This window comes from Methylobacterium sp. HMF5984, assembly GCF_045033435.1.
Taxonomy (GTDB): Bacteria; Pseudomonadota; Alphaproteobacteria; order Rhizobiales; family Beijerinckiaceae; genus Methylobacterium.
Window position 1 is genome coordinate 862489 of sequence record NZ_JBJFLN010000001.1, and the last position, 57437, is coordinate 919925.

At 68.4% G+C, this 57437-nt stretch carries 47 protein-coding genes and 3 pseudogenes (2 of these 50 only partly in view); 26 read left to right on the plus strand and 24 right to left on the minus strand.

From position 1 onward, the window contains the following. Both ACFZ8E_RS04140 and ACFZ8E_RS04145 read right to left on the minus strand, forming a co-directional pair. Positions 1-911, minus strand: partial view of a DHH family phosphoesterase gene (locus ACFZ8E_RS04140; RefSeq protein ID WP_405042080.1) — the 5' portion only. The gene continues 106 nt to the left of window position 1, outside the view; the window shows 911 of its 1017 coding nt (coding positions 1-911); the start codon lies at positions 909-911; its stop codon lies off the left edge, out of view. Positions 912-1561: 650 nt separating this feature from the next. Next, positions 1562-2470, minus strand: a complete 909-nt coding sequence (locus tag ACFZ8E_RS04145; protein WP_405042081.1) for a Ku protein — start codon at positions 2468-2470, stop codon at positions 1562-1564. Positions 2471-2675: 205 nt separating this feature from the next. Here ACFZ8E_RS04145 and ligD point away from each other — a divergent pair, with 205 nt between their 5' ends. The 3 genes from ligD to ACFZ8E_RS04160 all read left to right on the plus strand — a co-directional run bounded on the left by ligD (position 2676) and on the right by ACFZ8E_RS04160 (position 8638). Continuing rightward, positions 2676-5183 (plus strand): DNA ligase D, encoded by a 2508-nt coding sequence (gene ligD, locus ACFZ8E_RS04150; protein ID WP_405044322.1) that lies wholly within the window; start codon positions 2676-2678, stop codon positions 5181-5183. Positions 5184-5363: 180 nt separating this feature from the next. Continuing rightward, positions 5364-5624, plus strand: a complete 261-nt coding sequence (locus ACFZ8E_RS04155; protein WP_405042082.1) for a hypothetical protein — start codon at positions 5364-5366, stop codon at positions 5622-5624. Positions 5625-5986: 362 nt separating this feature from the next. Then, the gene (locus ACFZ8E_RS04160; protein WP_405042083.1) at positions 5987-8638 is read left to right on the plus strand and encodes an EAL domain-containing protein; all 2652 of its coding nucleotides are present in this window, start codon (positions 5987-5989) and stop codon (positions 8636-8638) included. A gap of 460 nt (positions 8639-9098) precedes the next feature. On the opposite strand, the pseudogene ACFZ8E_RS04165 reads toward ACFZ8E_RS04160, so the two are convergent. The 8 genes and pseudogenes from ACFZ8E_RS04165 to ACFZ8E_RS04200 form a co-directional block, all read right to left on the minus strand. Continuing rightward, positions 9099-9251, minus strand: a pseudogene (locus ACFZ8E_RS04165) (IS3 family transposase); the annotation flags it as partial. A gap of 53 nt (positions 9252-9304) precedes the next feature. Beyond that, positions 9305-10327 carry a zinc-binding alcohol dehydrogenase family protein gene (locus ACFZ8E_RS04170; RefSeq protein WP_405042084.1) on the minus strand — a complete coding sequence of 341 codons (1023 nt, stop codon included), beginning with the start codon at positions 10325-10327 and terminating at the stop codon, positions 9305-9307. 417 nt (positions 10328-10744) lie between these two features. After that, positions 10745-11056 carry a Rieske (2Fe-2S) protein gene (locus tag ACFZ8E_RS04175; protein WP_405042085.1) on the minus strand — a complete coding sequence of 104 codons (312 nt, stop codon included), beginning with the start codon at positions 11054-11056 and terminating at the stop codon, positions 10745-10747. Between the two features lie 13 nt (positions 11057-11069). Next, a pseudogene (locus ACFZ8E_RS04180) lies at positions 11070-11483 on the minus strand (ABC transporter ATP-binding protein); the annotation flags it as partial. A gap of 40 nt (positions 11484-11523) precedes the next feature. Continuing rightward, positions 11524-12285 (minus strand): annotated as a pseudogene (locus ACFZ8E_RS04185) (M20/M25/M40 family metallo-hydrolase); the annotation flags it as partial. Positions 12286-12332: 47 nt separating this feature from the next. After that, positions 12333-12485: a hypothetical protein gene (locus ACFZ8E_RS04190; RefSeq protein WP_405042086.1), complete on the minus strand. Its 153-nt coding sequence runs from the start codon at positions 12483-12485 to the stop codon at positions 12333-12335. Positions 12486-12617: 132 nt separating this feature from the next. Beyond that, positions 12618-12920, minus strand: coding sequence for a class II aldolase/adducin family protein (locus ACFZ8E_RS04195; RefSeq protein WP_405044323.1), 303 nt, complete (start codon positions 12918-12920; stop codon positions 12618-12620). A gap of 105 nt (positions 12921-13025) precedes the next feature. Further along, positions 13026-14006, minus strand: coding sequence for a LysR family transcriptional regulator (locus ACFZ8E_RS04200; RefSeq protein WP_405044324.1), 981 nt, complete (start codon positions 14004-14006; stop codon positions 13026-13028). 100 nt (positions 14007-14106) lie between these two features. Here ACFZ8E_RS04200 and ACFZ8E_RS04205 point away from each other — a divergent pair, with 100 nt between their 5' ends. Then, positions 14107-14850 (plus strand): SDR family oxidoreductase, encoded by a 744-nt coding sequence (locus tag ACFZ8E_RS04205; RefSeq protein WP_405042087.1) that lies wholly within the window; start codon positions 14107-14109, stop codon positions 14848-14850. A 454-nt stretch (positions 14851-15304) separates the two neighbouring features. Here the strand turns inward: ACFZ8E_RS04205 and ACFZ8E_RS04210 are convergent, their stop codons facing one another. After that, entirely contained in the window at positions 15305-17056 is a 1752-nt protein-coding gene (locus ACFZ8E_RS04210; RefSeq protein WP_405042088.1) for an FAD-dependent oxidoreductase, read from the minus strand. Between the two features lie 533 nt (positions 17057-17589). Here ACFZ8E_RS04210 and ACFZ8E_RS04215 point away from each other — a divergent pair. From ACFZ8E_RS04215 to ACFZ8E_RS04225, 3 genes are all read left to right on the plus strand, one after another. Further along, positions 17590-18714, plus strand: coding sequence for an alkene reductase (locus ACFZ8E_RS04215; RefSeq protein WP_405042089.1), 1125 nt, complete (start codon positions 17590-17592; stop codon positions 18712-18714). A gap of 45 nt (positions 18715-18759) precedes the next feature. Continuing rightward, entirely contained in the window at positions 18760-19683 is a 924-nt protein-coding gene (locus ACFZ8E_RS04220) for a hypothetical protein (protein ID WP_405042090.1), read from the plus strand. A gap of 82 nt (positions 19684-19765) precedes the next feature. After that, the gene (locus ACFZ8E_RS04225; RefSeq protein WP_405042091.1) at positions 19766-20674 is read left to right on the plus strand and encodes a LysR family transcriptional regulator; all 909 of its coding nucleotides are present in this window, start codon (positions 19766-19768) and stop codon (positions 20672-20674) included. A gap of 330 nt (positions 20675-21004) precedes the next feature. On the opposite strand, the gene ACFZ8E_RS04230 is transcribed toward ACFZ8E_RS04225, so the two are convergent. The 5 genes from ACFZ8E_RS04230 to ACFZ8E_RS04250 all read right to left on the minus strand — a co-directional run bounded on the left by ACFZ8E_RS04230 (position 21005) and on the right by ACFZ8E_RS04250 (position 24414). Further along, positions 21005-21772, minus strand: a complete 768-nt coding sequence (locus tag ACFZ8E_RS04230; RefSeq protein ID WP_279595936.1) for an amino acid ABC transporter ATP-binding protein — start codon at positions 21770-21772, stop codon at positions 21005-21007. Further along, complete coding sequence (locus tag ACFZ8E_RS04235) at positions 21765-22421, minus strand: amino acid ABC transporter permease (RefSeq protein ID WP_405042092.1); 657 nt, start codon at positions 22419-22421, stop codon at positions 21765-21767. The genes ACFZ8E_RS04230 and ACFZ8E_RS04235 overlap by 8 nt, the downstream gene beginning before the upstream one ends. Beyond that, a complete protein-coding gene (locus ACFZ8E_RS04240; RefSeq protein ID WP_405042093.1) occupies positions 22421-23071 on the minus strand; it encodes an amino acid ABC transporter permease in 651 nt (216 codons plus the stop codon). Before ACFZ8E_RS04240 ends, ACFZ8E_RS04235 begins: the two co-directional genes overlap by 1 nt. A gap of 45 nt (positions 23072-23116) precedes the next feature. Next, the gene (locus ACFZ8E_RS04245) at positions 23117-23941 is read right to left on the minus strand and encodes a transporter substrate-binding domain-containing protein (protein ID WP_243946056.1); all 825 of its coding nucleotides are present in this window, start codon (positions 23939-23941) and stop codon (positions 23117-23119) included. A gap of 80 nt (positions 23942-24021) precedes the next feature. Beyond that, on the minus strand, positions 24022-24414 hold the full coding sequence (locus ACFZ8E_RS04250; protein ID WP_243932971.1) for a RidA family protein: 393 nt from the start codon (positions 24412-24414) through the stop codon (positions 24022-24024). Positions 24415-24638: 224 nt separating this feature from the next. On the opposite strand from ACFZ8E_RS04250, the gene ACFZ8E_RS04255 reads away from it, so the two are divergent. From ACFZ8E_RS04255 to ACFZ8E_RS04270, 4 genes are all read left to right on the plus strand, one after another. Then, positions 24639-26045: a PLP-dependent aminotransferase family protein gene (locus ACFZ8E_RS04255; protein WP_405042094.1), complete on the plus strand. Its 1407-nt coding sequence runs from the start codon at positions 24639-24641 to the stop codon at positions 26043-26045. Positions 26046-26600: 555 nt separating this feature from the next. Continuing rightward, positions 26601-26957, plus strand: a complete 357-nt coding sequence (locus tag ACFZ8E_RS04260; protein WP_405042095.1) for a DUF6538 domain-containing protein — start codon at positions 26601-26603, stop codon at positions 26955-26957. A 1266-nt stretch (positions 26958-28223) separates the two neighbouring features. Then, on the plus strand, positions 28224-31421 hold the full coding sequence (locus tag ACFZ8E_RS04265) for an efflux RND transporter permease subunit (RefSeq protein WP_405042096.1): 3198 nt from the start codon (positions 28224-28226) through the stop codon (positions 31419-31421). Between the two features lie 13 nt (positions 31422-31434). Then, entirely contained in the window at positions 31435-32706 is a 1272-nt protein-coding gene (locus ACFZ8E_RS04270; protein WP_243946048.1) for an efflux RND transporter periplasmic adaptor subunit, read from the plus strand. A gap of 194 nt (positions 32707-32900) precedes the next feature. Here the strand turns inward: ACFZ8E_RS04270 and ACFZ8E_RS04275 are convergent, their stop codons facing one another. Continuing rightward, positions 32901-33470: a thermonuclease family protein gene (locus ACFZ8E_RS04275; protein WP_243936727.1), complete on the minus strand. Its 570-nt coding sequence runs from the start codon at positions 33468-33470 to the stop codon at positions 32901-32903. A gap of 118 nt (positions 33471-33588) precedes the next feature. Here ACFZ8E_RS04275 and ACFZ8E_RS04280 point away from each other — a divergent pair, with 118 nt between their 5' ends. The 5 genes from ACFZ8E_RS04280 (at position 33589) to ACFZ8E_RS04300 (ending at position 39288) form a co-directional block, all read left to right on the plus strand. Next, positions 33589-33897, plus strand: a complete 309-nt coding sequence (locus ACFZ8E_RS04280) for a PepSY domain-containing protein (RefSeq protein ID WP_187274690.1) — start codon at positions 33589-33591, stop codon at positions 33895-33897. Positions 33898-33918: 21 nt separating this feature from the next. After that, positions 33919-34599 (plus strand): response regulator transcription factor, encoded by a 681-nt coding sequence (locus ACFZ8E_RS04285; protein ID WP_147843851.1) that lies wholly within the window; start codon positions 33919-33921, stop codon positions 34597-34599. Beyond that, the gene (locus tag ACFZ8E_RS04290) at positions 34596-35945 is read left to right on the plus strand and encodes a sensor histidine kinase (RefSeq protein WP_405042097.1); all 1350 of its coding nucleotides are present in this window, start codon (positions 34596-34598) and stop codon (positions 35943-35945) included. The genes ACFZ8E_RS04285 and ACFZ8E_RS04290 overlap by 4 nt, the downstream gene beginning before the upstream one ends. Positions 35946-36601: 656 nt before the next feature. Further along, positions 36602-38326, plus strand: coding sequence for a putative bifunctional diguanylate cyclase/phosphodiesterase (locus tag ACFZ8E_RS04295; protein WP_405042098.1), 1725 nt, complete (start codon positions 36602-36604; stop codon positions 38324-38326). A 26-nt stretch (positions 38327-38352) separates the two neighbouring features. Next, entirely contained in the window at positions 38353-39288 is a 936-nt protein-coding gene (locus ACFZ8E_RS04300; RefSeq protein ID WP_405042099.1) for a BLUF domain-containing protein, read from the plus strand. Between the two features lie 89 nt (positions 39289-39377). Here ACFZ8E_RS04300 and ACFZ8E_RS04305 read toward each other — a convergent pair whose 3' ends face one another. After that, positions 39378-40604 carry a lytic murein transglycosylase gene (locus tag ACFZ8E_RS04305; protein WP_405042100.1) on the minus strand — a complete coding sequence of 409 codons (1227 nt, stop codon included), beginning with the start codon at positions 40602-40604 and terminating at the stop codon, positions 39378-39380. Between the two features lie 163 nt (positions 40605-40767). Between ACFZ8E_RS04305 and ACFZ8E_RS04310 the strand changes: the two genes are divergently transcribed. The 8 genes from ACFZ8E_RS04310 to ACFZ8E_RS04345 all read left to right on the plus strand — a co-directional run bounded on the left by ACFZ8E_RS04310 (position 40768) and on the right by ACFZ8E_RS04345 (position 49545). Beyond that, positions 40768-42204, plus strand: coding sequence for a carotenoid oxygenase family protein (locus tag ACFZ8E_RS04310; RefSeq protein WP_405042101.1), 1437 nt, complete (start codon positions 40768-40770; stop codon positions 42202-42204). Positions 42205-42568: 364 nt separating this feature from the next. Continuing rightward, positions 42569-43477 (plus strand): extracellular solute-binding protein, encoded by a 909-nt coding sequence (locus tag ACFZ8E_RS04315; RefSeq protein ID WP_405042102.1) that lies wholly within the window; start codon positions 42569-42571, stop codon positions 43475-43477. A gap of 47 nt (positions 43478-43524) precedes the next feature. Next, positions 43525-43911: a hypothetical protein gene (locus ACFZ8E_RS04320; protein WP_405042103.1), complete on the plus strand. Its 387-nt coding sequence runs from the start codon at positions 43525-43527 to the stop codon at positions 43909-43911. A 30-nt stretch (positions 43912-43941) separates the two neighbouring features. Further along, positions 43942-44823: an ABC transporter permease subunit gene (locus ACFZ8E_RS04325; protein WP_405042104.1), complete on the plus strand. Its 882-nt coding sequence runs from the start codon at positions 43942-43944 to the stop codon at positions 44821-44823. Positions 44824-44834: 11 nt separating this feature from the next. Beyond that, complete coding sequence (ugpE, locus tag ACFZ8E_RS04330; RefSeq protein WP_405042105.1) at positions 44835-45656, plus strand: sn-glycerol-3-phosphate ABC transporter permease UgpE; 822 nt, start codon at positions 44835-44837, stop codon at positions 45654-45656. Then, the gene (locus ACFZ8E_RS04335; protein ID WP_405042106.1) at positions 45656-46771 is read left to right on the plus strand and encodes an ABC transporter ATP-binding protein; all 1116 of its coding nucleotides are present in this window, start codon (positions 45656-45658) and stop codon (positions 46769-46771) included. Before ugpE ends, ACFZ8E_RS04335 begins: the two co-directional genes overlap by 1 nt. Positions 46772-46797: 26 nt before the next feature. Beyond that, complete coding sequence (locus ACFZ8E_RS04340; protein ID WP_405042107.1) at positions 46798-47844, plus strand: alpha/beta hydrolase; 1047 nt, start codon at positions 46798-46800, stop codon at positions 47842-47844. 198 nt (positions 47845-48042) lie between these two features. Beyond that, positions 48043-49545 (plus strand): short-chain fatty acid transporter, encoded by a 1503-nt coding sequence (locus ACFZ8E_RS04345; protein WP_405042108.1) that lies wholly within the window; start codon positions 48043-48045, stop codon positions 49543-49545. A 19-nt stretch (positions 49546-49564) separates the two neighbouring features. Here the strand turns inward: ACFZ8E_RS04345 and ACFZ8E_RS04350 are convergent, their stop codons facing one another. From ACFZ8E_RS04350 to ACFZ8E_RS04365, 4 genes are all read right to left on the minus strand, one after another. Then, a complete protein-coding gene (locus ACFZ8E_RS04350) occupies positions 49565-50344 on the minus strand; it encodes a DeoR/GlpR family DNA-binding transcription regulator (RefSeq protein WP_405042109.1) in 780 nt (259 codons plus the stop codon). 155 nt (positions 50345-50499) lie between these two features. Continuing rightward, a complete protein-coding gene (gene pdxA, locus ACFZ8E_RS04355) occupies positions 50500-51507 on the minus strand; it encodes a 4-hydroxythreonine-4-phosphate dehydrogenase PdxA (protein WP_147726469.1) in 1008 nt (335 codons plus the stop codon). Further along, positions 51504-52811 carry a four-carbon acid sugar kinase family protein gene (locus ACFZ8E_RS04360; protein ID WP_405042110.1) on the minus strand — a complete coding sequence of 436 codons (1308 nt, stop codon included), beginning with the start codon at positions 52809-52811 and terminating at the stop codon, positions 51504-51506. Before ACFZ8E_RS04360 ends, pdxA begins: the two co-directional genes overlap by 4 nt. A gap of 1 nt (position 52812) precedes the next feature. Continuing rightward, a complete protein-coding gene (locus tag ACFZ8E_RS04365) occupies positions 52813-53853 on the minus strand; it encodes a 2-keto-3-deoxygluconate permease (protein ID WP_405042111.1) in 1041 nt (346 codons plus the stop codon). 406 nt (positions 53854-54259) lie between these two features. Between ACFZ8E_RS04365 and ACFZ8E_RS04370 the strand changes: the two genes are divergently transcribed. Beyond that, complete coding sequence (locus ACFZ8E_RS04370) at positions 54260-54640, plus strand: helix-hairpin-helix domain-containing protein (RefSeq protein WP_246686457.1); 381 nt, start codon at positions 54260-54262, stop codon at positions 54638-54640. 132 nt (positions 54641-54772) lie between these two features. On the opposite strand, the gene ACFZ8E_RS04375 is transcribed toward ACFZ8E_RS04370, so the two are convergent. Continuing rightward, a complete protein-coding gene (locus ACFZ8E_RS04375) occupies positions 54773-56050 on the minus strand; it encodes a cation:proton antiporter (protein WP_405042112.1) in 1278 nt (425 codons plus the stop codon). Positions 56051-56416: 366 nt separating this feature from the next. Next, a complete protein-coding gene (locus tag ACFZ8E_RS04380) occupies positions 56417-56887 on the minus strand; it encodes a regulator (RefSeq protein WP_405042113.1) in 471 nt (156 codons plus the stop codon). 437 nt (positions 56888-57324) lie between these two features. On the opposite strand from ACFZ8E_RS04380, the gene ACFZ8E_RS04385 reads away from it, so the two are divergent. Then, on the plus strand, positions 57325-57437 hold the 5' portion of the coding sequence (locus tag ACFZ8E_RS04385; RefSeq protein WP_147840804.1) for a response regulator. The gene runs 262 nt beyond the window's last position; the window shows 113 of its 375 coding nt (coding positions 1-113); it begins with the start codon at positions 57325-57327; its stop codon lies off the right edge, out of view.

Consider the following 57437-nt stretch of genomic DNA (forward strand, 5'->3'; position numbering starts at 1 on the left):
CGCCCGTCGGCGTTGGCCGGACGATGCTCGGCGAGGAAGGCGATGAGATCGCGCCCGCTGGCCGACCGAGCGGCGAAATGCACCCAGCTGGGGCGATAGCCCGCGTTCGCGGCGATCACGATCTTGTCCTTCAGGCGCCCCCGCCATTGCTGGGCGATCAGGGGATGGATCTGGCACGGGGAGTCGAGCGATATCAGCGCGACGTCGCCGCCGATGGCGGGCGGCACGCGCTTGGCCGTGTCCATGGCCGCCCGGACCTCGGTCTTGGCCGCGTGCAAGGCTAACGCATCGGCATCGTCGCCCTTGGTGATGCGTTTTGGGCCGTCCGATGCCAGCAGAAGTCGTAACGCCGGCCCTGCGTCGGCCGCCGCGGTTCGGCGGGGGGCGTTGACGAGCGACGTGGCATCGCGAAGGGCCGTCTTGCCCCAACGAGCCTGGGCCTCGGCGATCTCCGGGAAGTCGAGACCCTCGGCCATGTCGCCGATCAGGCCCACCGCCGCCAGCCATAGCAGGTCGGCCTGGTCCCCCATGGCGCCAACGGCCCACCAGGCAAGCAGGGCGGTGGTCGGCTCAGGGGCGAGGCCGTTCCCGCTGATCGTGATCGCGTCCCTCGGTTCGCCGGTCGGGACGTGGTGGTCGATGACGAGTGTCGGGCAGCCCGACAGCACGGGGTCGGCTCGGGTGCCGAGGTCGGCCAGGATCAGTCCGCCGGGCTCGTGCTCGCCCAGCCGGTCGGCGACCTGGGGGTCCCACGGTGACTCCCCCTTACCGACAACGACCGATACCGCCTCCCATCCCGCTTGCCGGAGGGCTCGGACCAGTATGGCGGCCGCGGTCAGACCGTCCGCATCGAAATGGCTGACGATCAGGATGGGTTTCTCTTTGTTGAACTTGGCGAGGGCGGCCTTCATCGCGTCCCGTGCCGACCCTCGTGTATCGCCATGCGATGACAGGCTTCCGACCATTCGAGACCTCACTGACCCACCCGTCATTTCATACCCCGTGGCCCCGTTCGAAGGCCGGCCCCGAAATCCTTTGATGCAAGCCAGAGATGCGCATCGCCCGGCGAGGCAACGTCCGAGTTTCGGAACCGATGGCAGGCCAATCAGAGAATTCTGTTCAAAGATTCCATTGCCCGGGGTGCAAGCGCACAGGCGATCGGCCGTCGGCACCATACGGCCTCCCAAACGGCATCGGCCTGCTGATGTCCGGGGTCGGAGGATGTTAGGATCTGGTCGGAATCACGTCGAAGGGCTCTGGGAGCCATGCCTGGTTCGCCCTGCCGGTTTTCCGGCAGCTGCGATGCCCTTGGACCGGGAAAGCCCTGTCGCCACTGTATCGCGGCCGCGATTGCGCAACGTGCCGCCAGTCTCCGTGAACGCATCGCCGCGAACCGAATGGAAGGACGGCCGCCATACGCCAACCGACCGGAACAACTGTCGAATCCAGATCGATCGCTTCATGGTTCGCGCATCGGGTTAGCAACCGCAGCGAAAGCGGCCGCCGGAGAGTCGGATTGTCGGTCAAGAGCGTCGACCGGCGAGGTCGGTCACACGCCGGGTCAAGCGGCCTTCCGGGTTTTGCCGGCCAAAGCCTTGCCCGAAATGCGCTTCCTTGAAGGCGTCGAGGCCTTCGCCTTGGTCTTCCGCGGCTGCACCTTCGCTGATCCCTCCCCATTCTCGGACCTGATGCTGCGCTTAAGGGCCTCCATCAGGTTCACGACGTTACCGGAGTTCGGCGCACCGGCCTTCGCCTTGCCTTTGCCCTTGCCCTTCGCCGGCTTCGGTGCCTTGCCCTTCACCAGGGCGATCAGCGCCTCCTCGTAGCGGTCCTCGAACTTCGACGGATCGAACTTTCGGGTGGAGCGCGCGATCAGCTCCTCGGCGAGCGCCCGCATCTCGGCCGTGGGATCGCCGTCGGGCATGTCCTCGAAGTAGGCCGTCGGCGAGCGGACCTCGTCCTCGTATCGCAGCAGCGTCGCGAGCAGGCCCTTGCCGTACGGTTCGAGCAGGACCACCCGCTCGCGCTTGTAGATGACGATGCGGCCGAGCCCGGCCATGCCTTTCTTCCTCATCGCATCCCGGATCACGGCGAAGGCCTCGCGCGAGACCTTGTCCTCGGCCGCCAGGTAGTACGGCTTGTCCAGGTAGCGCTCATCGACCTCCGCGCGCCTGCAGAACGCCTCGATGTTGATCGTGTGCGTGCTCTCCAGGGCGATCTCGCTGAGTTCGTCGTCCTCGATCGGCACGAGGTCGTCCTTGGCGATCTCGCATCCCTTAACCTGATCGTCGCGATCCACGGTGTCGCCGGTCACGGAATCGACCATCAGCTGCTTGAGACGGTTGCCGGTCTCGCGGTTGATCGTATGGCACTTCAGCTCCCTCGACGAGCTGACTGCCGGATACAGTCCGACCGCACAGGAGACGAGTGAAAGTCGAAGATGACCTTTCCAGTTGGCGCGGGCTGCCACGTCCGTCTCCTGTGTCTGTCGAAGTATTTCCGGCCGCCGATGCCTTCGCGCCGCGAAGGTCGGGAGCTTGACGGTTCAACGAGAGTCCAACTCGACTCGTTCCTCCACAGGCGCAGCTGTGGATAACCTGCCCATTATTGTAGATGGCCCTGCCGAAGGAGTCGGCCCAGGAACCCGAACGGGCCGTTCCGGTTCTCACAGGACGATGACCGAGCTGCTCAGATCCTATCGGGACAAGCGGGATTTCGAGGCCTCGCCCGAGCCCAAGGGCAAGCGCGGCCGCAAGGCGGCGAAGGCGCGGTTCGTCGTCCAGAAGCACGACGCGCGGCGCCTGCACTACGACCTGCGGCTCGAGATGGACGGGGTGCTCAAGAGCTGGGCGGTGACGCGCGGACCGAGCCTGTCGCCCGCCGAGAAGCGGCTCGCGGTCCAGACGGAGGATCACCCGGTCGACTATCTGGCCTGGGAGGGCGCGATCCCGAAGGGCCAGTATGGCGGTGGGACCATGATCGTCTGGGACACCGGTTCCTGGGAGCCCATGGGTGATCCGTCCGTTGGACTGGCGAAGGGGCACCTCGAATTCGCCCTGCACGGCGAAAGGCTCGTGGGCCGATGGCATCTCGTGCGCATGAAGGGCCGCGGCGGCGAGAAGAAGCAGCCCTGGTTGCTGGTGAAGGCCGACGACGAGCACGCCCGCCGCGACGGCGACATCCTCGTCGAGCACGAGGCCTCGGTCCTGTCGGGCCGGACCAACCGGGATCTCGCCGAGGGCGGGGTCGTCAGAGCCGATCATGCGGCCCGCGCCGAGGTCGCCGCCGAGCGGAGGACGAAGCCGCCCGCGAGCCGCTCCAAGGGGGCCCGCCAGGCGATCCTGCCGCCCTTCGTCGAACCCGCGCTCGCGACCCTCGTCGACGACGTACCCACCGGCGACGGCTGGCTGTACGAGATCAAGCACGATGGCTACCGCATGCAGGCCCGCATCGACGGCGGCTCGGTGAAGCTTCTGACGCGCTCGGGCCTCGACTGGACCGCGAAGTTCGAAGCCGCGGCCCAGGCCCTGAAGGGTATGAAGCTGCCCTCGGCCCTGATCGACGCCGAAATCGTCGTCGAGACGGAGAGCGGAGTCTCCAGCTTCTCCGCCCTGCAACAGGCGCTCGCCGCCGGCGATACGGGATCGGCGGTCGTCTGCGCCTTCGATCTGCTCTACCTCGACGGCAGGGATCTGCGTGCCCTGCCCCTGACCGAACGCAAGGACCTGCTGCTGCAGGTCCTCGACGACGCCCCGCCGGGCGGCCCCATCCGGTTCAGCGAGCATCTCGCCGCCGATGGCGAGGCCATGGCGCGCCACGCCTGCAGGCTCGGACTGGAAGGCATCGTCGCCAAGCGCGCTGACGCGCCCCACCGCTCGGGCCGGACCGATGCCTGGCGCAAGATCAAATGCAGCTTGTCGAAGGAGTTCGTCGTCGCCGGCTACATGCCGTCGACCACCGCGTCCAGGTCCGTCGGGTCGTTGATCCTCGGGACGCACGAGGACGGCACCCTCGTCCACGTCGGGCGGGTCGGCACCGGCTTCCGCGACGCGGTTGCGCGGGATCTCTGGACGCAGCTGGAACCGCTGCGCATCCCGGCGGCGCCCTTCGCGGCCGAGCTGCCGCCGCCGGCGCGCCGCAACGCCCGCTGGGTCGAGCCCCGGCTCGTCTGCGAGGTCACGTTCCGCGGGTGGACGGGCGACGGCCAGCTTCGGCACGCATCCTTCAAGACCCTCCGGAGCGACGTGCGGCCTGAGGAGGTCGTACGGGAGAAGGGGGCCGCGGCCGCGAAGCCTCGTATGCGGAAGCCGCCGGTGAAGGCCACGCCGCTGACGCATCCGGATCGCGTGCTCTGGCCCGACGTCGGCCTGACCAAGGAGGGTCTCGCCGAGTATTACGAAGAGGTTGCCGACCGAATCCTGCCGCACGTCGTCGACCGGCCGCTGTCGCTTCTCCGGTGCCCGGATGGCCTCGGATCCTGCTTCTACCAGAAACACGCCTGGGCCGGCCTCGACGACCGCCATATCCGGTCCGTGGACGGGGAGAACACCGTGGTGATCCGGGATCGGGATGGCCTTCGCGCCCTCGTCCAGTCGAGCGTGCTGGAGATCCATCCATGGGGGGCGACGGTCTCGGACCCGAATCGGCCGGACCGGCTGGTGTTCGACCTGGATCCGGGCGACGGCGTCGCGTGGGACGATCTCGTTGCCGGCGCGCTGGAGGTGCGCGAGCGGATGTCGGCTTCGGGCCTCGCCAGCTTCGTGAAGACCACCGGCGGCAAGGGGCTGCACGTCATCGTGCCGATCGAGCCGAAGGTCGGCTGGGACGAGGCCAAGGCCTTCGCGAAGCGCATCGCATCCGAGATGGCGAAGGACGTCCCCGACAGCTTCGTTGCGACCGTGTCGAGGAAGGCCAGGGAGGGACGGATTTACGTGGACTACCTGCGCAACCAGCAAGGAGCGACCGCCGTCGCGGCCTTCTCCACCCGGGCGCGCCCCGGGGCGCCCGTATCCGTTCCCATCGATTGGAACGAACTTCCGTCGCTCGGCTCCGGGGCGCGCTTCGACGTTACAAGCCTGCTGGGGCGCCTGTCCGCATTACAGCGCGATCCCTGGACTGGGTTCGAACGGGCGGCTCGTCCGCTCGAAGTTGCTGGGCGCCGACCCCGTCGACGGACCTCGTAGGCGAAACCTGACGCTTGGTACCCATTCACGAGGGGCGTTTGGGCTGGCGACCAGACTTTGGTCCTTCGTCCCGAAGTGGATGTTCCACCGTCGACCCAAACTCGCCGCTCAAGGCTGCTCGCGCCGGGACCGAAAGCGGTCATTCGGCCAACTGCCGTCCTTGCAGCAGCGAACCCAGCAATGACCGTTCGCCCGTCCGCGGCCGCGTTCGAACCGGAAAAGAAGTGCCTCGGCCGGGTGCGGTCATTCGATCGCTATCGGCGTTTCGCTCAGGAGGCCTGGGACATCCTGCCGGATCGCGTAACGATGCGTGTGAGCGACATCACGCTCTGGATCAGTGCCGATTTGGTCCAGGAGCCCTACCAGCATGGGCAGATCCAGAGCTTGGACACAGTCAGGAAGCGATCAAGGAGCTGGTGTACCGCAAGCGATATTTCGTGAGCGATGACGACGTCGACGAGAATGCGGCGGAGGAACGAGCAAGGTGTCTTAGAAGAGACTTATCTTCCTTCTTGCCCTAGCGGATACTGAGACCAGTATCATCCCCTTCACGCCGGGTAAGAAAACATGTGGCTCTCCGACGAAGCCAGGCCCGATCGAAACGACGCCCTGTTCGCTCGACGAAGATCCCGCGAATGTCCCTGAGCGTGAAGGGGTTAAGCCGCCGCTGGCACCTTCCGTTCGCAGGCGGGCTCAAGAGGGCTGTTGCTCGGGGATAGGTCTGTTCTCAGCATACAATTGTCGGCAGCGATCCAGGCAGGATTAAGGATCGATTAAGCCGCCGTGAGCGAGACATCGCGTAAATGTTGGTTTCAAAAATGGTGGATCGCCCGATCCTGGAGTTCACGCTGATGAACACCCCCTTGTTGCGATCTTCCAATGAGGCCGAGCGCCTTGCCGCCCTGCGTGACCTGAACATCCTTGATACCGCACCGGAGACCCAGTTCGATGCGATCTGCCGTACGGCGCAGGTCTTGTTCGGAATGCCGATTGCCCTGGTCTCGCTCCTCGACGAAGACCGCCAGTGGTTCAAGGCGCGCTGCGGGCTGAGCCACGACGCAACGTCCCGGGACGTCGCATTCTGCAACCATACCATCCAGGCCGACGAGGTCCTCATCGTCGAGGATGCCCGTGACGATGCCCGGTTCAAGTCGAACCCCCTTGTCACGGGGGAGCCGGGCATCCGCTTCTATGCCGGCGCACCGCTGATCCTGAGGTCCGGCATCCGCGTCGGATCACTCTGCATCATCGACACCGAGCCGCGACGCTTCTCGAGCGAGCAGGGCCGCCAGCTCCGCGACCTGGCCGAGGTCGTGACCGCGAACCTGCGCGTCTACCAGGATCGTACCGAGCATCGTCGCGTGGCGGCGACGCTGGCGGATACCGATGATGCGTTGCGCGACGCCCGATCCCGCTACGCCTCACTCGCCGACGCCCTGCCGCAGATGGTGTGGACCGTCTCGCCCGAAGACCGCGTCACCGCCTACCGGAACGCGAGCTTCCGTGCCTACTACGGCGAGACCGACGGTTCGCGCGGCCGGGCCCACAGCCGCAACCATCCGGGTGACGTCGACCGCATGTCGAGCGCCTGGGAGGCCGCGGTCTCGGGCAAGCAGGCTTTCGAACTCGAAGGTCGCCTCAGGCGGCATGACGGCGACTACCGCTGGCACCGGATCGTCATGATCCCGCTGAAGCGCAGCGGAGAGGTAATCGAGTGGCTCGGTACCGCGCTCGATATCGACCACATCATCGCGGCACAGACCGCGCTGAAGGCGACCGGAGACCTCCTGCGTCTCGCCCAGGAGGCGGCCGAGGCGGGCATCTGGGAGTGGGACATGCGCGACGACGTCGTCCGGCTCTCATCGATGAGCGCCCGCATGCACAACCTTCCGGTACCGGTCGGCCAGGACGCGATGGAGATCCCGCTGGCCGATTGGAAGGTGCAGGTTCATCCCGACGACCTTCCTAAGGTCTGGGACGAGGTAAAGCGCGCCATAGCCGATCGGACCACGTACAGCTGCGAGTTCCGCATTGCCAATCCTGCGGTCCCGGCCGAACCGCGATGGATGCAGTCTTTCGGTCGCATGCTCGACGACGCGGCCGGCGAGCCCGTCCGCTGCGTCGGCCTCCAGATCGACATCACGGATCGAAAGGTCTCCGAGGCGCGCATCGCCCACGTCGCGAGTCACGACAACCTCACCGACCTACCCAATCGGGTGGTCTTCCACGCGACGCTCGAAAGATCCCTCGCGGATCTCGGAAACGGTCAAGCCGCGCTGCTCTGCCTCGACCTCGACCGCTTCAAGACCGTCAACGACACGCTCGGACACCATGCCGGGGACAGGCTCCTACGCGTCGTCGCCGACCGTTTGAGGGACTCCGTCGGGAATGAGGGCGTCATCGCGCGCCTCGGCGGGGACGAGTTCGCGATCATCCTGCCGGGGGCCGGGCTTGAGACCGCGCAGGCGCTCGCACGGACCGTCATCGACGCCATCGGCCAACCGATCCATCTCGGCAGCCAGGTGGTGACCATCGGCGCGAGCATCGGGATCGCGCTCGCACCGGAACATGGACTGGAGGTAGATCTTCTGCATCGCCATGCCGACCTCGCCCTCTACCGGGCCAAGGGGGCCGGACGGAACAGCTCCCAGGTCTACACCAAGGGAATGGACGAAGCCCTGGAGGACAGGAACAAGCTTGAGTTCGACATGCATCTCGCCCATCGCAAGGCGGAGTTTCGGCTGTATTACCAACCCGTCGTCGCACTGACGGACGGGCAGGTCCGTGGCTTCGAGGCCTTGATGCGCTGGCCGCATCCGATCCGCGGGATGGTCTCGCCGGCCGAATTCATCCCGATCGCAGAGGAGACTGGCCTGGTGGTTCCCCTCGGGACCTGGGCACTGGAGGAGGCCTGTCGCTTCGCCGCGTCGTGGCCGATCCAGGCGCGCATCGCCGTCAACGTCTCGGCGGTCCAGTTCCAGCAGCCCGGCCTTGAAGCGGCCGTTGTGAACGCCCTTGCGGTCTCCGGTCTCGCGGCCAACAGGCTCGAACTGGAGATCACAGAGAGCCTGATGATCCAGGATGGCGACGCGGTCATCGCCTGCCTGCATAGGCTTCGGTCCATCGGCGTCCGCATCGCCCTGGACGATTTCGGGACGGGGTACTCCAGCCTGAGCTACCTTCGGCGCTTCCCGTTCGACAAGATCAAGATCGACCGGTCGTTCGTACGCGAGATCGACGACCCCGACGCGCAGGCCATCGTCCGCGCCGTGGTCAGCATCGGCGAACGTCTTGGGACCGCGATCACCGCCGAGGGTGTCGAGACTGAGGATCAACTCGCCCTGGTGACCCAAACGGGATGCACGGAGGTTCAGGGTTTCCTGTTCGGCAAGCCGATGACGCCCGAGCAGGCCCTGGCTTTTATGAGAGAGCAAACCCCGCGGAAGGCGGCGTGAAGCAGCCGTCATTTTACAACCGCAAGATCAATGTCTTCTCGAGGACCGGACGCGGCTGTAAGCAGCCAGACGTTTCCCACCCCGAACGGTCATTCCGGATCCGACTCGGCCCGGCTGACATACCCGGCTTGCCTCGGCTTCCGATGCAGACGCTCGAACATGCTGGTGCTGTGCTGCGCTAACCGGGACATCACGCGGACCTCCGGCCGGGTTCGCGGGAGCCCGTGGCTAGGCGGTGGTTAGGCGTCGGGACTTCGCGTGGCGCCTTGACGGTGATGGCGACCTTCTGACCGACGAATTCAACACTATCGGCGCACCGGCGTGTGTTGCGCCGCCCGACCGCTTCGGGCGCCTTCCCACGTGGCAGCCAGCGCGGCGGTACGGCCGCGCTGGCCCGACCCGGCTCAGCGCAGGAGCTGGAGGATGCCCTGGTTGGCGCTGTTGGCCAGCGACAGCGCCGAGATCGCCAGCGACCGGCGCGTCGACAGTCCGTGACCTCCGTTATCTCGATCGACGGGATTGCTTCGGCAACCTTGCGGCCATGCAACACCAGGACATCCACCTGACGCAACTTCGCGACGATTTCTCCAGCCGTATGCTGCTTCCGACCCATGATGACATCCTCCACATGGCTCTGGGACGACCACTTTTCAGGGGCAGGCCAGCTTAATCGTCGAAGCCTTCCAGAACGACTTTGCCCTTCGCGCGACCGCTCTCGATCAGTGCATGAGCCCGCGCGAGGTTGGTGGCATTGAGAGGTCCGAATGACTCATTGAGCGTGCTGTGGAGTTTTCCCGCGTCGATCAGGCGGGAGACCTCGGTGAGGATCTCGTGCTGCCGCTCCATGTCTGCCGTTCCGAACAGCGAGCGGGTGAACATCAGCTCCCAGTGAAGCGACAGGCTCTTTGGCTTGAGCGGCATCACGTCGAGGGTTGCAGGATCGTCGATCAGGCCGAGCCGCCCCTGCGGCGCAAGCAGTTCAATGATCTGAGGCAAATGCGCATCGGTCCCTGTCGTCGCAAACACGAAGCCCGGTACGCTGACCAGACCCAGGGCCGCTACCTCGGCGGCGAGCGGCTTGGAATGGTCGACGATGTGGTGGGCGCCGAGATCCCGGCACCATTGTGCGGTCTCGGGGCGCGACGCGGTAGCGATCACCGTCAGTTCGGTAAGCTGCCGGGCGAGCTGAATCGCGATCGACCCGACGCCACCCGCGCCGCCTATGATCAGGAGCGCAGTCGCGGCGCCTGGCACTAGCTTGGAGACGTCGAGACGGTCGAACAGCATCTCCCAGGCGGTCAGCGCTGTGAGCGGCAATGCGGCGGCGGCCGAGAAGCCCAGGGTGTCGGGCTTCCGCCCGACCAGGCGCTCGTCCACACATTGCAGGGTAGCGTTGCTGCCAGGTCTATCGAGGGCACCGGCATAGAACACCGCGTCGCCGGGCTTGAACAGGCGCGCCTCGGGACCGACGGCCGTGACGATTCCGGCCGCATCCCAGCCGAGAATCTTCGGCGTGCAGGCCTGCTGATAGACCCCCTGCCGCACCTTGGTGTCGATTGGGTTCACGGAGACGGCGTGGACGCGCACGAGCAGGTCGCGGCCGGTGGGGACGGGATCGGCGAAGGTCGTGTCCACAAGCGCGCCCGGCGCCGCGATTGGTGAACCTTCGGTGTAGGTGACGGCACGCATGGCTCTCTCCTAACGCTTGGTTCGATGTCGCCCAGGGATGAAGGGCCTTGAAGCCAGCTCATATAGGCCGGGAAACGGATCGGATGAGTGCCGGGTGGGGGCCGCCGCCATTGACGGCGCCGTGGGACCGAACGGCTCAAGCGTCGTTCACGCCGGCATCGGACGACGGCTCGGCATATCGACATTGATCGACCCCCACGAGGCAGTCGCGGCCCACGTCTCCATCATGACGCCGGATCGCTCGCGGGCCCGCCGCCGTGAAGGGTGCTTCGTTCCAAGCCTGGGCGTCGGCGGGCGTGTCGAAAGCATCGGGGGCAACGACGGCATCTCGCGGAACGCTGGCGATTGAAGGCCGAGGATGCCCTGACTGTCCGGCGCGTTTCCATTTCGATGGATTCGCGTCGTACATTCCATGCTTCAGGTCGGATCGATAGTTATCCAGAGTTCGTCAAGTGACTGATCTACGAGATAGAGGCGAAGCGCACGGAAGGACCAGCCCGGAGAGACCGTTCCCGACCTAAGGTCGAAGGAGGCCTGGTGCCTCGGACAATGGATCCGGCCCGCCGCGCAGCGCCCGAGCGACAGGTCGGCGCCTTCGTGAGGGCAAGCCCGCTCCGCCGCGACGAGCCTTTCGCCGTCCCGCATGAGGATCAGGTGTTGCCCCCGCACGAGAATCGGCGTCGGCGCCGGCCCGTCGAGGATGTCGAGAGGACCGAGGTGCAACCGCACGGGCCGCTCCGGGTCAGCCACCGAGGTAGGCGTCGCGAACGTGCGGATCGGCGATCAGGTCGGCGCCCTTGCCCGCGAGCACGATGCGGCCGGTCTCCAACAAGTAGGCGTAGTCGCAGAGTTCCAAGGCCGCGAAGGCGTTCTGCTCGACGAGCAGGACCGTCGTCCCGGCATCGCAGATCGCGCGGATCACCGAGAACATCCGCTCGACGATGTTGGGGGCGAGCCCCAGGGACGGTTCGTCGAACAGGACGAGCTTGGGCCGCGCCATCAGCGCTCGGCCGATCGCCAGCATCTGCTGCTCGCCCCCCGAAAGGGTTCCGGCCGCCTGCGCCCGGCGCTCGGCGAGACGCGGGAACTCGCCGTAGATCCGGGCGAGGTCGGCGGCGATGCCGGCCTTGTCTCGCCGGAGAATGGGCCCGGCCGCCGACGGGGCCGACCGCACGGAGAGTCGGGCAGCCGACGCTGGCGGTGAATCCGGAATCGGCGCAGCCGCCCGTGAACGCGCCCGAGACCGTCGCGCCGTAGCGCACGCTCGCTCCGGCATAGGCCTCGAACAGGGCGCGCGAGGCCGCATCCTGCAGCGGCAGGAATTCCCCGCGGATCGTCAAAGCGGCCGAGGCGCCGGGAAGCATGGCCTCGGTTACGATCGCCGCGATGCGTGCCATGGCTGCTTCGCGATCCTCCGGGCGGACGTAGCGCAGGTCGATCTCGCAGGTGGCGAGCGGCGCGACCGTGTTGACCGACTGGCCGCCCGAGACGAGTCCGACGTTCACGGTGGTGCCGCGTTCGAGGTCGGTGATCGCATGCAGCGCGATCGTCTTATGGGCGAGTTCGCCGATGGCGCTGGTCCCGCCCGCGGGGTCGGCGCCGGAATGGACAGCCTTGCCATGCACCGTCGACGCCATGAACACGCCGCCCTTGCGGCCCGTCACCACATCGCCCGACGGACGCCCCGGCTCCGAATTCAGCACCGCGCGCGCGCCGCGCGTCGTCTCCTCGATGATCGGGCGGCAGGCCGGCGACGCGGTCTCCTCGTCGCTGGTGAACAGGCCGACGAGCGGAGACGGTGCCCCGCCCACCCGTTGGAAGGCGGCGAGGCGGAAGGCGTTCATCACGAGCCAGGCCTTCATGTCGGCGACGCCCGGGCCGTAGGCGCGACCATCCGAGACCCGGAACGGCCGCCGCGCGGCCTCGCCGGTCGAGAACACCGTGTCGCGGTGCCCCATCAGCACCGCCGGCCGATTGGCGGCTCCGCGCCCGGCCACGTGGGCCTTCAGCGCATCGCCGTATCCTGCGATCGGGATCGTGGCGACGGACACACCATGCTCGGCGAGAACCCACCGATCCGGGCAGCGACGGCATCGACGCCGGCCTCCTCGTAGGAATTGGAATCGATGTTCACGAGAACCGCGAGCAGGGCCAGCATCGCGGCCTCCCGTGCTTCGAGCCAGCGGACCGTGTCGGCGCCTCTGTCGGACAGCGCAACTCCCATCGGGCTGCCCCGGCACTTGGGACGGATGGATCCGCCGCCGGCCGTGCCTTCGTTCCTTCCGCCGCGTCAGTCCCGGTACGCCGGCTCCTCGCGATCCAGGATTCTCCGGATCGCGGACAGGGGCAGGCGGGCGGATTCGGGATCGCCGGCGCGCATCTGGCGGGCCGTGGCTTCGGCGATCGCGGGATCCACGCGAATGACCTGGCGCCCGGTCGAGAGCGCCAGGGTCTGCACCTCGGCAGCCCGCTCGAGATCGTAGAGGTCGTCCCAGGCTTCCGCGATGGTCGGCCCCAGGACCATCCCCCCGTGATGCTTCATGAAGAGGCAACCGAACCTTGATCTTGCTTCCGGAAGAAGACGTTCCGTCAGCGACTCGAGCCGGTCGCTTCGTGTCCGGCGAAGGCTCCCCGCAAGTGGATCGCTATCGAGCGCGATGGCCTTGCCGTCAGCCTTCGAGCTCGGTCGCCATCGAGCTTAGACGGGCTTACCAACACGATCCTGGGACATGCGGCCCACATGAGCTGCCACTGTCACGTCCCAGGGCGCCGGGGTTCGAAAGATTTCGCCGAGGAAGGTCAGGAACGCCTTCACGTTTGGATTGCCCCGGCGGCTCTCCGGCCACAGGGCGATCATTGCGTGGCGGTCCACGGAATACTCATGCAGGATCGGGATGAGTTCGCCGCGTTCGACGAAGGGAGCCGCCAGATAGGTCGGCGAGATGCCGATGCCGCCACCCGCGACGAGAGCGGATGCAACGGCGTCGCTGTTGTCGGTGACGATGCCGGCGTTGGGTACGATCTCCAGGATGCGATCCCCGGCTCGAAAAGGCCAGCGTAGCGCTTGGCCAGTGCTCTGGAAGCGAAAGTTCACGCAGTCGTGGTCCACGAGTTCGTCCGGATGCCGTGGGGTTCCGCGCCGGACCAGATAGGCCGGGGATGCGAATGCGCAGACACGGTGTGGCGCCAGCGTTCGAGCGATCAGTCGGCTGTCTCCGAGATCCCCGACGCGGATGGCGACGTCGATGCCGTCCGCGATCAGGTCGGCAAAGCCATCGCCGAGGCGCAGGTCCACCATCAGCTTCGGGTAGCGCTGACGGAAACGGGGCAGTGCCGGAGCAATCAGGTGCAGCCCTACCGGCAACGGCGCCGTGACCTTCAGGGTCCCCGCCGGTTCCGAGCGGGCCGCCACCGCCATCTGCTCGATCTCCTCGGCATCGCGTAGCAGGCGAAGCGCTCGCTCGTGCAGGTCGTGTCCTTCCGAAGTGAGCGTGAGCGACCGGGTGGTTCGGTGGAAGAGGCGCAGACCAAGATGCTGCTCTAGGCGCTGGACGCTTTTGCTCACCGCAGAAGGCGAGATCGAGAGCGCGCGCGCTGCCGCGGTATAGCTCCCCAGCGAGCCGGCACGAGCGAATGCGATGAGGCCGGTGAGCCGGTCGAGCCCAATTTGTGCCGTCATGGCGTAACTGAACCGCCATGCGGCAGAATTATCAAGCCCAAAGCGAAGATCTAGGTTTTGGTCCCCGGCGACCGACGCCCCGAGCACGAGGATCAGCACCATGAACGACATCAGCTCGCTTGCGGCTTCCACCCTTCAAGATCGCGCCGTCGTCATCTTCGGTGGCACCTCCGGCATCGGTTTGGCCTCCGCGATCCAGGCCAAGGCCGCGGGCGCCAAGGTCATCGTCGTCGGGTTCAACCCTGAGGGCGCGGAGCGGGTCGCGACGGAGAACGGCTTCAATGGCTGGCGTGCGGCCGACGTGACCAAGCCCGAGACCATCGCACAGGCCCTCGCGGACATCCCGCACGTGGACCACCTCGTCCTCCTCGCCGGCACCTTCGTCGCCGGCAAGGTCCTGGATGCCGAGGTCGAGTACCTGAAGCGCGCCTTCGACGAGCGGATCTGGGCGGCCGTCCATACCCTACGGACGCTCGGTGAACGCCTCGCTTCCGATGGCTCGGTGACCTTCATCTCGGGAGCGCTGGCGGATCGCCCGAGCGCCCAGGGAACGGCAGTGCTCGCCGCCGCCTCGGCCGCGATGGAGGCTTTTGCCCGGGGTCTGGCGCTGGAACTCGCGCCGATACGCGTGAATACGCTCTCACCCGGCACCACGGACACGCCGCTTCTCTCCCGTACGCTGGGCACGCATCGCGACGCCTACGTCGCCGCCCTCACCGAGAAGCTCCCCCAGCGTCGTCTCGGCACGGCGGAGGAGGCTGGTACAGCGGTCGTCTTCCTCATGAGCAACGGCTTCATGAACGGCGAGACCCTCCACATCGACGGCGGCGCACGGCTGGTCTGACCGCCCGGCCAAACCTCGCCGAAGTCTGCCTGCCGAAAGTCGTTGCCCGAACGAAGGTCCGCTTCATAGCTTGAGTTCCCCGAAGCGGATCAACCCCCAATCCATTCGACCTGGACGTAGGTCATCCTCCACCAAGCTACCGAGAAGCGGACCTCCCCAGGGTCCGGAAGGGCCGAGAGCGGAACGTCCGAGTCGGGTAGGTTTCCGCATATCTACTCTTGGAACGCAAACCCGAGTAACCGGACGTGAGCGCTGAATGCGACGCATGTCGGCTATTCGCCCATTCCGATCGGTCGTGAACGCCGGAGGGCATCCGACCGCCGATGCCCTGGGGGCGCGGCGGTCTGCAGGGCACGAAAGGACGGGGGGGCCGGCGCCACGCCGACCCGGCGGCTTGATCCCTGAACCTAGCGCCTGACCTTGCCGCGGTTCTCGATCGGTTGCCGGACAGCCGCTAGGCAGCCTCGCGCGCAAGGGTGGGCAGGTCCGCCCCGGCCTCGATCTCGGCCGCCGAGGGAAGACTTCCGAGGCCGAGCAAGTGCAGGAAGGCGGTGAAGGCACTGTTGCGGCCGATGCTGCAGGCGGCGGTCACTCTGTCGCCGGTGACGTAATAGGCGATGAAGTCGAGGGCGGCGGGGTCGCCCTGAACGATGATCCGGTCGAAACCTTTGGCGTATCCACCGTAATCGAGCCGCTTGTCGCCCTGGTTGCTCCAGAAGAATGGAGCACCTGCGAACACGCCGCTTCGGCCGAGGATGGCATGGGCCACATGGGTGCCGTGCTGCTGCGCGAGACGCCAATGCTCGATCCGTGCGGTCTCGCCGCTCGCCCTCTCCGGGAAAGTGGCGATATCGCCTGCGATCCAGACGCCGTCCGCGAGCTTGAGGTCCCCGCCGACCTCGAGACCGCCGCCCTCGCCGGGCTCGACGCCCGCGATCAGGCTGCTTTCCGGATCTGCACCTGCGCCGACGAGAACGATGTCGGCCGGGAGGCGCCGTCCGTCCTTCGTCTCGACAGCTTCGACACGACTGATGCCAGTGATCCTGACGACGGAGCCGGTCTCGAACGTGACGCCGTTGTCGGCATGGTACTGCTTCAGCGCTGCACCCACCGCCTCGCCGAAGCGCTTGGCGAAGGGCACCTCCTCGCGCGCCAGCACGGTTACGGACAGCCCGCGCTTGTTGAGGAACGCAGCGGCCTCCATGCCGATGAAGCCGGCGCCCACCACGACGACCGACCCTCCCGCGCGCGCCGCCTCGCTGATGCGGATCGCGTCGTCGAGACTGCGCAAAATGAAGACCCCGCCGAGGTCCTTGCCGGGGAAGTCGGGCAGCACCGCCCGACTTCCGGTGGCAACGAGGATCGCGTCGGCCTCGAAGGTCCGGCCGTCTCCCAAGGTGATGTCGCGTCGGGAGGGATCGACCTTGACGACCTCCCCGGTGATACGCTCGACCTTGTTGATCTGGTCGAAATCGGGCTCGATCAGCACCTTTTCCGGCGGGGTCGGCTTGGCGAGGAACTGCTTGGAGAGCTTCGTCCGGTCGTAGGGCGGGTGCGCCTCGCGGCCGACCATGGTGATCGGCCCGTCATAGCCTTCGCGGCGCAGGGTCTTCACGCAGGCGACGGCCGCTGCGCCCGAGCCGACGATGAGCACGCTCTCCACGACCGCGCTCGCCGTCTTTGCCGGCGCCGGCGCCGGCGTGAGGGTCGCGACGGCTTCTGACCCCTCGATGCGGACAAGGTAGCGCGTCAGGGAGTCGAGGGCCGGCGGCTCCTCGAGGCTTCCGTCGGCCAGCGCGAAAGCGGCCTTGTGCCAGGGGCAGTAGAGGCGTCCGCCGCAGATCTCGCCCTTGGCGAGCGGCGCCCCGAGATGCGGGCACTTGGCCTGAAACGCCCGCACACCGGAGGCGTCGCGCACGAACAGCACCTTCTCATCCCCGGCCGATCCCTCCTTCATGCCCCCCATCGGGATCGCTTCGAGGGCAAGGCGGATTTCGGTTCCGGGCATGGCTGGCGTCGCTCCTAGTGAGCGCCATCGCGCCCGGCCTATCAAGTCGCCCAACCTGTTCCAGTTGCCTCTTGCCCGGCCGGGAACGCGGTGGAACGCGGACCCGTGAGATCGCTTCAAGCATCCGTCGTCGTCCGGTTGCGCCGCAACCTCACCGGCGTTGGGGCGCCTCTTAGGAGCACACAGATACTGCTTCATTCCTCACAGGATGATGCTCGAACCGCTGGATCGAACACATGAACCGATCGGACGTCCGCTTCTGGGTCTTATGGAACCCCCCTGCGACGGCGCAATCGGGTCGAGACCTGTCCGTCCGCTCTAGGGTTGGGGTCTGGCCGAGGATGCCGCCGTCGAGCTCGCCGTCCTGGTGGTGTCGTCGGCCGCGCGCCATTCCCGAATGGCTGGCGCAGTCTCCCGAGCCGGTAGCTAGGGACCGTATGCCTTCCGCCTGGATGCCCTTCGAGGGGGGCGCTCGATTCGGTTGAGGATGAGATCACGGCCCGTCCTGCGACCACCGGGATGCATGGCGGAGGTAGGGGGCGGCATCACAAGACCTTGCTGGGCCTGTACGGCCTACCGACCCCTCTCCCCCGCGGACGCAGCGATTGGGGACGTGGTGTCCCGTTAGATCCGATCCGATCCGGCTTCCTCGGACGCCGGCTGCCCTTATCCTTCAGAAGTCACGTGCCGCCGGAAGGCAGGAACCGGCAGCCCAGTCCGAAAGGAACCTCGTGTCCCCATTGTTCACTTCGTTTTCCCTTGCAGGGCTCGAGCTGGCGAATCGGATCGTGATGGCGCCGCTGACCCGGTCCAGGGCAGCGAACGACGCCGCCGACACGATGACCGCGCTCTACTACACGCAGCGGGCGACCGCAGGGCTGATCGTGTCCGAGGGCACGACCATCAGCGAGGAGGGACGGGGCTACCTGTTTAACCCCGGCATCTTCTCAGCCCCGCAGGTCGCCGGGTGGAAGACTGTTACCGACTCGGTCCGCGGCGCCGGCGGCCACATGTTCGCTCAGCTCTGGCACGTGGGACGCGTATCGCACACGTCACTTCAGAAGGACCAGGGTCTGCCGGTCAGCGCCTCGGCCAGGACGGCGGCGGGCGCCAAGGCCTACGCCTACGACGATGGCGGCAAGCCGGCCTTCGTAAAGACGTCCACGCCGCGCGCCCTGTCGACGGACGAAGTCCGCCGGGTGGTAGAAAACTTCGCGACGGCCGCCTCGAACGCCGTCGCGGCCGGGTTCGACGGTGTCGAGATCCACGGCGCCAACGGCTACCTGCACGAGCAATTTCTCAACCCGTACGTGAACGACCGCACCGACCGCTACACTGGGGCAACGGTCGCGGGCCGCATCGCCTTCACGCTCGACGTGGTCGACGCCATTGCCGCACGCATCGGAGCCTCCAAGGTCGGCATCCGGATCTCGCCCTATGGCCGGCTGTTCGACATGCCCGCCTACGACGGAACCGAGGTGACCTACCTCACGCTGGCGGCGGAGCTCGACCGGCGCGGCATCGCCTACATCCACGTCATGGACCAGTCGGGCTTCGACACCGGCGAGATGGCGGTGGATGAGATTCCGGCTCAGCCCCCCTTCTGGGATAAACTCCGCAAGGCCTTCCCGACCGGCGCGATCATCCTTGCCGGGGGCATGACCCTCGACCGGGCGAACGCGCTCATCAGCGAGGGGACCATCGACCTCGCCGCCTTCGGGCAGGCGTTCATCGCCAATCCGGACCTGGTCGCACGTCTGCGGGAAGGCTTCCCCCTCGCGGTCCCGGACAAGGCGACGTTCTACGGCGGCGGTGCCGAGGGATACGTCGACTACCCGTCCTACCGCGCCGCCTGATCCGCTTCGGTGGTCCCGCGCTCCGCCCCATCCAAGGATACGATCATGCCCAAGCTCGCAACATCCGTCGATTATTCTGGCCGCGACAAGCCCATCTCGATCAACTCCTACACCACGGTGCTCCGCCATCCGAAGGTGCCGCACGAGCTGTTCGCCATCTACTGGCGGGACGTGCACGGCCCGCTGTGCTCGCGCATCCCCGGGCTCGGCTGGTACGTGCAGAACCACCTCTCCCGCGAGCAGGACGCACGCCTCTGGCCGGCAATGGACGGCATCCGGCCCTTCCCAAACTACGACCTGGATGGCGGCGTCGAGATCGGCTTCCACTCCGCGGCGGACCAGGCGGCATTCAACGAGGCTTGCCCGATCCTGTTTGCGGACGAGCAGAACATGTTCGCGGCGACCGTCGCCTACGCGCTCCCGAAGGGATCGACGACATTGGTCGACCGGGTCGCGGAACCCTCCCCGAATGCCGATGACGGGCTCGACCGCATTCACCTGCATCTCGGTGCCGCCCATGACGATGCGGCGGTGTTCGGCGACCGCATCGGTCGTCTCGCCCGCGCGCTCGCCGCCGAGGAGGCGGTGCTGCGGGTTCGCCTCCATCTGCCGGAGCCTTACGACAACGCCCACCCGGCTCCCCCGGCGCCCAATGTCGGGCACGAGGTCCCGGCCGAACGTCGCCTGATCGCGATCCTCGACCTCGCCTTTGCCTCGCCCCTGGACAGGAGTCTTTTCTACGCGTCCGACGCCTTCCGACAGGCGACCAAGAATCTGGCGGCCGATATCGCCCATGCGTCTCCGTTTGCGGTCAGCGGGGTCTACACGTATGTCCGCGACAAGGAACTGACGCTCGCCGGCCTGCGGGGCAGCCGTCCGGCGCAGCTCATCGAGAGGCTCGGCGCGCGCAACCAAGTCGCCGCCGATGTCCGCCACCTGCTCCAAACCGGCACACTTCTCGACCGCTGATGACCGAAACCGGGGCACCGGTGCGGTATCGTACCGGCGAGCCCCACGCCGAAACCGGGACCGCGTCGCATGGCAGCCCCCCATGTCGCCTGAGCGCATCGAGGACATCGTCGCATTCGTGCACGCGGCGGACGCGCGGAGCTTCACGGTGGCGGCCGAGCGGCTCGGTCTTTCTCGGTCCACGGTTGGCAAGCGGATCACGCGCCTGGAGGCACGCCTCGGCGCCCGCCTGCTGCACCGCACGACCCGCAGCGTGACGCTCACCGACGAGGGCGCAAACTTCCACGGGCAATGCGCGGAGATCCTGGAAGCGCTGGAAGCCGCCGAGGCGGTGGTGACGGCACGGGGTATCGCGCCGAGTGGACGCTTGAGGATTGAACTGCCGGTCTCGCTTGGGCGCCTGCAGGTGCTGCCCATCCTCCAGCGGTACATGCGCCTCTGGCCGGCAGTAAGGTTGAACGTCAGCTTCAGCGACCGTTACGTCGACCTCATCGACGAGGGAATCGACGTCGCGGTCCGCGTCGGCGGCAGGGTCGACAGCAATCTCGTGACCAGGAAGGTGGCGGCCCACACGCTCGTGACCTGTGCCGCGCCGGACTACCTCGCCCGCCGGGGCAAGCCGGTGACCATCGAGGACCTGCTGGATCACGATTGCCTGACGTTCTCTCATGGCGGCCGCCCGGTCGAATGGCGGTTCCGCGACCACGGCGCCCGGCGGACGGTCGCGGTTGGGGGCCCGCTGACTTCCAACAACGCGGAGGGGCTGCGCGACCTGGTCGTCGCCGGCCTCGGGATCGGGCAGTTGGCCACGTTCCTCATCTCCGACGAACTGAGGGATGGCAGGCTCGTCCCGATCCTCGCGGGCCACGCGTCTGAAGGCGAGCCGCTGTCGGTCGTGTACCCGGTCCGTCGGCTCCTGCCGCCCAAGGTCACGGCGTTCGTGGACCTGCTTGTCGCGACATGGCAGCCGCGGCCGCCCTGGGACCTCTGATCGGGTCTGACGCAGCAGGCTGACGGCTGCGGGAGGAACGGCGGGGATAGTCAAGAAAGGCTCGACTCGATGGAGGGGAGCCAGGATGTCCCATCCCAGTCGGGCGGCCCTCAATCAGCAGCTGAGGCAGGCATCAATTCGCACCGGAGAGGCGCATGGACCGTTGCAGCCGCGGTTCTGTTTGGAGCACGCTACGGAACCAAGGCGCACCGGGGTGATCTGCGACCACCTGCGACCCGAGGGGGTCGTCCCGTCTGTTCCGTCGAGTATTCGAAAGCGGACGCGAGCCTCAATTTGCGGGAACGGCAGGACGAGTTGCAGGATCGCCGGTTAGGGTCGGGTCAGGAAGCGTTTGGCTCGATCCGTCCGAGGTTCGGTGAAGAATATGCCCGGTGGCGCGATTTCCCGGATGCAGCCGCTTTCCATGAAAACGATCGTGTCCGCCACATCGCGCGCGAAGCGCATCTCGTGGGTCACGATCACCATGGTCAGCCCCTCCTTCGCGAGTTCGTGGATGACGCTGAGCACCTCCCCGACCATCTCGGGATCGAGGGCACTGGTCGGCTCGTCGAACAGGATGACCTTAGGCCTCATGGCGAGGGCTCGGCTGATCGCGACGCGCTGCTTCTGACCGCCGGACAGCGTATGCGGGTAAGCGTCGGCCTTCTCCGCGAGGCCGACGCGCGCCAAGATCGCGCGGCCTTCCGCCTCGGCCTCCCGCCTCGGGCGGCGCAGGACATGGACCGGGGCCTCGACGACGTTGCCGAGCACCGTCAGATGGGGCCAGAGCGCGAAGTGCTGGAAGACCATGGCGATGCTGGTTCGCGCGGTAGCGAGTTCGCGCCGGGCCATGGGGCGCGCGGTAGCCGCCGTTCCGGTCCGGCCGATCGGCTTGCCGTGGATGAGCACCGAGCCTTTGCTGGGCTCCTCCAGCCAGTTGAGGCAGCGCAGGAGGGTCGATTTGCCCGAGCCGCTCGGCCCGAGGATGCAGGTCGTCGTGCCGGGAGCGATCTTGAGGTCGATATCGCGAAGAACCTCGAACCCGTCGAAATCCTTGCACACGCCCTGCACGGAGATGGCAGCGTCGATCTCAGCCAAAGCGCACCTTCCTCACTCTTTCCATCCGTCGCACGCCGTCCTCGACCACGAAGGACATAAGGAGGTGGAGGCCGACCGCCGCGGCGAACGGCGCGAACGGGGTGAAGGTGTTCGCGCTGACGAAATTCGCTGCGAAGGTCAGTTCCTGCACCGTGATGATCATGAGGAGGGCACTGTCCCGGATGGTCGTGATGACCTGGTTTCCGATCAACGGTGCGGCTGTGATGGCGACCTGGGGCAGGATGATGCGCCGGTAGAGCAGGCTGCGGGACAGACCGAAAGCGTGGGCGGCCTCGATGGAATCCCTGGCGACGGCGAGGAACGCGGCCCGGAAGATCTCGGCGAGATAGGCCGTGGTGTAGAGCGTCAGCGAGGCCAGTCCTGCCCACCACGGATCGAGCCTGAGGCCGAGCTCGGGCAGGCCGTAATAGACCAGATAGGCCAGCAGCAGGAACGGCACGCAGCGCAGGAGATCGACGAGTTCCGCGAGCGACCGGCGCAGCGGTCCGGGGGCCTCGGTGAGGAAGATGGCGACGAGGATGCCGAGGGGGATGCTGAGCAACAGGCACCCCAGCACCAGCGACAGGGTGTTGGCGGCCCCCCACAGGAAGACGTCCCGGCTCTGCCAGACGGCCAGCAGCCCGCTCATCAGCGCGCGCCCCCGTAACGCCGGGCGATCCTGCGCTCCACGACGCGCTGGCCCCGTACGAGCGTCGCGATCAGCGCCGTGTAGATCAGGGTCGCCACCAGGAACGGCGGCAGCGGTTCGTAGGTCTCGGCACCGACCCGGCCGGCGGCGCGGGTGATCTCCACGACGCCGATGACCGCCACCGCCGGGGTGCACTTGAGCAGGATGGTGACCTCGCTGACGAGAGGCCCGAAATTGGTCCGCCAGATCTGCGGGAAGATGATTCGCGTGAAGATCTGCCGTTCCGACAGTCCGAACACTGTGGCGGCCTCGCGCTGGTCACGCGGAAAGGTCTGGAGGGCGGCGCGCCAGATCTCGCTACTGAAGGCGGCCGTGTTCATCGTCAGGGCCAGGATGGCGGCCGGCACCGGGTCCAACTGGATGCCGGCCGACGGCAGGATGAAGAAGACGAAAAGGACGAGCGTTACGAAGGGCGTCGCCCGGACGAGGCTGACGAAGGCCGCGAGCGCTCCCGCGAGCACCGGCACTCGGCGCCAGCGCAGGAGAGCGAGGAGCAGGCCCAGGGGCAGGCTGAGCAGGATGCTGACGGCCGCCAGCGCGGCGGTGACCACCGCGCCGTCGAGGATCGTCCGGATCGCTGGCCATGTCATAGCGGCCTCTCCCCGCGCTTGAGGTGCTCGCCGCCCGGGAGCCCGCTACTTGGTCGCCGTCGCCGGCATGTCCTTGAAGGCGCGGCCCAGCCACTTCTCTTGAAGGGCGTAGAGTTCGCCGCTCGCCCGCACTTTCGCCATGAACGTGTCGAGATAGGCGAGAAGGCCGTCGTTGCCCTTGGCCACGGCCCATGCCGCATAGGTCGGCGCACCGACCGCCTCGCCCATCCTGAAGCGCTTGGGCTGATCCTTCGTCAGGCTGACGAGATTCACGACGCCGTTGATCACGTAGTCGAGCCGGCCGTTGGCGAGATCTTGGTAGGCTTCCGGCAGGGAGGTGTACTGCACCACCTTGCCGAGCTTGCCCCCGGTCTTGGCGAGGGTGGGTTCGAGATCGGCCAGGGCGGCATAAGAGGCGCCGCCGGATTGAACGCCCACCGACTTGCCGGCCAGATCAGCGACGCCCTTGATCCGGGACTCGTCAGCACGGACGACGTAGTACTGCGTGGCGTCCGCGATCGGCATGGTGAAGGCGAGGCTTTGCACGCGCTCGGGCGTGATCACGGCGGCGGTCAGGGCCACGTCGTACTTGCCCGTGGCGACGCCGGCCAGCAGCCCCGTCCAGGGGATGATCTGTTGGTCGATCTTGAACGGCGCTTCCTTGCGTAGCAGCGCCAGGAGTTCGTGGTCGAGGCCCATCGGCTTGCCGTTCTCGACGTATTCGAACGGCTTGTAGCTGTCCTCGGTCGCGACGGTCATCGTCCCCCTGGCCTTGATCTCTTCGAGGCTGGCCGCGAAGGCCTGCGAAGCGCCGACGGTCAGCATCACGGCGGCGATGATGCCAATGGTCTTGGTCCGGACGAACAGCATGACTCGATCCTTCTGCTCTCGATGATGATCGTGCCGCCGCATCCTGCGCCGGGCCGGTTTCTCGTCTCGGCGGGGACGGTTCAGGCCATCCGGGATGGTGCCGCTCCGCGATGGGCCACCAGGTCGATCTCGACCAGCGCGTCGTAGGCGAGGCCCGTCGTGCCGATGCAGGTGCGTGCCGGCAGCCGATCCTGCGGGAAGAACGACTTGTAGGTCGTGTTGAAGGTCGCGTAGTCGCGCTGGAACTCCGTGAGGAAGGCGCGGGCGACGACGACGTGCTCGAAGCCCAGCCCGATCCCGGCCAGCACGGCTTCGAGATTGGCCATCACGTTGCGGGTCTGCGCCTCGATGCCCTCCGGCAGGAGGCCGGGAGCCTGCGGGGTATCGGGCATCTGCCCCGTCACGAACACCATGCCGTCGATCTCGACCGCATGGCTGAAGGGCGCCACCGGCTTCGGCCCCCCGGCGATCATGTGAAAGAGGGCGGCTGACGTGGTCTCGGAATTCGGCACCGTGGACTCCTCGTTGCAGGCCATGCCCGCAAGGCCCTACCGCGGTCACCACCGTGAACCGCATTGTCACGATCAGATTAGGTCGGATTGTCTGGTTCTGCGCGGGGAGACTTGCGGCAAGCTGCTTGAATTTCCGCCGGCACTCGGCTGAAACTAGGACAATCACTCGGACAATCGGAACAGGCATGACGCGACCGGGATGGACGGAGGCGGTCGAGCGAACTGCGGGTCCGCGCTTTCGCGCTATCGTGGGGGCGGTGGAGATCGCCCTGCGAGCCGGCATCCTGCGCCCTGGCGACCGGTTGCCGCCGCAGCGGGACCTCGCCGACTGGCTGTCGCTCAACATTGGCACGATCAGCCGAGCCTATGCCGAGATGCAACGCACGGGCCTGGCGCGGGGCGAGGTCGGCCGAGGCACGTTCCTCAACCCTGTGCAGGCAACCGACGGTCCGTCGTCCCTGCGGACCCCCGCCCCGCGTCCGGCCTTCCTCGACCTGTCTCACAACTTTCCAGCGCATGCGATGCATCATCCCGCGCTAGCTGCGATCCGGCCGTGCTTCGAGGGCGGGGTCGATGTCGACGCCATGCTCTCCGCCCAAGTCGATATCGGCCTCGGCCGGCATCGGGACATCGCCGCGCACTGGCTCGGCCGGTTCGGGATCGAGGCGCAGGCCGACGACGTGCTGATCACCTGCGGCGGCCAGCACGGCCTGCTGCTGGCGCTCATGGCGCTGACCCGCCCCGGCGAGGCCGTCCTGACGGAGGAGGTCACCTTCTACGGCCTGAAATCCGCAGCCGGCATGCTGGGACGTTCGCTGGTCGGCGTGCGTATGGACCGCGAGGGCCTCGTGCCCGACCATCTCGACGTGGTCTGCCGGCGGACGAACGCGAAGGTCCTCTTCTGCACGCCGACGCTGCACAACCCGACCACGGCGACGATGTCGGCGGAGCGGCGTCGGGAGGTGGCCGAGGTCTGTGAACGCCACGACGTCATGATCGTCGAGGACGACGTCTACGGCTTTTTGCCCGATCCGCTGTTGCGGCCGCTGGCCGCCTCTGCCCCGGACCGGGTGGTGCACATCTCCAGCGTGTCGAAACTCATCGGCCCGGGGCTGCGCGTCGGGTTCATGAGAGTGCCGCGGCATCTGGTCTATGCGTTCGGCATCGCCCTTCGAGCCAGCACCCTGATGGCCTCCCCCTTCACCGCCGAATGGGCGACGCGCCTGCTGGCCTCGCAGCAGATCGATCGGGTCGTGGCCGACTTGCGGACGGAAACCGAAGCCCGGCAGGCCCTCGTAGCCTCCCTCATGCCGGAGCATGCCATCATGAGCCACCGAAACGCGTTCTACTTCTGCCTCAACCTGCGGAACGGCTGGTCTGCCGAGGCTTACAGGCAAGCCGCCGAAGACATCGGGGTGGGGGTCACGCCACTGAGCCTATTCGAGGTGTCCTCCTTGCACCAGAATGACAGTGTGCGTGTCTGCGTCAACGCGGCGCCGGACCAAGCCTCGCTTCGCGAAGGGTTGGAGAAGCTCGCAGGGCTGCTCGTATCAGGCGCACCGCCGACCGTTCGGTTCAGAGCGGCGATCTGAATCGGACGGTCGGCATTCGGGCAAAAGTCCGATGTCGTCATCCCATGCCATAAGCGGACCGGCTGGAAACCACGCGACCCAGACGCAGGTCATCCTCCGCCAACCTGCAGCGAAGCGGACCCTCCGACGGTCCGAGAAGGGTCGACACCGGAACATCGTCTACCAGCAAGTGAATGTCCGCCTCCGGGCGGTGGGGTGATGTCCGCTCATGGCGCAACCAGGACTCAACAAATTGGGTGCGGGAGCGTCCGTTCTGCACGTTCCGACGGAGGGCGCCGAATGGCCGGGATGGGCGCAAAGTGGAATGACCGTTTGAGTGCGGGGCCGAGGTGCTGTCGCGATCGGTTTCGTGTTTGACGGTTGCCCCAAAAAGTTGCTACGAGCTTCGGTATCGGCGGGTTAATAGAACCTTTGTTGTCAGGGGCTTAGGCTTGTTGGCGGCGAATCCCCTCTCCACCAAATCGTCCTTGCGCCATTGCGATGACGGTATCTTCCTGATGCCGTGGGCTTTCAGCGCGCTCCTGCTACGAGGGCGTGCGACGAAGCCAGAGGCAGATGGTGGGTCTGGTCCAGCGTCGGGGCATCTTCTATGTCCGTCGCACCATCCCGGATGCGCTGCGCGCCGACATGCCGGCCGTGCTCGGAACGGCAGGGCCTGGCATCTTCGACGAAAGCGCGCCCGTCTCGCTGAAGGGAAGGCGGGCCGGCCGGGAGTTCTGGGTCAGCCTCGGCACCCGCGACGCGGACGTGGTACGCGATCGGGCCCGCCGGCTGGATGGCGAGGCGGACGCACTCGTCCGCTTGGCGAAGCGCCGTCTGCCTCAGCGCTCAGCCGAAACTCACGGACCTCGACGACACGGTTCTTCAGGGTCTGGTCGCGACGTTCCGCCATCGCAAGCTCGCCGCGGATGAAGCGCGGCGGCGCGGTGCCGACGCTCTCTCTCGCGAAGGGTTCGACGCACTCGGGCGGGAGATCGCGTCGCGGGAGGCCGAGTTGCGGGACGCCAACGCGCGCGGCGACTGCACCGCCACGCACTTCGACCACGACGCCATGATGACCGTCCTCGATGCCGGACTGAACATCGCGTTCGGATCGCCGGGGGATCGTCGTCTCCATCTCGCGTTCGTCGAAGCCGAACTCGAGGTGATGAGCGTCATCGGCGACCGGCATCGTGGGACTACGACGCCGACCCCTGAGCGACCGACAAGCGACGCCCCCGAACCGAGGGCGCGCCTCCGTCGAAACCGGGGAACGTCGAAGCGTCGACCCCGGAGCAGATCCTGGAGGGTTGGAATCTCGATTAGACACCGACCGAGAAGACCTTCGACACCTTTTCGAGCATGGTCCGTCGGGCTGGAGATGGTGGCGTGGCGGCTACCTGAGGCTGGACGATGTGCGTGCGGCGCTCGTGATCCATGACGAGGTTCAGGAAGGCGTTTTCGCAGAAGTCTTCGCCGATGGCCGCTGTTCGGCGCGTACCGTTGCCGTGCCCCAGGCCGGGGGAGACCGATGGCGGAACGTCAGCCCGGGCCAAGCCCCCGTTGACGCGAGCGCTGCCGGGTTGGAAGCGATCGGCTGCCGGACCATCCGGGTCCGGCAGCCGGGACGGGGGGCAACGCCAGGAGGATGGCCTGGTTTTGGACATCACAGGGTGGGATGTCGGGCGACAATCCGGGCCGGCTGCCGGTTAGGCAGAAACTCCGATGGCGGAAATGGCGTTCACGGTCCGAAAACCATGGTGCGGTCTCATCGACCGATAAACGTCCGCGCGGTCTCGCTCCAGACGGCGGCGTCTACCGCATCGAACGATGAGCCGCCGGTCCGGCACCCGTGTCGTCCGAGATCCGCTGTGAATTCAAGGCGGGTGTGGGTCAGTTCCGCCGCGCCCTGATCCAAGAGAAAGCTCAGGTTGCCGCAGCGGCAGCCCAAATCGTCAGGGCGCAGTCATCGCTCGGCGTGCCATAAAAGTACGCTAAGAATCGTATTCAGTGCCGTCAACGACAGCAGAGATGACTGCACTGACCATCGATAGAGGATTGTATCTCCTTGTTTCTGGTCGCCTCGCGCGCGTGACGTCATCAAATTGCCGCACTGGCCCGATGAATGCATGATGCGATATGCTTCTGTACGCGGCCGTCGAGCCCCGCCCAACGGATTGATCGAGGCGAATTCAAGGTATGGCGGCGATCGTCCGACTGGCCCTGCTGCGGCCCTACACCTTCGTCGTGATGTCGATCCTGATCCTGATCTTCGGGGTCATGGCGATCGTGCGCACCCCGACCGACATCTTCCCCCGGATCGGCATCCCGGTGATCAGCGTCGTCTGGCAGTACACCGGGTTGCAGCCCGACGACATGGCGGGACGCATCGTATCGGTGTTCGAGCGCTCGCTGACCACCACGGTCAACGACATCGAGCACATCGAGTCGCAATCGGTCCCGGGCTACGGGATCGTGAAGATCTACTTCCAGCCCGGCGTCGACATCACCGCAGCCCAGGCGCAGGTCACCTCCATCTCGCAGACGCAGCTCAAGCAGCTGCCGCCGGGCGTCACGCCGCCCCTGATGCTCGCCTACAACGCGTCGAGCGTGCCCATCATCCAGCTCGCCCTGTCCAGCGACAGCCTCTCGCAGACGGCGCTCAACGACCTCGCGCAGAACTTCATCCGGCCTCAGCTCACCACGATCCCCGGGGCGCAGCTGCCCTACGCCTACGGCGGCGCCGCGCGCCAGGTGCAGATCGATCTCGACCAGTCGGCGCTGCACGCCCACGGCCTGTCGGCGGCCGACGTCGGCGCGGCCTTGGCCCGGCAGAACCTGATCAATCCGGTGGGCACCCAGAAGATCGGGAGCTTCGAGTGGATCGTCGACCTCAACGATTCACCCAAGAGCATCGAGGCGTTCAACGACCTGCCGGTCAAGGTCGTGGACGGCGCCGTGGTTTTCATGCGCGACGTCGCCCACGTGCGCAACGGCTCGCCGCCCCAGACCAACGTCGTCCAGCTCGACGGCAAGAAGGGCGTGCTGATGTCGATCCTCAAGATCGGCAACGCCTCGACCTTGGACATCATCGCCGACGTCAAGGCGCGCCTGCCCGCCATCCAGGCGGGCCTGCCGACGGGCGTCGACCTCAAGTACGTGGCCGACCAGTCGGGCTTCGTGCGCGAGTCTGTGGTGGCGGTGGTGCGCGAGGGGGTCATCGCCGCCGCGCTGACCGGCCTGATGATCCTGGTCTTCCTGGGCAGCTGGCGCTCGACGCTGATCATCACCGTGTCGATCCCGCTCGCCGTGATGTGCTCGCTGATCGCGCTCTCGACGCTCGGGCAGACCATCAACGTGATGACGCTCGGCGGCCTCGCGCTGGCCGTCGGCATCCTCGTCGACGATGCGACCGTGACCATCGAGAACATCAACCGGCACATGGAAGAGTTCGGCGAGGACATCGTCACCGCGATCACCCGCGGGGCGCAGGAGATCATGCCGCCGGCCACCGTCGCCCTGTTCTGCATCTGCATCGCCTTCGTGCCGCTCCTGGCGTTGGGCGGCGTGGCGGGCTTCCTGTTCCGGCCGCTGGCGATGGCGGTGGTGTTCGCGATGATCGCGTCCTACGCGCTCACCTATACCCTGGTGCCGACGCTGGCGCGCTACCTGCTGACCGAGCACGCCCACGGGCAGGATCCGGCGAACAAGCCCGGCCCCTTCGCCCGGTTTCAGCGAGGCTTCGAGCGCCGCTTCGAGGCCCTGCGGCAGGCCTATCTCGGGCTGCTCGGCTTGGCGCTGTCGCGCCGGAAGTCGTTCGCCGTCGGCTTCCTCGCGGTGGTCGGCCTGTCGTTCGGCCTCGTCCCCTATCTCGGGCGGGACTTCTTCCCGGACGTGGATGCAGGGGCGCTCCGCATCCACCTGCGGGCCCCGACGGGCACGCGCATCGAGGAGATGACGGCCCTGACCGGGCGGGTCGAGGGACGGCTGCGCGCGCTGATTCCGCCGGGACGGGTGGCCAGCGTCGTCAACAACATCGGCCTTCCGATCAGCGGCATCAACATTTCCTATGGCAACAGCGGCACCATCGGCACCTTTGACGCCGACATGCTGGTGACCCTCGACGAGACCAGTGGCGGAAGCGAAGGCGGCCCATCGACCGCGGCGCTGACCCGGCAGCTGCGTGAGCGCCTGCCGCAGGATTTTCCCGGCGTGACCTTCGCCTTCCTGCCCGCCGACATCGTCAGCCAGATCCTGAACTTCGGCTCCCCCGCCGCGCTGGATGTCCAGGTGGCCAGCCGCGACATCGCGGGGGGCCGCGCCTACGCCAACATGCTCCTGGCCCGGGTCCGCCGCGTAGCCGGGGTCGCGGACGCCCGCATCCAGGAGCAGGCGCGCAACCCGGCGCTGCGGGTCGATTTCGATCGCGCGCTCGCCGGGGTCGTCGGCCTGACCGAGGGCGACGCGGCCGCGAGCCTCCAGGCGACGCTGTCGGGCAGCACGCAGACAGCTCCGACCTACTGGCTCGACCCGCGCAACGGCGTGTCCTACCCGGTCTCCGTCCAGACGCCGCAGTATTCGATCGACACGCTGGGCGCGCTCAACAACCTGCCGATCACCGCCGCCCGCTCGGAGCAGCTCCTGGGGGGCTTGGCGACGATCCGCCCCGAGCCGCTCAGCGCGGTGGCGACCGACTACAACATCGCCCCCACCGTCAACATCCTGGCCACGACGCAGGACCGCGATCTCGGCGGCGTCACCGCGGACATCCAGGGGGCGATCGACGCGACGCGGGCCGACCTGCCGAAGGGGGCGACCGTCACGGTGCGCGGGCAGGCGGTGACCATGGCGCAGGCCTACCAGCAGCTGCTCGTGGGCCTCGCCTTCGCGATCGTGCTCATCTACCTGCTCATCGTCGTCAACTTCCAGTCCTGGGTCGACCCGTTCGTCATCGTGACGGCGCTGCCGGCAGCGTTGGCCGGCATCGTGTGGATGCTGTTCGCCACGCACACCCACGTTTCGGTGCCGGCGCTGACGGGGGCGATCATGTGCATGGGCGTGGCGACCGCCAACTCGATCCTGGTCATCAGCTTCGCCCGCGAGCAGCTCGACGCGGGACGCACGGCGATCGAGGCGGCGCTGGCGGCCGGGGCGACGCGGCTGCGGCCTGTGATGATGACCGCGCTGGCGATGATGATCGGCATGGCGCCGATGGCGATCGAGCCGGGCCAGAACGCCCCGCTCGGCCGCGCCGTGATCGGCGGATTGCTGTTCGCCACGCTCGCGACCTTGTTCTTCGTGCCGGTGGTCTTCGGCATCGTGCATGGGCGGCCGCGCCGCGCCGCGGCCCGGCGCGAAGACGCTTCCCCCCAGCCCCTCTCGTCCCCATCGGCCTGAGCGCAGATCCCGCATGCACCCAACCCAACACGCCAAATCCGACGACGCCGCGCACGCGAGCGCCGAGCCCGCAGTCGCGTCGCCCCGCACGCGGTCGGGGCGCCGGGTCGGCGCGCTGCTGGCGGGCGTGGCCATCGGCGCCGCGGCGCTGGCCTGGGTCGGCATCAGTGACCGTGCGAAGGGGATGCAAGAGGTCGAGAGCTGGACCGAACGGCAGGCCGTGCCCACCGTTCGGGTGGTGCACGCCCGGCGCGGGCCCATGGACGAGGACCTGACCTTGCCCGGGTCGCTGAGCGCCTTCTACACCGGGACGCTGTATGCCCGCGCCAGCGGCTACGTCACGGCCTGGCATCGGGATATCGGCGCCCGCGTGCGCAAGGACGAGGTCCTGGCCGAGATCTCGGCGCCCGACCTCGACCAGCAACTCGCCGAGGCGCGCGCCACCCTTGTTCAGCTTCAGGCGGCGGTCGACCAGGCTCAGGCGAACGCCGATCTCAGCGCGGCCACCAACAAGCGCACCGCCCGCTTGGTCACGCAGGGCTGGTCGAGCGAGGAGCGCGGCGACACCGACCGCTTCACCGCGGCCTCGCGCACGGCGGCCCTATCGGTGGCCAAGGCGAACATCGTCGCCCAGCAGGCCAATGTCGGGCGCCTGGAGGAACTGACGCGGTTCAAGGAGGTCCGGGCACCCTTCGACGGGGTCGTGACCGCGCGCAACGTCGACATCGGCGACCTGCTCACGGCGGGGGGAACCTCGGGACGGCCGCTCTACCGGGTCTCGGATCTCCACCGGGTGCGCGCCTACGTGAACGTGCCGCAGGCCTTCCTCGCCGTGATGAAGCCGGGGTTGAAGGCCTCCCTGCGCGTGCCGGGGCAGGAGGCGGCGTTCGACGCGGAGGTGACCTCGACCGCGAACGCCATCGCGGAGGATTCCCGAAAGGGTCTCGTGGAGCTCCAGGCCGACAACCCGGAAGGCAAGCTCTGGCCGGGGGCGTTCGTGGAGGTGCGATTCCACGTGCCCTCGGACCCGGGGACGTTGCGCGTGCCCGCCACCGCGCTGGTGTTCGACCGCAACGGCACGCAAGTGGCGCAGGTGGGCGACGACCACCGGATCGCGCTGAAGCCCGTGACGCTCGGGCGGAACCTCGGCAACGAGGTCGAGGTGCGCGCGGGCGTGACCACCGCCGAACGGCTGATCGACAATCCTCAGGAGTTCCTGGCGAGCGGGGACGTCGTCCGCGTCGCCGGAGAGGAGGCCGCTCCGCGGACCGCCTCGGCGAACTGACGATCGCCCCCGCGGCGGACGTTTCCCGGCCCCCGCGTGGTGCACCGCGACCCGCCATCGCGAATGGGTCAGGCCGCCGTGCAGCCTGACCGCACGGCGATTTCGCCGGTCGCCGGCGGGCACGTCATGGCAACTGCACGCACCTAGAGCGGCGCCGTTCGTCTATCGGATACGCCCTATCGCCCGCCCTGCCGTCAGTCCGTCGGATCGTCGAACACTCCGGCCCACAAGCCGGCACGACGCCCCCAGGCCCGGTCGCTCGCCCGCCTGTAGGATGCCGGCGCGTCGCGGGCGGGCATCGCGTAACCGTTGGCGATCATCCAATCGCCGAGGTCCTCGTCACCGATTCGGCACGTCGCCTCGGCGGAACCGCTGTCTGGGCGATCGTGCCGCTCGCAAATCGGCTCCGCCGTCCCGATGCGTGCGATCATCTTCTCGCGGACTTGGCGGCCGCACGCGTAGGGAACCTCGTGGGCGTCCCAACACGTCGCATCCGGTGCGGGCATCACGATGCCGAACAGCGTGACGGATCCGCCGTCGATCGTGAGGGTGGTCCCGTTGATCAGCGAGGCATGCCCCGTCGCCGGCTCCCCAGCCAACGCCGGTTTCCCCGCGATGGCGAGACAAGTGGCCAGGGCCAGCGTCAAGACGCGGTTGTCCGGGACCCGGGCCGGGGGTTGATGTCTTGTGGCCGGCGGCGGGCACAGGATCGTGCCGGCAATCGCCGCCACGACGGTCAGAAGGATGCCGATGATGATGGACATGGCCGTGCGGCTCCGCGAACGAGGGATCTGCGGAGCGTTCTGGCGGATCCTGAACCCGCCGGCCTGACGGAGCCCGTCAGCCTCCCGTCAGGTTGACCCACCCATGGTGCCAGTGTCCATGCCGATCCTCCGCATCCTTCTCGTTGCCGCCCTTTGCTCAGGTCTCGTCCGGATGGTCCCTGCGCGCGCGGACGACGACGCCGACCGGGCCCGTCGCGCCCTCGAACGCGGCGAGATCCGTCCGCTCGACGAGGTCCTGCGCGCCGCCCGTGCTGCCGTGCCCGGCGACGTCGTGGCCCTCGACCTGAAGCACCACGACGGGCACTGGTTGTACAAGCTGCGTATCCTCGGCGCGGACAGCAAACGACGCGACGTGAAGGTCGATGCGCAGTCGCTGCAGATCATCGACAGGGACGACGATGACTGACCTGACATGGAAACGCGTCCGATGCGGGTGCTAGTCGTCGAGGACGAGCCCCGCATCGCCGCGGACGTGAGCGCTGGCCTGGAGCGTGCCGGCTACGTTGTGGACGTCGTCGCGGATGGCGAGGCCGCGTGGTTCCGCGCCGAGACCGAGACCTACGACGCGATGGTGCTGGACTTGGGCCTGCCGCGCCTCGATGGCCTCGGCGTGCTCCGCCGCCTGCGCGCGGCCGGCACGATGGTCCCCGTGCTGATCCTCACCGCGCGCGATGGCTGGCGGGAGCGCGTGGAGGGCATCGACGCAGGCGCCGACGACTACCTCGCCAAGCCATTTCGAATGGAAGAGCTCGCAGCGCGGCTGCGCGCAATCCTGCGGCGCACCGCCGGCCACGCTTCGCCGGTGCTGCGCGCCGGCGCCGTTGAGCTCGATACGCGCACCCGGGCCGTCAGCGTCGCCGGTCGCGAGATCGACCTGACCGCGTTGGAGTACCGCCTGCTCGCTTTCCTTATGCACCAGCAGGGACAGGTGGTTCCGGCCGGCGAACTTCTCGACCACCTCCACGGCGTCGGAAGCGACCGCGAGGCCAACGCACTCGAGGCGCTGTTGACGCGGTTGCGACGCAAGCTCGGGCCGGGAATGATCGAGACCCGGCGCGGCCAGGGGTACCTCGTCCCCGCCGACCAACCGAAGGCGCCTGGCCGTTGAGGGCGGACTCCCTGCGCCTGCGCCTCGGGATCACCGGCGCCGCCTTGATCAGCCTCGCTCTGCTGCTGGCCGGCTTCGGCCTGACGATCATCTTCGACCGCGTGCTGGACGCCCGAACGGCCGACGAGCTCGACCGCTCGGCCAAGCTCATCGCCGGGCGCGTCGGACTGGCTTCGGACGGTGCCCCGACCCTGTCGCGCGAGCCGCCGGATCCGCGGTTCGCCACACCCTATGGCGGCCTGTACTGGCAGGTCGAGACGCCGGACCGGCGGTCCCTGCGATCGCGCTCGCTTTGGGACAAGAGGCTCGAATCGTCGGGCCTGGACACGGGTGATGCGCCGATGGTCGCCGATGCGACGGGACCGGATGGGGGGCGGCTCCTGTCCCTATCGCGACCGGTCGAGATCGATGGGGCCGGTGGAACGGCGACACGGTTGCGGGTCACCGTCGCCGAGGATCGGCGTGGACTGGCCGCGAGCCGGTCGACGTTCCTGCGCCTTCTTATGCCGTCGCTCGCCGCGCTGTTCGTTGTGCTGACCCTGGCGATGGCGGTCTTCGTCCATCGCGCGCTGACGCCATTTCGAACGTTGCGCGCGAGCCTTGCCGCGGTGCATGCCGGAACGCGCGAACGCCTCCCGGACGTCTTCCCGGACGAGGTTCGTCCGCTCGTGGCCGACCTCAATTCGTTGCTCGACGCACAGGAACGGGCGCTCAAGCGAGCGGAGGCCGGCGCGGCGGACATGGCACACGGACTGAAGACGCCGTTGGCCGTCATCGACGCCCTGATGCGCAGGCTCTCCGCAACGGAACCGGTTGTGGCGCAGCAGATCGCGGAACAGACACAGGCGATGGGCGGTCAGGTCGAGCGCACGCTGTCTCGAGCGCGCCTCGCGGGTGCTCGGGACCTGCGTCGCAGATCCTGTGGCGTGGCGGCGGTCGTGGACAGGCTCATCGCCACGATGCGGCGGCTTCCCGAGGGCGACTCACTGGTCTGGGACGTATCTGTCCCTGCCGATCTGTCTTACCCGGGCGACGAGGGCGAGCTGATGGAGGTTCTGGGCAACCTGCTCGACAACGCGCGCAAGTGGGCACACCGGCGTGTGCGCGTCACCGGGACGCCGGACGGGGCGGGAGGCCGCTTGTCGGTCAGCGACGATGGGCCGGGGATGGACCCCACGGCCCTGGCCGGGCTGGGCCGTGGGGTGCGCTGGGACGAAAGCCGACCGGGCACCGGTTTCGGGTTGGCGATCGCCCGCGACGTAGCCGAGGCAGCCGGTGCCCGGATGGCATTCGGCGAGGCCGCCGAGGGGGGACTGATGGTCGAGATGGTTTGGTCCTCCGGCTGAGGTCTTCGGCAGTCTTCCGCCGGCAGGGGACAGTCGAGACCGCCAGGGTGGTTATCCAGGCGGCTCCGCGAGCCACCTGGCCCGAGACGGCCCTTGCCGGCGCTGCCGGGACGCAGAGGCGGCCGTTGACGCTTCGAGCTCGAATCGAACGTCTGGTTCAAGGCCAAACGTCGGACGGGATCGACGCTTTACCCCGGAAGCGGACATCCGTTTTCTGCCGTTCCGGCAGCGGTCCGTTTCCCCCGTCACCGCGGTGGATCGCGCAGAATTTGCGAGTTTGGCAGCTGCGGATGCCGGCGTGCGACCACCTTGCACGCCGCCGGGAACATCAAGTCCGTGCGTGTCGACCCCGGTATCCGGCGTCGCCTCAGGTGCCGGATGCCTGCGTTCGACAGTCGATCCAAGTTCGACCTACCGGCTCCCGATGAACCGCTGCCGGAGGGCGTCGGCTTTGCCGCCAGTCCGTTGCTGCCGATACCATGGCAGCCAAGGCCGTCGACCTGCGCGGTGGCGACAGGTTCGAATGGCGGCTGATTGCAACTTGAGAGCGCGAATTCAACGCCCAGTGTAGCCTCTAATTAAGAATTCTACCTCTATAAATAAGTGCTTCCATTCGGCACGCTCGCTGGGCGGCCTGAGATCGGGTCCGATGTGCCATGAGCGCTGAACGGCACTACCTTGGCGCTGCCCGGTGCGAGACGCCGCGGAGCCTGCGGCCGAACGCGGGCGCCCCCTCCCACACCTGGGCGCGCTATCTCGACGTGATCCGGCACGGGCTGCTGATGATCGACGATGCGGGGCGCGTGATCGTCTCGAATGCGCCGGCCGAGCGCCTGCTGACCAACTTCCTGCCGCCTTCGCGCGAACCGGGTGCCAGGCCGTTGCTTCGCGCCCTGTGCGCCGGGACTGCGAAACCGAGGCGCGAGGTCTTCCGATCCTTGCGCCAGGGACGCGATCGTCGCACGGCCGTTTCGTTCGAGGTCAGGGATCAGGGGCTCACGCTGCAGGTCGAGCTGAATCCTGCAGAGGAACAGGGTTGGATCGCGACGATCGAGGACGTCAGCGCGCGCAAAGCCAGCGAGGCGCGCGCCGACGAGGCGGCACGCCAGGATCCGCTCACCGGCTTGCCGAACCGCCTGCTCCTGCAGGAACGACTCTCCGAGGCCCTCGTGCGCCTCCATCGCAACGGCGAGAAGTGCGCGCTTCTCCTCGTCGACCTCGATCGCTTCAAGCCCGTCAACGACACGCTCGGCCACCCGTTCGGCGACGCGCTCCTGAAGAAGGTCGCCGATCGACTGCGCTCGGCCGTGCGGCCCACCGACACCGTCGCCCGGATCGGCGGCGACGAGTTCATCATCGTGCAGGCAGGCATCCGCGAGGCCAGCGACACGCAGGCCCTGGCTCGGCGCCTCGTCGACCTGATCGGCCGAACCTACATGATCGACGGGCATCTCCTGACGATCGGGGCCAGCGTCGGCGTCGCGTTGGCGCCCAACGACGGGGACGCCTCCGAGACGCTCCTGAAGAACGCCGACCTGGCCCTCTACCGGGCCAAGGTCGACGGACGCGGCACGTACCGCTTCTTCGAGCCCGAGATGGACGCGCGCATGCAGGCGCGCCGCCGGCTGGAGCTCGACATGCGTCAGGCGCTCGCCCGCCGCGAGTTCCAGCTGCACTACCAGCCGCAGATGCAGCTCGACGGCGATCGGCTGATCGGCTGCGAGGCCCTGATCCGCTGGAAGCATCCCGAGCGCGGGGCGGTCTCACCACTGGACTTCATCCCGCTGGCCGAGGAGATCGGCCTGATCGTGCCGATCGGCGACTGGGTCATCCGGCAGGCCTGCCGCGACGCGATGCACTGGCCGGCGCACATGGCGGTGGCCGTGAACGTGTCCCCGGCCCAGTTCAAGAGCGACCGCCTGGTCGAGACGATCATGTCGGCGCTTGCCGGCTCGGGCTTGCCCGCCCGGCGCCTGGAGGTCGAGATCACCGAGGGCGTGCTGCTTCAGGAGAACGAGAAGACGCTGCGGACGCTGCATCGGCTGCGCGAGCTCGGCGTCCGCGTGTCGATGGATGATTTCGGCACGGGCTACTCCTCCCTGAGCTACCTGCGCTCGTTCCCCTTCGACAAGATCAAGATCGACCGCTCCTTCGTGAAGGACCTGTCGAGCAAGCCGGACGGCGACGCAATCATCAGGGCCATCGCGGGCCTCGGCAAGAGCCTGGGCATGACGACGGTCGCCGAAGGCGTCGAGACGCCGGAGCAGATGCAGCGCATCCGCGAAGAGGGCTGCACCGACGTGCAGGGCTATCTCATCAGCAGGCCGATACCGGCCGACGACCTCATGACCTTCCTCGCGAGCTACCCGCCGCACGCGTGATCTACCCCAGTCCCGGATAGTCTCTGATGAGCGAACTCTATCGCCTGGTCTACGCGAGCAAGAACCTGCTGAAGGGATCGGAGGCCGAGATGACGGCATCGATCACGCAGATCCTCGCGGCGTCGCAACGGAACAACGTCGAGTCGGACGTGACCGGCGCGCTGATGTTCAATGCGGGGGCGTTCGCCCAGGTTCTGGAGGGACCGCGCCGCGAGGTCGAGGAGACGTTCGAGCGGATCCAGTGCGACGATCGGCACGGCGACGTGACGGTCCTCCAATGCGGGCCGGCCGAGAAGCGCGGCTTCGCGAACTGGTCGATGGCCTTCGTCGGCCAGTCCGCCGGGGGACAGGCGCAATTCAGCCAGCTGGCGGCCGAGAGCGGCTTCGACCTCTCGCGCCTGGACGGCGACGCCGTGTTCGCGATGCTGCACGGGCTCGTGCTGGAGGAGGAGCGGGTGCCGGCACCCGCGCCGATCGCTTCGCCGTCCGAGGATATGCCCGCAACGGGCCTCGATGTCGAGCAGCTGCGAACGGAGATCGCGCAGCTTCGGCGAGAGGATGCGGCCCCCCGGATCCCGCCGGCGCCCGACGCGGTCCTGGCCGGCCCGATCGCGGTCGTCGGCCCGCGCGCCCGCCCGGGAGGCGACGCGACGGGCTCGGCGGGCGGCGCGGCGGACGCTGCCTTGTCCGTGCTCAAGACCGCCCTGGCGCGCGAGCGGCAACGGACGAGCGAGCTTCGGACGGAGATCGACGCGCTTGAGGTCGCGCTGGCCTTGCACCAGGACCAGATGGACGCCCTGCGGGCGGAACGGGACCGCTGGGCCGAGCGCGCACGCCTTCTTGCCGCGGCGATGGTCCAGGAGGCGGGCGACGTCCGGACGTCGCCCGATCATGCGAGCGCCGGGTCCAGGGAGCCGACATCCGCCGCGGCGCCGGGCGCGGCCCGTCGCCTGCGCGCCTAGAGCCTGCTCCAGCGAGGGGGATGCCCCGGTGATCCGATCGCGGGCCGGCGCGAATACGGACCGTCGTCCACGCCCGCCGGCGCCGGACGTCAGGGCGACGTCCGCAGCCGCTCCAGCAGGGCGACGTCGGCATAGCCGTCCGGACGGAGGCCGGTCGAGGCCTGGTAGGCGCGGATCGCGGCCCGCGTCTTCGGACCGATCCGGCCGTCCACGGCGCCGGCCGTGTGGCCGTGCGCGTCCAGGCCGATCTGAAGGTCGCGGCGCTCGCCTTCGGTCAGGACGCGGTCGCCACGGGGCCAGTCGCGGGCGAAAGCGGCCTGCCCGCGAAGGCGGTCCGACAGGTGCGCGACGGTGAGCGCGTAGGACAGCGACGTGTTGTAGCGCAGGATCACCGAGAAGTTCGGCCGCAGCAGGAAGGCCGGGCCGCCCGCGCCCGCGGGGACGACGAGGGTGGCCTGCGCGACGCCGTCCGCTTTGCGATCGGGGACGGGCGTCGCGCCGAGCGCGCGCCAAGCGTCGAGGCTGCGCGGGGTGGTCTCGTCCGCCAGCGCGTAGTCGAAGCTTTCTCCCAGCACGGCTTCGCCGCCCCAGGGCTCGTTGCCGCGCCAGCCCATGGCGACGAGGTAGTTCGCCGTCGAAGCAAGGGCATCGGGCACCGACCAGAGGTCGCGCCGGCCGTCGCCGTCGAAATCCACGGCGTGGGCGCGGTAGACGCTCGGCATGAACTGGGTATGCCCCATGGCGCCGGCCCAGGAGCCGGTCAGGCGCGCGGGCGGCACATCCCCTTGCGCGAGGATCCGAAGCGCCTCGACGAGCTCGTCGCGCCAGTAGCCCGGTCGGCCTGGATCGCCGCAGGCCAGCGTCGCGAGCGATTGCACCACCGGACGGACGATCGCGGCGTCGTCGAGGACTTTGCCGTAGCCCGACTCGACGCCCCAGAAGGCCACGAGGGTGAAGCGGTCGACGCCGGTGCGCCGCTCGATCGCCTCGAGGACCGCGGCCCATTCCTCGAGCTTGCGCTGCCCTTCGGCGATGGTCGCCTCGGTGATCGTGGCGTCGAGGTAGGCCCAGATCGGCTTGACGAACTCGGCTTGGCCGCGGGTCGCCGCCAGCACGTCCGGGTTGGGCGTCAAGCCGACGAGCTGCCCGTCCGCCCAGGCCGGCGGCACCCCGCGGGCCTGGGCGTCGGCGGCGATCCTGCCTAGGCAGTCGGCCCAGGGCGATGTCTCCGACACGGTTCCAGAGGGTGCCGGGCCGGCCGTCGCCAGGGCCATCGGGAGGGCTGCGGCGCGGAGCAGGCGGGCGAGGCGCATCATCGGTTCTCCGCGTCGGGGCGGCGATCGCATTGCCGGAGGAAGCCCCTCGGCCCTATGTCGGTTCTCGATCCCGCTCAAGGCGCGCGTGCGGTCGCGACCCGGCGCATCCGTCACGGTTCATCACGGCTCTCGTCCCCGCACCGCCCTTGGAACCCCTCGACCGATGCCGAACCGTCTCACGTCGACCGTCCGCGCCGCCGCCGAGGGGCTCGTCGCGCTGGTGGCGGCCGGCAACCGGCTGCGCCTGCCGGGGACGGCGCACCCCTTCGTGGTCGGCGTCCACGCGCCGATGCGCGCGGAGCTGACGCTGCGGGACCTGCCCGTGACCGGGACGATCCCATCGGGGCTCGACGGGCGCTACCTCAAGATGGGCGCCAACCCGGCCCGCCCGACGACGCGCGGCCACGATTGGTTCCTGGGCGACGGCATGGTGCACGGCCTCCGCGTCGCGGGCGGCAAGGCCCTGTGGTACCGCAACCGCTGGATCGGCTCGCGGGCGGCCTCGGCGGCGCTCGGCCGGCCCGCCGCCCCCGGACCGCGCCGGGGCGACGACACCGTCAACACCAACGTCGTCGAGATCGGCGGCCGCGCCTTCGCCCTGGTCGAGGCCGGCAGCTATCCGGTCGCGCTGTCCGAGGATCTGGAGACGCAGCTTTACGATCCGTTCGAGGGGACGCTCGCCGGCTCCTTCACCGGGCATCCGCACCGCGACCCCGAGACCGGCGAGACGCATGCCATCGCCTACGACGGACGGATCTGGGACAGCGTGCGCCACGTCGTCGTCTCGCCCGCCGGCCGCGTCGTGCGCGACGTCTCGATCCCGGTCGAGCACGGCCCCTGCATCCACGATTGCGCGATCACGGCGCGCTTCGCGGTGGTGCTGGACCTGCCCCTTACCTTCTCGATGCGGGCGGTGCTGGCCGGCCACCGCTTCCCGTTCCGCTGGAACCCTGCCCACCGCGCGCGCCTCGGCCTGCTCCCCCGGCACGGGACGGCCGCCGACATCACATGGTGCGCCCTCGATCCATGCTTCGTGTTCCACGTCGCCAACGCCTACGACGACGCGGACGGGCGGGTGGTCCTCGACGTCGTCGCCTACGAGAGCGTGTTCGCCTCGGCAGGCGGCGGCCTCGACAGGCCGGGCCGGCTGGAGCGCTGGACCGTCGACCCCGCGACGGAGCGGGTCGACCGGCGGGTGGTTGATCCGGCGGCGCAGGAGTTTCCGCGGATCGACGAGCGCCGCTTCGGGCGACCCCACCGCTACGTCTACGCGGTCTCGGTCCCCGCCGACGGCAACACGCAGCTCGAAGGCGCGACGCAGATCTACAAGCACGATCTGGCGCGCGGGGCGCGGCGCGTGCACGAATTCGGTACCGGCCGCGTCCCGGGGGAGTTCGTCTTCGTGCCGGCGCGGCCGGAGGCCGGCGAGGACGAGGGATGGCTGATCGGGCTCGTCGTCGACACGGCGCGCGACACGACCGACTTCGTCGTTCTCGATGCGCGCGCGTTCGAGGCGCCGCCCGTCGCCACGATCCACCTCGGGCACCGGATCCCGCCGGGCTTCCACGGCAACTGGTTTCCCGCGCGCGATCCGGCGTGAACGGTCGCTGAGGTTGACCCCGATCACCGCGTCGATGCCCGAGGGCGTGATCGCGCTCCAGCCGCATACAGCGGCGAAAGCCATCGAACGCCGTAAGCGAGTGCTGCGATGCAAGGCGAGCCGACGGCGCCTCCGGCGGGGCGGCGAAGCCGGCAAAACGACCACGAGGCGCGCGAAGCGGGGATGGCTCCTCCGACGCCTGAAGCCAAATCGCGGGACCGCACGGCGTGGCGCTTTATTCCGCTGGTCGGTCCGTGCATGATGAAGGCATGAGCGTCGCGCCGTCCGGTGCGGGTGCCGTGGGATCGCATCTCAAGCCCGAGGACAACGGGCAGGGCGGTTCCGCCGACGGGGAGGGTTTCGGATGGATCGTCGCGTCCTGTTGGCCGGCGTCGGCGGTCTTGCCGCGTGGGCTGCGCTTCGCCCGTCGGCCTCCGTCTCCGCCGGCGACAGGACGCGCATCGTGCTCTGGCATGCGATGTCGGGCGCGAACGGCGAGGAGGTCGAGCGGCTGACGCGCGACTTCAACGCGAGCCAGTCCGATGTCACCCTCGAGGCGGTGTTCAAGGGCACCTATCCCGAGACGCTGACGGCGGCGATCGCGGCCTACCGCGCCGGCAGGGCGCCGCACGTCGTCCAGATCTTCGAGGTCGGCACGGGCACGATGCTGCAGGCTGGCGCCGCCATCAAGCCGGCCTGGAAGCTGGCGGAGGAGACCGGGCTCGCACTCGATCCCAAGGCCTACATCCCAGGCGTGCGGGGATACTACAGCTTGGCCGACGGCAAGCTCGCCTCGATGCCCTTCAACTCCTCGACGGCGGTCATGTGGTACAACCGCGACGCCTTCGAGAAGGCGGGGCTCGACCCGGACGCGCCGCCGGCCACCTACGACGACTTCGCCAAGGCGGCCCGCACCCTCGCCTCCAAGGCGGCCACGCCCATCGCCAGCACCTCCGCCTGGATGACCTGGATCCAGTTCGAGGAATACGCCGCGATCCAGAACCTCGCCTACGCCACCGAGAACGACGGCTACGACGGCCTCGGCGCGGAACTGCTCATCAACACCAAGCCGTTCGTCGACCAGCTCCAGCGCTTCCTGGACCTGTCGAAGGACGGCGCCTTCAAGTACGCCGGCCGCGACGGCGCGCCCGATGCGGTCTTCTATTCCGGGCAGGCCGCGATCGGCTTCGGCTCGTCCTCGGGCCGTGCCGACATCGTCAAGAACGCCAAGTTCCGTTACGCCGAGGCCTTCCTGCCGACGAGCCGGCGCTGAATCCGCGCCCGAACAACTCCATCATCGGCGGCGCCAGCCTGTGGGCGATGACGGCGCCGAAGCGCAGCGAGGCCGAATACAAGGGCGTCGCGGCCTTCTACGCTTTCATCGCGAAGCCCGAGCAGGTTGCCCTCTACGCCCAGAACACCGGCTACGTTCCGGTGACGGTCGCGGGCTACGCGGCCACGAAGCAGGCGGGCTACTTCGACAAAAATCCCGGCACCGACGTGCCGGCGCGGCAGCTCTCCCGCGGGGAGCTGACCCCGAACTCGCGCGGCCTGCGCCTCGGCCGCCTGCCGGAGATCCGCGCGATCCTTTACGAGGAGATCGAGAAGGCGCTCCAGGGCCAGCAGACGGCGCAATCGGCGATGGACGCCGCCGCCGCGCGCGGGAACCGCGTCCTGCGCGACTTCCAGAAATCCGCGCGCGGCTGACGCGGCGGACCGGCGGAAGGCACGCGTGAGATGGAACGACGGACGCTGTTCCCGGGCCGGGTGCTCCCGGCGCTGCTGATCCTGCCGCAACTGGTGCTGACCGGCGTCTTCTTCCTGTGGCCGGCCATCCAGGCGATCAAATCGAGCCTGGAGCGCGAGGACGCCTTCGGCACCAGCACGGAAATCGTCGGTCTCGACAACTTCGTCGACCTGTTCGGCGATCCGCTCTACCTCGCCGCGATCGGGCGGACGCTGGTGTTCTGCGCCTGCGTGACCGGGATCGCGATGGGCGTGGCGCTCGGGCTCGCGGTCCTGGCCGATACCGAGATTCGGGGGCGCGCCTTCTACCGCACGATGCTGATCTGGCCCTACGCGGTAGCGCCGGCCATGGCGGCCGTGCTGTGGGTGCTGATGTTCCACCCGCAGATCGGTCTCGTCGGGGCGTGGCTGAACCGGATCGGGATCGCCTGGGACTACAAGCTCGACGGCACGCAGGCCATGGGGCTCGTAATTCTGGCCGCCGCGTGGAAACAGGTCAGCTACAACTTCATCTTCTTCCTGGCGGGCCTCCAGGCCATCCCGAAGACGATCATCGAGGCGGCCCGCATCGACGGCGCCCGCGGCGTCCGCCGGTTCCGCACCATCGTCCTGCCGCTGCTGATGCCGACCGTCTACTTCCTGCTCGTGGTCGACCTCGTCTACGCGGCCTTCGACACCTTCGCGACCGTCTACGCGGTGAACGGCGGAGGGCCCGGCCAGTCGACCCAGACGCTCGTCCTCAAGGTGTACCTCGACGGCGTCGTCAACGCGAACGTCGGCTCGTCCTCCGCGCAATCCGTGGTGCTGATGGCCGGCGTCATCGTCCTCTGCGCCCTGCAGTTCCGGTTCCTCGGGCGAAAGGCCGCCGCCTGATGCGCCGGAGGATGCCCCCTCTGATCCCGCATGCCGTGCTGATCCTGGCGATCCTGCTCTTCGCCCTGCCGATCTGGATCGCCATCGCGGGCTCGACCCAGGATTCGGCCGCGATCGCCCGCGGCGAGGTCTCGCTCGTCCCGCGCCTCTCCGGCCTCGGCGTCTACCGCGACGTGCTGGTGAACGGCTCGGCGGGGGCCGGGCCGGTCTGGCGCTCGCTGCTCGTCTCGGCCGCGATGGCGCTGGCGATCGCGTTCGGAAAGATCGCCCTGTCGCTGCCCTCGGCCTATGCGGTCACCTTCTTCCGCTTTCCCTTCCGCATGACCGCCTTCTGGCTGATCTTCCTGACGCTGATGCTGCCGGTCGAGGTGCGGCTGATCCCGACCTTCCATGTCATGGCCTCCCTCGACCTCATCAACAGCTTCACGGGGCTGACGATCCCCCTCGTCGCCTCCGCCACGGCGACGCTGCTGTTCCGGCAGACGTTCCTCGCGGTTCCGGACGAGCTCGTGGAGGCGGCGCGCATGGACGGGGCCGGGCCCCTGCGCTTCCTGCGGGACATCCTGATCCCGGTCTCGGGCGCCACCATCGCGGCCTTGTTCGTCATCCTGTTCGTCTACGGGTGGAACCAGTACCTGTGGCCGCTCCTGGTCGCGACCGATCCGAAGCTCGACACGGTGGTCATCAGCATCGTCAAGATGGTCGGCGTCGACACCGCCACCGAATGGAACAAGGTCATGGCGACGGCGGTGCTGGCGCTGGTCCCGCCGGTCGCGGTGGTGCTCGTCATGCAGCGCTGGTTCGTGAAGGGCCTGACGGAGAGCGACAAGTGATGGCGGGCCTGAAACTCGACGGCCTGCGCAAGCGCTTCGGCAACAACGAGATCCTGAAGGGCGTCGACCTCGCCCTGGCGGACGGCGAGATGCTGGTCATCGTCGGCGCGTCGGGCTGCGGGAAATCCACTCTCCTGCGCATCGTGGCGGGGCTCGAGACGCCGACCGCCGGGCGCGTCCTGATCGACGGGCGCGACGTCACCGACCTCGACCCGTCGGCGCGCGACATCGCCATGGTGTTCCAGAACTACGCCCTGTATCCGCACATGAGCGTGTTCGAAAACATGGCCTACGCGCTGAAGATCCGCGGCCTTCCCCGCTCCGAGATCCGGGCTAAGGTCGATGCCGCCTCGGCCCTCCTGGGCCTGGAGGCGCTGCTCGAGCGCAAGCCGCGCCAGCTGTCCGGCGGCCAGCGTCAGCGCGTCGCCATGGGGCGCGCCATCGTCCGCGACCCGAAGCTGTTCCTGTTCGACGAGCCGCTGTCGAACCTCGACGCGAAGCTCAGGGTGCAGATGCGCGGCGAGATCCGCCGCCTCCAGCGCCGGCTGAAGGTGACGAGCCTCTACGTTACGCACGATCAGGTCGAGGCGATGACGCTCGGGGACCGGCTGCTCGTGATGCACCAGGGCGTGCCAGTGCAGCTGGCGACGCCGACGGAGGTGTTCGAGCGCCCGGCCGACACCTACGTCGCGGGCTTCATCGGCTCGCCGGCGATGAACCTGCTTCCCGGCACCCTCGGTCGCGACGGGACGTCGGTACGCGTGGCGGACGCGGACGTCGCGCTCGGGCCCTGGCGGTTCGACCGGCCCGACGGCCACCGGGTGGTCCTGGGCATCCGGCCGGAGCATGTCGTGCTCGACGCATCGGGCATGACCTGGCCGGTCGAGGTCGTGGAGCTGCTCGGGTCCGAGATGCTGGTGCATGCCGGACGCCCGGGCGGGGCATCGCTCACGCTCAAGATCGCCAACGGCGCGCCCGTGGGCGACGCCATCCGGGTGTCGTTTCCCGCAGCCCACATCCACGTCTTCGACGAGGCGACCGGCTTGCGGATCGAGCCGGCCCTCGCATCCTCGCGCGTGAGGGAAGCCGGCTCGCGTGCGGATGCGAGGGCCTGACCCTGTTCCATCGGAGGACGCACCGCATGCGCTTCGTGACCGCCATCCTCCTCGCCTGCCTCGCGGGCCCGTCCGCGGCGTGGGCGCAGGCGGCGCCGCTCCCACCCCGCGAGGTGCCGGCCAAGACGATTCCTGTACCGGGCACCGTGAGCCCGGCCCTGCAGGCGATCATCGCCCAGCCGCTGCGGACGAACTGGGACAAGCCGCCGACGACGCCGGACGGCTGGAAGCAGCTCTCGGACGGCTTCGCGACGCTTGCCGCCCCGCAGATCGGGCCGATGTCCGAGCGTCTGCGGGTGACCGTGGCGCCGACGACGATCGACGGCGTGCGGGCGTACACGATCACCCCGACCGACATCCCCGCCGCGAACCGGGAGCGGATCGCGATCCACGTCCACGGCGGCTGCTACGTCCTCAACCCCCGCGAGGCCGCCCTGCCGGAGGCCATGCTGCTGGCCGGCTTCGGCCGGATGAAAGTGATCGCGGTCGATTACCGGATGCCGCCGGAGGCGTTCTTTCCGGCGGCGCTCGACGACGGCATGACGGTCTACAAGGCCGTGCTTCGGACCACCGCCCCCGGCCGGATCGCGGTCTTCGGAAGCTCGGCCGGCGGCGCGTTGACCCTCGCGATGATGCTGCGGGCCAGAGCGGAAGGCCTGCCGCTGCCCGGGGCCATCGCACCCGGCACGCCGATGTCGGACGCGACGCAACGCGGCGACTCGTTCCAGACCAACGCGAGGGTGGACAACGTGCTGGTCTCGCCGGCGGGATTCTGCGACGCGGCCACGAAATTCTACGCCGCGGGGCATGATCTCACCGATCCCCTGCTTTCGCCGATCAACGGAGACGTGCGCGGATTCCCGCCGACGATCCTGACGACGGGCACGCGCGACCTCCTCCTGTCGAACACCGTCCGGATGCACCGCAAGCTTCGGCAGGCCGGGGTCGAGGCCGCGCTTCAGGTCTTCGAGGGGCAGTCGCACGCGCAGTTCTACCGGGACGATCGCGTGCCGGAGGTGAAGGAGGCGTTCGAAGAGATCGCGTCCTTCCTCGACCGGCATCTGGCGCACTGAACCCGGGGCCGCCACGTCGCCCGCGACAGGCCTCGGGCAACGTGGCCTGCGGGGATGCGGCGGGCCGCAAACGAACCGGCCGCCTCCACGATCGCGGCCGCCTGTCACGATCTTGATCGGGGCACGCCTTCGAGGTCGAGCGAGGGCGTGTCATCCATGCGGCTCCTGCCGCGAAGAGCCGAAGCCCAGAGGACATCCATGGCGATCGCGCCCGTTGATCCGGCCCCGTCCAAGCCCCGGCCCTCCCAGGCCGTGCCGTCCAAGCCCGCGCCGGCAACGGATCCCGGAACCGCGCCGGCGGCCGGGACGCTCGAGCGCCTCGGCATCCGCTTCACCGCCTGGGCGGAGCGCTGGTTTCCGGACGCCTTCATCTTCGTCGCCATCGCGGTCGTGATCGTCGCCCTCGGCGTCCTGGCCAACGGCGCGCCGGCGGCGTCCGTCGCCAAGAGCTTCGGGGACGGGTTCTGGAGCCTGATCCCCTTCACCATGCAGATGGCCTTCGTCACCATCGGCGGCTACGTCGTGGCGGTCTCGCCGCCGGTGCGGGCGCTGATCGAGCGCATGGCGCAGGTGCCCCGGACCGGGCGCGGGGCGGTCGGCTTCGTGGCGGGCGCGACGATGCTCTCGTCGTTCCTAAGCTGGGGCCTCAGCCTGATCTTCGGCGGCCTGCTGGTTCGGGCGCTCGCCCGGCGGACGGACCTCCGGATGGATTACCGGGCCGCCGGCGCGGCGGCCTATCTCGGGCTCGGCGCGACCTGGGCGCTCGGTCTCAGCTCCTCGGCGGCGCAGCTCCAGGCCAACCCTGCGAGCCTGACCAAGAGCCTGCTCGCGATCTCCGGCGTGATCCCGTTCAGCGAGACCATCTTCCTGTGGCAGTCGATGCTGATCGCGGCGATCCTGTTCGTCGTCTCAGTGGCGATCGCCTACGCCTCGGCGCCGCGCGGGGCGACGGCCGTCACCGCCGAGACCCTGGGCGTCGACGTGAGCCGCGAGTCGACCGACATCCCGCCGCCGCGCCAGCCCGGGGAGTTGCTGGAGCATTCGCCGCTCCTGACGATCCTCCTCGTGGTGATCGCCGGCGGCTGGATCGTGCAGGAATTCGCCCGTCAGTCATGGATCGTCGCGATCTCGAACCTCAACACCTACAACCTGCTGTTCCTCACCCTGGGCCTGCTGCTGCACTGGCGGCCGAAGCGCTTCCTCGTGGCCGTCTCGAAGTCGGTGCCGGCGATCGCGGGCATCCTGATCCAGTATCCGCTCTACGCAGCGATCAGCGGGATGCTGACCGTGCCGAAGAACGCGGCCGGCGCCTCGGCGTCCGATGCGATCACCCATGCCTTCGTGAACCTCAACACCGCCGGCACCTTCCCGCTGACGATGGGCGTCTACTCGGCGATCCTCGGCTTCTTCGTGCCCTCGGGCGGCGGCAAGTGGCTGCTCGAGGCGCCCTACGTGCTCCAGGCAGCCAACGAGCTGAAGGTCCACCTCGGCTGGGCGGTGATGATCTACAACGCCGCCGAGGCGCTGCCGAACCTGATCAACCCCTTCTGGATGCTGCCGCTGGTCGGCATCATCGGCCTGAAGGCCCGGGACATCGTCGGCTTCAGCTTCCTCCAGCTCATCGTGCACCTGCCGCTGGTGCTGTTCCTGCTCTGGGCCCTGGCCTTCACGTTGACCTACCATCCGCCCGTCATGCCGTGAGGGCGAGGCGGCGGGAGGGTTAGATCTTGCGCGATGCGCCTTGGCCGACGAGGACGGCGGCGCCGGCATCCGCGAGACGCTGCATCTGATCCTTCGGCGCGTCCGAATTCGTGACCAGCGTCCAGCGTTGCGGCAGAGCCGCCCAGGCGTTCTGCTCGGCCCGGCCGAGCTTGCTCGCGTCGGCGAGCACGATCACCCCGTTCGCCTGGCGCATCATCAGGGATTTGAGCGCCACCTGATCGAGGCTCGCCTCGCAGAGGCCGCGCCCCGCCACCACCCCGTCGGCGCTGAGGACGACGTGATCCGCGGTCATGAGGCGAAGCGCCTCGACGGCGAGGGGGCCGACCGTGCTCATGCTGGTGGCCCGCAAGGCGCCTCCCAGGACCACGAGCTCGATCCCCGGCGCCTCGGCGAGGGCGGGGAGCAGGGCGAGGTTGTTGGTGACGATGCGCAGGCGGCGCTTGGCGAGGAGCTGCCCGAATGCGGCGACCGTGGAGCCGGCATCGAGGATCAGCGTGTCGCCGTCCTCGACCAGCGTGATCGCCTTGCGGGCGATGGCGAGCTTCTCGGGCCCGTTCACGGCCATCCGCTCGGCCAAGGTCGTCTCGACAGGGTGGCCGGCGAGGATCGCGCCGCCGTAGGTCCGGCGGACGGCCCGGGTGGCGGAGAGGACCTGGAGATCGCGCCGGACCGTGGAGGCGGAGACGTCCAGGCGGGCGGCGACGTCGTCGACGTCGATCTCGCCGAGCTTCAGCGCCTCCAGCAGCAGCGCCTGACGCGCCTTGCTCCGCATCGACATGAGGACGACGACCCTACCGAGATGATCCGGTGCGCCCGATTCGACCCGGACGATCCCTTCGGGACGGCGGATCCGGGCGCGGCACGGGCTCGCCCGATCCGCCCTCCGCTCCGATCGAGGGGAGGGCGCATCATGCCGAAGGTCGGGCCGGCTGGCTATGCGGAAGCCGGTGCCGCCTTCGGCGCGAGATCGACCGCCTGTCGCAGGGCCTCCATCAGGCTGCGCTCGTCGGCGACGCCCTTGCCAGCGATGTCGAAGGCGGTCCCGTGGTCGACCGAGGTGCGGATCACGGGAAGGCCCACGGTGATGTTCACGCCGGCCTCGAGACCGAGCACCTTGATCGGGCCGTGACCCTGATCGTGGTACATCGCGACGACCATGTCGTAGTCGCCGCGTCCGGCGAGGAAGAACAGCGTGTCGGCCGGCAGCGGGCCGCGCACGTCCCACCCCCGGGCCCGACAGGCCTCGACCGCCGGCGTGATCTTCTCCGCCTCCTCGCCGTGGCCGAACAGCCCGTTCTCGCCCGCGTGCGGGTTGATCGCGCAGACGCCGATCTTCGGGTTCGCGATGCCGGCCTTCACCAGCACCGCGTGCCCCCGCGCGATCACGCGCTCGACCAAGCCGGGCTCGATCTTCGCGATCGCGTCGACGAGGCCGATATGGGTCGTGACGTGGATCACCCGGAGTTTGGGCGAGACCAGCATCATCGAGACCTCCGGCGTGCCGGTCAGGTGGGCCAGCATCTCGGTATGACCGGGGAACTTGTGGCCGGCGGCATGAAGCGCCTCCTTGGACAGGGGCGCGGTGCAGATCCCGCCGGCCTCGCCCGCCTGCACCAGCTCGACGGCCTTGGCGATGAAGCGGTAGGCCGCCTCGCCGCCGACCGGCGACACCTGCCCGAACGGCAGGTCGGCGGGGACGACCTTGAGGTCGATGCATTGCACCGCCCCCGTGTCGAAGTCGGCCTCGCCGACATCGGCCAGGGCATCGACCGGTACCCGCGATCCGACGATCTCGCCCGCCTGCCGCAGGCGCCCGGCATCGCCGACGACCAGCGGACGGCACAGGGCCTGAACCTCGGCATGGGCAAGCGCCTTCATGATGATCTCGGGGCCGATGCCGGCCGGGTCACCCATGGTGATGGCGATGGTCGGACGTGTCATGAGAAGCTTCCTTCGATGCGGACCGCACGCAAGCGCTCGCGGATGCGGATGAGGCTGTCGGCGTCGCCGAAGGCGCCCGCCTTCGTCGCGACGGGGATGGCGAGGCGGCCGAGCGTGAGGCCGAGGGACACGCCGGGCTCGATCTCGTCGACGAGGCGGATCCCGTCGACGCCGAAGCGCGAGAGGAGGGCGGAGGCGGTCTCGCCCCCGGTGGCCGCGAACGCGCCGATCGCGGCGCCCAACGGCGCGAGCGCGTCGGCGAGGGCATGCACGAGGCGGGGGCCGAGGGCCATGTCGGGAACGCCCGCCATCGCGATCTCGACCAGGACGTCGTGCCCGGCGGCGATCGCGATCGCGACGCGCGCGACCGCAGCGGCCAAGTCGCCCGGATCGCCGAGAAGGGTCTCGGACGAGACGGGCAGGTGGACGACGCCATCGAGCGCCGCGAGCTTGCGGGTGGCCGCGCGGGAGGCCGTCGCGAGCGATCCCACCACGATCAAGCTGCCGCCCCGGCGCGACGCGATCCGCAACGGCGCGAGCGCCGGCCTCGCCTCGACCGCTGCGAGGGCGTGGGCAAGGCCGGCGCTGCCGACGAAGAACGGCGCCAGCCCGCCCGACGGGCCCGCGGCGGCGATGCGCAGGCCCTCGGCGGCGATGCGCAGGCCCGCGGCGGCGATGCGATCGAGATCCGCCTGGGTCTCGGCATCGCAGACGGCGACGACGTCGCCCATGGCGGCGACCTGCCCGAGCGCCGACGCGAAGCCCGGGCCGCGCACCGTGACCAGCGGCACGGCCGTCGTCCGGATCCCGGCCGTGCCCAGCACGAAAGCTAGGTCGGCGTTGGCGTAGCTGTGGTCCCGTGCCCAGACCTCGGCCTCCTCGAGGGGGCGCCCGTCGACCTGGACGCGCCCGCCGACGGTCGTCCGCCCGGTGGCCGGAAAGGCCGGGGCGCAGATCCCGAACACGGTTCCGGCGAAGCCGTCCTCGGCGCGGCCCTTCAGGTGACGGAGCGCGGCGGCGGTCTCTGCGGCGGGCTGGCCGCGCAGGGTCGAGTCGATCTTCTTGAAGAGGATCCGGTCCGGATCGTGGAGGCGCCTCAGGCATTGGGCGTGCCGCTGCGCGGCAGCCGCGGCGGAGAGGCCCCGGCTGTCGGCATCGTAGGACAGCACCGGGAGATCCGCCGACCCGCATCCCGTCGCGGTTCCCCACGTCACCGCCGCCGCTCGGCCGCGACGACCGAAGGCGATGGCGCAATCGGCGGCGCCGGTCAGGTCGTCGGCGAGGATGAGCCAGCGCTCGGCCATGTCAGCGCCCGGCGACGACGCGGTCCGGCTCGGCCGTGCGGCCGGCAGGCGCGCTCCCCGTGACCTCCGCGATTTCGCCGTCGGCCCTCACGGGATCGCCGAACCGCCGCGCGGCCCAGGCGGTCGCCACGGGGACGAGGATGGCCGTGACGACGACGCAGGCGGCCACCAGGATCGTCGCCGGACCTGCGGCGTCGGCATAGGCCGGGTTGGCCGAGGCCACGATCGCGGGCACCGCCGCGGCGTTGCCGGCTGTCGAGGCGGCGGCGATCCCCGCGACCCCGGTCCCGCCGGTGAGCCGGTCCGCGAAGAAGAGCGGGATGCCCGTCATTACCACCACGGCGACGCCCATGGCGACGCCGAGGAGGCCCGCCTGCCAGACCTTGGTGAGGTCAAGCCCCGCACCGAGCGCGAAGGCGAAGAACGGGATCATCACCGGGATGGCGCGGCCGAGGAAGGCGCGCATCTCGCGGTCGAGGTTGCCGATGATCATGCCGACGAGGAGCGGCAGGATGGCGCCGACCAGCGTCTGCCAGGGAAAGGCCGAGAGTCCCGCGACCCCGAGCGTGACCATGGTGAGGAACGGCCCGCTCTCCAGCGACATGACCGTGTAGGCGCCCACGTCGCGCGGGCGGCCGTACTGGCCCATCAGCGCCATGTAGAGGCCGCCGTTCGTGTCGTTCATCGCGGCGACCACGGCCAGGGTGGACAGGCCCGCGAACATGCCGGCGGCGACCGGCGCCTCGCCCAGGACGCGTCCGAAGACCAGGCCCAGAAGCACGGCGATGCCGACCTTCACGAGCAGCAGGGTGCCGCCCTTCCTGGCGATGTACGGCGTCGCGCGGAAATCGATGCTCGCCCCCATGCACACGTAGAAGACGGCCAGGATCGTCAGCGCCCCGGAGAACAGGGCGCCCGTGAACGAGCCGAAAAGCTTCGGCGTGCCGGGGAAGAAGGTGGCGATGAGCGCCCCGGCGAGCAACGGAACCACCATCATGCCGCCGGGCACGGCTTCGATCGCCCGCTTGATCGGGATCTGCATCTCGGGATCCTCCCTGCGCATTTTGCGCAGATTTTTTCATTCTTGCGCCGATCAAACCCACAACGAGGTCCTGCAGCGCATTCATTCTGCACTGTTTGCGCAGTTTGTCTACAAAGTGGTTCAAACCGCGCGATCTTAATCGTTCGACCAGCACGACAGGTGCCGCATGGGGCGCCGTGTCGACCCTAGACAGGTGACGCGCACGCGGCGCGAAGACGTTGCGTGGGGCGAGGCGGTTGTGACTGGTCCAAGGGCCACCCGCGATGCGGTGCTCGGCCGAGGGCGGCCTCTCCGGCCCGTCGCCCGGACAAGCCTTTCAAGGCCGTCGGTCAGGTCCCCGCCTGCTGGCGCCGGTATCCGCCCGGCGTCGTGCCGACCCGGCGGACGAACGCACGCCGATGTGGCCATGGACATCTCCCGTCCCGGCGCGCGCAGCCAGCTCGCGGAGCATGGGGACGTGATGCAGATCCTGCCGGTGGTTTCGGCCGATTCGAACGGCCTCTCTCGATTCCTCGGGATCGGGACCGGTGCGTCACCCGAGCCTGAAACCCATGGCTCCCCTTCCGGCTTTCCCCATTCCACAGAAAGGCGTGAGATGATCGACCTGAACACCGCGACCGCCGAGGAACTCGACACCGTAGCGGCGTTGAGGGGCCACGGCTTCGAGATCGTGCGGTACCGCGAGGAGCGTGGCCGTTTCACCAGTCTGCGGCAGCTCGACGAGGTGCCAGGTCTCAGTGGCAAGACGGGCGGCGTCGAGCGCGACGTCGATGTCGGCAAGACCTAGAGCATTATCGAGCGAGGTGGAGCGCGGCTCGCGGGAAGAAAATGCGATTCCACAACAAGATAGAGCATTTTGCGTGATCCAGGGATCACGCAAAATGCTCTGGCGTCCGGAACCCTCGCTGGCACCCGCGTCTCAGGGGTGGGACAGGGTCAGGTCGAGCTGCGCGCTTTCCGTATCCCGTCCCATCCGCCGATCCAGCGCTCGCAGGACCGGCGTGACCGAAACCCCATGCATGAGGATGGAGATCAGCACGGTCAGGCTGGCCGTGGCCCAGAGAAGGTCCGCCTGTGCGAACGTCGCGTGGCCCATGGCGAAGGACAGGTAGTAGACCGTCCCGAGGCCGCGGATGCCGAAGAAGCTGACCACCGCACGATCCTCGCGGGATCGACCGCTACCGAGAAGACCGAGCCAGCACGCGAGGGGTCGAACGACCAGTATCGCGATCAAGGCGAAGGCGGCGGCTGTCCATGTGAGGGCCTGGAGCAGCCCTCCGGCGGCCAGCATGGCTCCGAAGCCCACGAGAAGCACCATCATCAGCAGGCGCTCGAGCTCCTCGGCATAGCTGTGCATCTTGCGGTGATAATCATGCCCGCGGCTGGAGGCGCGCAGGACCAGGGCCGCCGCGAAGACGCCGACGAAGCCGTAACCGTCGACGGCCTGGACGCAGCCATAGGCGATGCAGGTCACCCCGAGGGCGACGAAACCGTCGCCGGTCCGGGACAGCTTCGAGACGTTGGGCAGATGGAAGGTCAACCATCCCAAGGCCCGCCCGATCAGCGCGCCGAGGACGGCGCCGACGAGGATCTTCCAGAGGACGTCGACCGCGAACCAGTGTGACCAGGGTACGCCGGCAAAGCCACTCGTCCCCGCAAGGGCGATGGCGAGGTTCACGAAGGGGAAGGCGAGCCCGTCGTTGAGGCCGGCCTCGGAGGTCAGGGCGAAGCGGGGCTCGTCCTCGTTGTCCTCGGCAGGCTCTCCGACTTGGACGTCGGAAGCGAGCACCGGGTCGGTGGGTGCCAGCGCCGAGGCGAGAAGCAGGGCTCCCGCAGCGCCCAACCCGAGCAGGGCCGACCCAAGGAGGGTCAGGGCCAGGATGGTGAGCGGCATGCCGATGCCGAGCAGACGCCAAGTCATCGACCAGCGCTTCCAGCCGATGAAACGGTCGATCTTCAGACCAGCTCCCATCAGCGAGATGACGACCACCGCCTCGGTCGCGTGCTCGACGAGCGTGGGGTGCGTGCCGGGATGCGGGGTGAGCTCGCCGATGGCAGGGACGAGCGACAGGGCGGCACCGATGCCGACGCAGCAGATCGGCAAGGACAGGGGCAGGACCCGGAGCACCATCGGCAGCCATGCCGTCAGAAGCACCAGGACACCGAACCCGGCGACGACGAGGACATAGGTTTCCATTTCAGGGCGAACCGTCCCAAGTGCGGTCACGTTCCCGATACCGGTTCCTCTGCGACCCTGGCGACCTGCGGGGCCACCACAAGACTATCGTCGACTTCCGACCGTCGTCCGCGGGGAGCGGTTCGAATTCGCGAGAGAGCGGGCCTCCAAGCCCATCTGCAAGGCGAGCGGCACAGACCGAGCGGCGCCGACAAGGACAAGCTGACGGCAGGGCAGAAGGCCGAACGTCGCAACCGTGCGGTGGCGGAACCACGCCCTCGCTACGACGCTCCAGCCCCGCGCAGTTGCGGTTGGGCCAACGGTTTTTCGCGGTTTGGAACGCTGCCTCGCCGGGAATGCAGCTCGCTTTCCCGGCGCTCGCTGGGGTCATGCTGCTCGCGCGGCGACCTTCGCGAAGGTGCCGGTCGCGATCTGCTCTTGGAGCTGCGCCTTGAAGTCCGCGATGCCGAGGACCTGAACGGGATTGCCCGCATCGTCGAGAAACTCGTAGAGCGCATCCTCGATATTGCGGTTGCTGAAGAAGACGATCGCATCCTCGTCGCCGCCACCCTCCATGTGGGGGGCGGCGTTCGCGACGCCCGAGACGTAGCTGCCCGTCGGACGGGTCTCCTTCAGGGTTCCGTCCTCGCGATAGAACCTCAACTCACCTTGCATCACCAGCGTCACGTACGGGCTCTTGTGCCGGTGCAGCATCACCCGCTGGTTGGCGGCGAACTTGAACACGACGTCGACGATGCGGTTCTCCTCGTCGACCTTGTAGACGAAGAAGGCGATGTGCGGCAGCCAGTCCAGGGTCCGCCAGGTAATGTTGGTTTCGTCGAACGTATGCTCGGACATTTTGTTTCCTTCCGTTCCCCCATCCCGCCGCACTCGGCGGACGCGCTGTTTTCAGCTGCTTCGGATGGTTCGACGTAGACGCAACGTCCTCCGCGATGAATCGATACGCGGCTTTTTCGCCGATCCGTCATGCGTCCGACGTCACCGGGCGATCACGTCCGTCCCTGACATGGGCCTCCGGTCAGCGCCTCTCGCTCCGCCTCGGGACTGCCATGGCCTCGATGAAGTTGCGGATTTCCGTCTGGCGCTTGTCGCCCTCCGTGACTTGGTCGTCCGGGCCGAGGCGCCAGGCGCGGTCCCGGGACATAACCCGCCAAGGTCGTCCCCGCTCCGGTCGCGCTTTCCCCGATCTCTTCAGGGCGAGGCCGGCATGCGCGACGCTTCAGCTCAGGGATGCCTCGACTGCAACAAACGTGCGGATGGCTCGTTGATCGCCCATGTCCGCGAAGCGCCCCTTGGATGCCTCGGTGATCCTCGTGGTCGAGGACGACGATCTCGTTCGCCTATGCGCCGCCGAGATGCTTGAGGACGCAGGCCTGACGGTGATCGA

Coding starts and splice junctions, on each gene's coding strand:
- ACFZ8E_RS04285 (WP_147843851.1), top strand. CDS start 33,919: ATGCGGGTGCTAGTCGTCGAGGACGAGCCCCGCATCGCCGCGGACGTG.
- ACFZ8E_RS04345 (WP_405042108.1), top strand. CDS start 48,043: ATGGCGATCGCGCCCGTTGATCCGGCCCCGTCCAAGCCCCGGCCCTCC.
- ACFZ8E_RS04220 (WP_405042090.1), top strand. CDS start 18,760: ATGCCCAAGCTCGCAACATCCGTCGATTATTCTGGCCGCGACAAGCCC.
- ACFZ8E_RS04210 (WP_405042088.1), bottom strand. CDS start 17,056: ATGAAGCAGTATCTGTGTGCTCCTAAGAGGCGCCCCAACGCCGGTGAG.
- ugpE (WP_405042105.1), top strand. CDS start 44,835: ATGCCCCCTCTGATCCCGCATGCCGTGCTGATCCTGGCGATCCTGCTC.
- ACFZ8E_RS04340 (WP_405042107.1), top strand. CDS start 46,798: ATGCGCTTCGTGACCGCCATCCTCCTCGCCTGCCTCGCGGGCCCGTCC.
- ACFZ8E_RS04310 (WP_405042101.1), top strand. CDS start 40,768: ATGCCGAACCGTCTCACGTCGACCGTCCGCGCCGCCGCCGAGGGGCTC.
- ACFZ8E_RS04280 (WP_187274690.1), top strand. CDS start 33,589: ATGCCGATCCTCCGCATCCTTCTCGTTGCCGCCCTTTGCTCAGGTCTC.
- ACFZ8E_RS04160 (WP_405042083.1), top strand. CDS start 5,987: ATGTTGGTTTCAAAAATGGTGGATCGCCCGATCCTGGAGTTCACGCTG.
- ACFZ8E_RS04170 (WP_405042084.1), bottom strand. CDS start 10,327: ATGCGTGCCGTCACCTACACCGAAGGTTCACCAATCGCGGCGCCGGGC.
- ACFZ8E_RS04245 (WP_243946056.1), bottom strand. CDS start 23,941: ATGCTGTTCGTCCGGACCAAGACCATTGGCATCATCGCCGCCGTGATG.
- ACFZ8E_RS04205 (WP_405042087.1), top strand. CDS start 14,107: ATGAACGACATCAGCTCGCTTGCGGCTTCCACCCTTCAAGATCGCGCC.
- ACFZ8E_RS04275 (WP_243936727.1), bottom strand. CDS start 33,470: ATGTCCATCATCATCGGCATCCTTCTGACCGTCGTGGCGGCGATTGCC.
- ACFZ8E_RS04250 (WP_243932971.1), bottom strand. CDS start 24,414: ATGATCGCCGGGGGGCCGAAGCCGGTGGCGCCCTTCAGCCATGCGGTC.
- ACFZ8E_RS04225 (WP_405042091.1), top strand. CDS start 19,766: ATGTCGCCTGAGCGCATCGAGGACATCGTCGCATTCGTGCACGCGGCG.
- pdxA (WP_147726469.1), bottom strand. CDS start 51,507: ATGACACGTCCGACCATCGCCATCACCATGGGTGACCCGGCCGGCATC.
- ACFZ8E_RS04260 (WP_405042095.1), top strand. CDS start 26,601: ATGGTGGGTCTGGTCCAGCGTCGGGGCATCTTCTATGTCCGTCGCACC.
- ACFZ8E_RS04375 (WP_405042112.1), bottom strand. CDS start 56,050: ATGGAAACCTATGTCCTCGTCGTCGCCGGGTTCGGTGTCCTGGTGCTT.
- ACFZ8E_RS04255 (WP_405042094.1), top strand. CDS start 24,639: ATGACGCGACCGGGATGGACGGAGGCGGTCGAGCGAACTGCGGGTCCG.
- ACFZ8E_RS04335 (WP_405042106.1), top strand. CDS start 45,656: ATGGCGGGCCTGAAACTCGACGGCCTGCGCAAGCGCTTCGGCAACAAC.
- ACFZ8E_RS04240 (WP_405042093.1), bottom strand. CDS start 23,071: ATGACATGGCCAGCGATCCGGACGATCCTCGACGGCGCGGTGGTCACC.
- ACFZ8E_RS04350 (WP_405042109.1), bottom strand. CDS start 50,344: ATGTCGATGCGGAGCAAGGCGCGTCAGGCGCTGCTGCTGGAGGCGCTG.
- ACFZ8E_RS04270 (WP_243946048.1), top strand. CDS start 31,435: ATGCACCCAACCCAACACGCCAAATCCGACGACGCCGCGCACGCGAGC.
- ACFZ8E_RS04325 (WP_405042104.1), top strand. CDS start 43,942: ATGGAACGACGGACGCTGTTCCCGGGCCGGGTGCTCCCGGCGCTGCTG.
- ACFZ8E_RS04365 (WP_405042111.1), bottom strand. CDS start 53,853: ATGCAGATCCCGATCAAGCGGGCGATCGAAGCCGTGCCCGGCGGCATG.
- ACFZ8E_RS04315 (WP_405042102.1), top strand. CDS start 42,569: ATGGATCGTCGCGTCCTGTTGGCCGGCGTCGGCGGTCTTGCCGCGTGG.
- ACFZ8E_RS04380 (WP_405042113.1), bottom strand. CDS start 56,887: ATGTCCGAGCATACGTTCGACGAAACCAACATTACCTGGCGGACCCTG.
- ACFZ8E_RS04265 (WP_405042096.1), top strand. CDS start 28,224: ATGGCGGCGATCGTCCGACTGGCCCTGCTGCGGCCCTACACCTTCGTC.
- ACFZ8E_RS04295 (WP_405042098.1), top strand. CDS start 36,602: ATGAGCGCTGAACGGCACTACCTTGGCGCTGCCCGGTGCGAGACGCCG.
- ACFZ8E_RS04300 (WP_405042099.1), top strand. CDS start 38,353: ATGAGCGAACTCTATCGCCTGGTCTACGCGAGCAAGAACCTGCTGAAG.
- ACFZ8E_RS04320 (WP_405042103.1), top strand. CDS start 43,525: ATGACGGCGCCGAAGCGCAGCGAGGCCGAATACAAGGGCGTCGCGGCC.
- ACFZ8E_RS04155 (WP_405042082.1), top strand. CDS start 5,364: ATGACCGTTCGCCCGTCCGCGGCCGCGTTCGAACCGGAAAAGAAGTGC.
- ACFZ8E_RS04235 (WP_405042092.1), bottom strand. CDS start 22,421: ATGAGCGGGCTGCTGGCCGTCTGGCAGAGCCGGGACGTCTTCCTGTGG.
- ACFZ8E_RS04370 (WP_246686457.1), top strand. CDS start 54,260: ATGGACATCTCCCGTCCCGGCGCGCGCAGCCAGCTCGCGGAGCATGGG.
- ACFZ8E_RS04200 (WP_405044324.1), bottom strand. CDS start 14,006: ATGACGGCACAAATTGGGCTCGACCGGCTCACCGGCCTCATCGCATTC.
- ACFZ8E_RS04190 (WP_405042086.1), bottom strand. CDS start 12,485: ATGCTGGCCCTGCTCGCGGTTCTCGTGAACATCGATTCCAATTCCTAC.
- ACFZ8E_RS04305 (WP_405042100.1), bottom strand. CDS start 40,604: ATGATGCGCCTCGCCCGCCTGCTCCGCGCCGCAGCCCTCCCGATGGCC.
- ACFZ8E_RS04360 (WP_405042110.1), bottom strand. CDS start 52,811: ATGGCCGAGCGCTGGCTCATCCTCGCCGACGACCTGACCGGCGCCGCC.
- ligD (WP_405044322.1), top strand. CDS start 2,676: ATGACCGAGCTGCTCAGATCCTATCGGGACAAGCGGGATTTCGAGGCC.